This window comes from Micromonospora sp. WMMA1998 (assembly GCF_027497375.1).
Taxonomy (GTDB): domain Bacteria; phylum Actinomycetota; class Actinomycetes; order Mycobacteriales; family Micromonosporaceae; genus Micromonospora; species Micromonospora sediminicola.
The window spans coordinates 4,239,304-4,295,778 of the sequence record NZ_CP114911.1 but is presented as its reverse complement, the minus strand read 5'-3'; the positions used below and the strand labels follow the sequence as shown (position 1 = coordinate 4,295,778).

The window sequence follows — 56,475 nt, the reverse complement described above, 5'->3', positions numbered from 1 at the left end:
TGGAAGGCGTCGGGGGACACCCCCGCGGCCAGCAGCGCGGCGCGCAACTCGTACCGGTCCACGCCCGACCTCCGATCGGTTCAGCAGATCTGCGACGACTGCGCCCACCCGGTCGGGTCGGTGCAGAGGCCGTCCAGATACTCCTCCACGAGGAACCCGTGGTCGATCAGCCACTGCACGGTCACCGGGTCCGACGCCTGCGGGAAGTAGGCCTGGTTCAGCTCGAACTGGGTGCCCATGCCGGGCTGGGCGAACCACGGCGCGATCGGCCCGGAGTCCACCGGGAACGGCTTGACCACGCAGTACGTGTGGTAGTTGGCCAGCGGGGCGGCCGGCGTGGTGGCCGGCGGCGTCGGTGGGGTGTTCAGGCTCTGCGGCGCCAGCGAGCGCGAGCTGAACGGGGTGCCGAGCGGTGCCAGGAAGGCGCCGGTCGGGTTGCCGAAGCGGTCCACCCGGTAGCCGGGGAGCAGGACCTGCCGGGTCTTGACCGGCGCACCGTGCGGGTCCAGGACGAAGCCGTCCTCCGGCGGGAAGAGCAGGGTGGTGGGTCCGCTGGTCCAGTTCTTCAGCCATTCCGTCTCGGTCTGGGCGCCGAGCCGCTGGTAGCCGGCGAGCAGTGGACCGACCGGCGAGGCGGTGGGCAGGCTGGCCGGCCCGAGGAGCCGGTTGTTGTCGTAGAACTGGGTGGTCTGTGGCGCCGTCGGCGGCAGCCCGGGCGAGCAGAGGCTCGGGCCGACCGGGCCGGGCTGCGGACCGGCGGTCCGCTCGTCGACCACGGTGGCCTGGGCCAGCGCTGCCGAGGGCCCGAGGGCGGACAGCGCCGGCCCGGGTGCCAGCGTCAGGGCCGCGCCGGACAGCGCGGCCAGCAACCAGCGGCGAGTTTTCACGATGAACCTCCCGATGAGGATTGGTTGCTCCCATCGTGAGGTTCATTCGCGCCTTATGTGAGCTTTAGTCCGCTTTACCACCCGCCGGGCTGACGGTCGCCCGGTCAGCGCTCCAGGATGGCGGTCACGCCCTGCCCGCCGGCCGCACAGATGGAGATCAGGCCGCGCCCGCCCCCCTTGGCGTCGAGCAGCTTGGCCAGCGTGGCGACGATCCGGCCGCCGGTGGCGGCGAACGGGTGCCCGGCGGCCAGCGACGAGCCGTTGACGTTGAGCCTGTCCCGGTCGATCGAGCCGAGCGGCGCGTCCAGGCCGAGGCGCTCCTTGCAGAACTCCGGCGACTCCCAGGCCGCCAGCGTGGCCAGCACCTGCGACGCGAACGCCTCGTGGATCTCGTAGAAGTCGAAGTCCTGAAGCGTCAGCCCGGCCCGGGACAGCATCCGGGGCACCGCGTACGCGGGGGCCATCAGCAGCCCCTCGTCGCCGTGCACGAAGTCGACGGCGGCCGTCTCGGACCAGGAGAACCAGGCCAGCACCGGCAGGTTGTGCTCCCGCGCCCACTCCTCCGAGGCGAGCAGCACGGTCGACGCGCCGTCGGTGAGCGGGGACGAGTTGCCGGCGGTCATGGTGGCCCGCTCGGCGTCCGGGCCCGTGGCGCCGAAGACCGGCTTGAGCGAGCCGAGCTTCTCCGCGCTGGTGTCCGCGCGGAGGTTCTGGTCGCGGGTCAACCCCAGGTAGGGGGTCATCAGGTCGTCGAAGAACCCCTTGTCGTACGCGGCCGCGAGCCGCTGGTGCGAGCGGAGCGCCAACTCGTCCTGTGCGGCCCGGTCGATGTTCCAGCGCAGCGCGGTGCGCGCGGCGTGCTCGCCCATGGACAGCCCGGTACGCGGCTCGGCGTTACGCGGAATCTCCGGCTTGAACGGCTGGAGCGGGCGCAGCTTCGCCGCGATCCTGAGCCGTTCGCCGAGGGTCCTGGCCGAGTTGAGCTGGATCAGCGTGCGGCGCATGTCCTCGTTGACCGCGAGCGGCGCGTCGGAGGTCGTGTCGACGCCACCGGCGATGCCGGCGTCGATCTGCCCGAGGGCGATCTTGTTGGCGACCAGGATGGCCGCCTCCAGACCGGTGCCGCAGGCCTGCTGGACGTCGTACGCCGGGGTGTGCGGGTCGAGGCGGGAGCCGAGCACCACCTCCCGGGTGAGGTTGAAGTCCCGGGAGTGCTTGAGCACCGCGCCGGCCACCACCTCGCCGAGCCGTTCGCCGGCCAGCCCGAACCGGGCGACCAGCCCGTCGAGCGCCGCGCCCAGCATGTCCGCGTTCGACGCGTGCGCGTAGCGCGAGTTGGACCGGGCGAAGGGGATGCGGTTGCCGCCGATCACCGCGACCCGCCGGACACTCTGCACGATCGGCCTCCTCGAAGCTGTTGCCCGAACCCTACTCGCCAGTAGGCTACGCCTATGACCGACAGGTACGCGAGCTTCGTCCAGACGGGGGCCGGTCGCGCGCTGGTCAAGCGCCTCGGGCTGCCCGACCCGCCCCGACTGCGCCGGCACACGCCGGGCGACCCGCTCGTTCCCGGGCCGGTCCTGCTCGGCTCCTCGACCGGCGGCCGGCTCGCCGAGCCGGCCGGCAAGATCCTGGCCACCGCCGGGGTCGAGCTGTCCGACCCGGCCGCCACCACCGCCGACAGCCGTTGCGCCGCCCTGGTGTACGACGCCAGCGGCATCACCGACTCCGCCGAGCTGCGCCAGCTCTACGACTTCTTCCACCCGCAGGCCCGGTCGGTGCTGCCCAGCGGCCGGGTGATCGTGCTGGGCACGCCGCCGGCCGAGTGCGGCTCACCCCGGGAGGCGACCGCCCAGCGCGCCCTGGAGGGGCTGACCCGCAGCATCGGCAAGGAGTTCGGCCGGGGCGTCACCGCCCAGCTCGTGTACGTCACCCGCGACGGCGACGCCGGCACCCCGGTGAGCCTGGAGTCCACGCTGCGCTTCCTGCTCTCCGGCCGCTCCGCGTACGTCTCGGGCCAGGTGATCCGGGTCGGCGCCGGCGCCGCCGCCGCGCCGGCCGACTGGGACCGCCCGCTGGACGGGCAGGTGGTGCTGGTGACCGGCGCGGCCCGGGGCATCGGCGCGGCGCTGGCGACGGTGCTCGCCCGGGACGGCGCGCAGGTGGTGGCGCTGGACATCCCGGCGGCCGGCGACGAGCTGGCGGCGGTGGCCAACGGGATCGGCGGCAGCGCGGTGCAGCTCGACCTGACCGCGGCGGACGCGCCGGCCCGGCTGGCCGAGCACCTGGCGTCCCGGCACGGCCGGGTCGACGTGGTGGTGCACAACGCCGGCATCACCCGGGACAAGACGCTCGGCCGGATGGACGCCGACCGGTGGGACTCGGTGATCGACGTGAACCTGTCCAGCCAGGAGCGGATCAACGACGTGCTGCTGGAGCGCGACCTGATCCCGGCCGGCGGGCGGATCGTCTCGGTCTCCTCGATCGCCGGGATCGCCGGCAACCGGGGGCAGACCAACTACGCGACCAGCAAGGCCGGCGTGATCGGCCTGGTCGACTCGCTCTCCCCGGTGCTGCGCGAGCGCGGGATCAGCCTGAACGCGGTCGCGCCCGGGTTCATCGAGACCCGGCTGACCGCGCGCATCCCGCTGATGCTGCGCGAGGCGGGGCGGCGGATGAACAGCCTGGCCCAGGGCGGCCTGCCGGCGGACGTGGCCGAGACGATCGGCTGGCTCTCCTGGCCGGCGACCGGCGCGGTCAGCGGCAACGTGGTCCGGGTCTGCGGCCAGAGCCTGCTGGGGGCGTGATGGCGACCAGCGACCGGGAGCCGGACGACCTCACCCTGCACGACCTGATCGAGGGCCCCACCCAGGACCTCACCTCCGCCCGGGCGGCCCTGGCCGCCCGCGCCACCCCACCGGTCGAGGCGACCCAGGACCTCTCCGCGCTCGTCCCACCCCGCCCCGTCGATCATGAGGTTGACGGCACTTCCGGAGATCCACGACGCCGCCAACTTCATGATCGACCGGGTGGGGGGCCGGGTGGGCGGCGGCGGGTGGACCTGCCCCGGCTGCCGGCGGCGGGGGCGCTCTATCGGCGGGCCCTGCTGGGGGCGCTGCCCGGCATGGGCGGGCGGCGGGGGCGGGAGTTGCCCGCTCTGGAGCTGAGTGTGGCCGGGGTGACGGTGGACCGGGCGCACCTGGCCGACTACGACCGGGTCTGCGGGTTCCGGCTGGCCGACCGGCTGCCGGCGACGTACCTGCACGTGCTCGGGTTCCCGCTGTCGCTGCGTCTGATGACCGCCGCCGACTTCCCGATCCCGCTCACCGGCGTGGTGCACGTGGCCAACCGGATCACCGTCGCCCGGCCGGTCCAGGTGGGCGAGAGCGTCGACTTCCGCACGTACGCGGAGAACCTGCGCCCGCACGAACGCGGCCGGCAGCTCGACGTGGTGCTGGTCGGCTCGGTCGGCGGTGAGGAGGTCTGGCGGGGCGTGTCGACGTACCTCGGGAAGGAGCGCGCGGCCGGCGGCGGCCCGCGGCGCGACCGGGGCGACCGACCCGCGCCGCCGGCCTTCTCCGCGCAGTGGCGGGTGACGCCCCGGGTCGGCACGGACTACGCGCGCGTCTCCGGCGACCACAACCCGATCCACACCTCGAAGCTGGGCGCGCGACTGTTCGGCTTCCCGGGTCCGATCGCGCACGGCATGTGGAGCAAGGCCCGCTGCCTGTCCGCGCTGGAGAGTCGACTACCCGAGGCGTACACCGTGGACGTGGCGTTCAAGCTGCCGGTGCCGCTGCCGTCCACCGTGGCGTTCGGTGCCACCAGCGACGGCGCGGGCTGGGACTTCGGGCTGCACGGCGCGCGGGACGGACGGCCGCACCTGGTCGGCACCGTCCGCTGAGGAAGGAGGGGGCTTGTCGGCCCCCTCTTTCGTGCGCTAAGTTGTTCTCAGATTGAGTTGTTCTCAACCTGAGAGAGTGAGTGCCGTGAACGAGCAGGACTTCCTCGCCGGCTACGACCCCCGGGACTACCCGGCGGTCGCGGTCACCGTCGACGTGGTCGCGCTGACCATCCGCGAGGGCGCGCTGCACCTGCTGCTGATCCGGCGCGGCGCGCCGCCGTACGCGGGACACTGGGCGCTGCCCGGCGGCTTCGTCCACCCGGACGAGGACCTCACCGCCGGCGCCCGGCGCGAGCTGGCCGAGGAGACCGGGCTCGGCGGCGACCGGCTGCGCCGGGTGCACCTGGAACAGCTCGGCAGCTACGGCGCCCCCGACCGCGACCCCCGCATGCGGGTGGTGTCGATCGCCCACCTGGCGTTCGCCCCCGACCTGCCCGACCCGGTGGCCGACACCGACGCCGACGAGGCGATCTGGCTGCCGGTCACCGCGCTGACCAGCCGACAGCTCGCCTTCGACCACGGCCGGATCATCGACGACGGGCTGGAGCGGGCCCGGTCCAAGCTGGAGTACACGCCGCTGGCCACCCGGTTCCTCGCCCCCGAGTTCACGATCACCGAGCTGCGCGCGGTCTACGAGACGGTCTGGGGGCACCCGCTGCACGCCGGCAACTTCCACCGCAAGGTGCTCTCCGTGCCCGGCTTCGTGGAGAGCACCGGCGCCAGCACCGAACGCGGCGGCGCGCGCGGCGGCCCCCGCGCCAAGCTCTACCGCGCCGGCGACGCCCGGCTGCTGCACCCGGCGCTCCTGCGCCCCGCCCGGGAGGAGACGGTGCGATGAGGACCGAGGAGGCGATCCGGCTGGTCACGGCCGCGCGCACCGACGCCGACCTGTTCGGCACGCGGGAGCCGGCCCGTCGCTACCGCGAGCTGGTCGGCGCGCTGCACCCCGACCGGCTGGGCGCCGCCAACCCGCTGGTACGCGCTGCCGCGGCCGACGCGTTCCTCACCGTCACCACCCGGTGGCGCACCCCCGCCCCCGCGTACACCGGCGACGTCGCCACCCTGCACGAACGTAAGGAAGGGCCCCCTGTTAACGCCTCCGGTAGAGGAGGGGCCCCTTCTTATCACCTGGCCAAGGTCTGCCGGCACCCGAGCGACAACGACCTGATGGCGCGCGAGGCGCGCGCGTTGCGCCGGATCGCCGAGCGGGGCGATGCCCGTCACCTCGCGTACGTGCCCCGGCTGGTCGACTCCCACCCGGCGCGGGACCCGTCGACGGGCGTGGAACGGCTGGTCAACGTGCTGGCCACCCCGCCCGGGCTGCGCAGCCTGGAGGACGTGCGCCGGGCGTACCCGGACGGGGTCGACCCGCGCGACGCGGCCTGGATGTGGCGGCGGCTGCTCGTGGCGCTCGGCCTGGCCCACCGGGCCGGCGTGGTGCACGGCGCGGTGCTGCCCCGGCACGTGCTGATCGAGCCGGACGCGCACGGCCTGGTGCTCGTGGACTGGTGCTTCTCGGCCGAGCCGGGCGGGCTCGTGCCGGCGCTGGTGCCCGGCCACGAGGACTGGTATCCGCCGGAGGTCGCCGCCAAGCGGCAGTGCGGCCCGGGCACCGACATCGCGCTGGCCGCCCGCTGCATGACCTGGCTGATGGGCGACCGCGCGCCGCGCGAGCTGCGCGCCTTCGCCGACGGCTGCCAGGGCACCGCGCTCGCCACCCGGCCCGACGACGCCTGGCGGCTGCTGCGCGAACTGGACGAGGTGCTGCACCGGCTGTACGGCCCGCGCACCTTCCGACCCTTCACCCTCAACCCGTAGGGAGGCTGCCATGGGCAGTGGAATCTGGTCCACCGACGTGTACGACGCCGCCGACCGCTACCGGCGCCGCACCGGCAAGAGCGCGTTCTCCTACAGCGACAGCGGCGCCCGCACGGTGCACCCGGCGCTCGACCCGCGCGACGCGCTGCGGCAGAGCCGTGACTCGGCCGAGCACCCGCAGTCGACGCCGATCGCCGTGCTGTTCGACGTCACCGGCTCGATGGGGCACGTGCCCCGGGTGCTGCAGAGCAAGCTGCCGCAGCTGCTGGGCCTGCTGCTGCGCCAGGGGTACGCGAAGGATCCGCAGGTCATGTTCGGCGCGATCGGCGACGCCACCTGCGACCGGGTGCCGTTGCAGGTCGGGCAGTTCGAGTCCGACAACCGGATGGACGACGACCTCGGCCGGATCGTGCTGGAGGGCGGCGGGGGCGGCCAGATGATGGAGTCGTACGAGCTGGCGCTCTATTTCATGGCCCGGCACACGGCCACCGACAGCTGGGAGAAGCGCGGCCGGCGCGGCTACCTGTTCATCATCGGCGACGAGTTGGCGTACCCCCGGGTGAAGGCCGGCGAGGTGGCCCGGCTGATCGGCGACGACCTGCGCGAGGACGTGCCGGTCCGGCAGATCGTGGACGAGGTGACCGCCCGCTGGGACACCTACTACCTGCTGCCCGCCGGCAGCCACTACGCCGGCAACCGCAAGGTGCTCGACTTCTGGCGCGGCCTGCTCGGGCAGAACGCGGTCGAGCTGGACGACCTGGACGCGGTCTGCGAGACGATCGCGCTCACCGTCGGCCTCGGCGAACAGGCCATCGACCTGGACGACGGGCTGCGCGACCTGGACCGGGCCGGCTCGACCGCCACCCGGACGGTCTCCCGGGCGCTGGCCCGGCTCGGCTCCGGCCGGCGGGCGGTGGCCACGCTGCCGCCGTTCACCCCGACCAACGGCGGAAGCGGGGTCACCCGGCTGTGAACCACGTGATGGTGGTCGACCTCGGCTACGGCGACGCCGGCAAGGGCACGGTCGTCGACCTGCTCTGCGCCACCCGGCCGGTGCACACGGTGGTCCGGTTCAACGGGGGCGCGCAGGCGGCGCACAACGTCGTCCTGCGCGACGGGCGGACGCACACGTTCGCGCAGTTCGGGGCCGGGACGTTCCGCCCCGGCGTACGGACCCACCTGGCCCGGCACGTCGTGGTGGACCCGCTGGCGCTGGCCGCCGAGGCCGACCACCTCGCGGCGGTCGGAGTGCCCGACGCGCTCGACCGACTGACCGTGGACGGGGAGGCGCTGCTGGCCACCCCGTACCACCGGGCCGCCAACCGCGCCCGGGAGATCGCCCGGGGAGCCGACCGGCACGGCTCCTGCGGACTCGGGGTGGGCGAGGCGGTCGCGTACGGCCTCGCCCACCCCGACGAGGCGCCCCGGGTGGCGGACTGCCGCCACCCGGCGGTGCTGCGCCGTCGGCTGGCCGCGCTGCGCGACCGGCTCACCGCCGAGCTGGGGCCGCTGGACGCGCCGCCGGTGGACGACTGCCTGCCCGCGTACGCCGCGTTCGCCGACCGGGTGGCGATCGTCGACCGGAACTGGCTCGCCGGGGCGCTGCGCGCGGGCACCTGCGTGTTCGAGGGCGCGCAGGGGGTGCTGCTGGACGAGTGGCACGGGTTCCACCCGTACACCACGTGGAGCACCACGACGTTCGCCAACGCCGAGACGCTGCTCGCCGAGGCGGGGATGGCCGGCACCGCGCAGCGGCTCGGGGTGCTGCGGGTGACCACCACCCGACACGGCCCGGGGCCGCTGGTCACCGAGGACCCGGCGCTGCCGTTCGCCGACCCGCGCAATCCGACCAACCCGTGGCAGGGGCGGTTCCGGTTCGGGCACTTCGACGCGGTCGCCCACCGGTACGCCCTCGACGTGACCGGCGGCGTGGACGGGCTGGCGCTGACCCACCTCGACCTGGCTGGCCCCGAGCTGCGGATCTGCCGCCGCTACGACGGGGTCGACCGGCTCGTCCCCGGGCCGGCCGGTGACCTGGGGCGCCAGGCGGCGTTGACGGCCCGGCTGATACGGGCCCGGCCGGTGTTGGACGAGGCGCCGGACGACTGGCCGGCGGCCGTCTCGGCGGCGCTCGGCGCGCCCGTGCTGCTCACGTCGCACGGCCCCACCGCCGAGGAGAAGGAAGGGCCCCTTGTTAACGCCTTTTGTATAGGAAGGGCCCCCGCTTAACACCCCAGCGCCGAGCATGGGAGGCATGGGGGACGTGCTCGACCTGCTGCACCACACGGTGACCTCGCCGTGGGTGTACCTGGTGATCATCGCGGTCACCGCCGTCGACGCGTTCTTCCCGGCGGTGCCGGGCGAGACCGTGGTGATCACCGCTGGGGTGTTCGCCGCCGGCGGCGAGCCGAACCTGACCCTGGTGATCGTGACCGCCGCGCTCGGCGCGCTGATCGGCGACCACGTCTCGTACGCCATCGGGCGCGGTGGGGGCGCGCACCGGCTGGCCCGGCTGCCGGCGGACAGCCGGCGGCGGGCGAGTTCCGAGTGGGCCCGCCGGGCGGTGGACCGGCGCGGCGGGATGATCCTGACCACCGCCCGGTACGTCCCCGGCGGCCGGACCGCGGTCACGCTCACCATGGGCGCGGTCCGCTACCCGACGCGCTCGTTCCTGCTCTACGACGCGCTGGCCTGCGGCACCTGGGGGATCTACTGCGGGCTGCTCGGCTATTTCGGTGGGCTGGCGTTCGAGCACAACCCGGTCACCGCCCTGCTCGCCGGCGTCGGCCTCTCGTTGGCGGTCACCGGGCTGTTCGAGGCGGCCCGGTGGGCCCGCCGTCGGGCCCGCGCCGGGGCCGCCCGCCGCTGACCGGTGCCGTCACTCCAGCAGGTCGGCGTCGTGCACGAGGATGGCGAGCTGCACCCGATTGGCCACGCCGAGCTTGGCCAACGCGCGGCTGACGTGCGTTTTCACGGTCGCCTCGCTGGCGCCGACCCGGCGGGCCACCTCGGCGTTGCCGTCACCCCGGGCCACCTCGCGGACGATCGCCGCCTCCCGGTCGGTCAGCCGGGCCAGTCGCTGCCGGGCGGCCTCCCGCCGCGCCGGACCGCGCTCGGCGAAGGAACTGATCAGCCGCCGGGTCACGGACGGGGCGAGCATGGCGTTCCCGGCGGCGACGGTCCGTACCGCGGCGGCGAGTTCCCGGGGCGGCGTGTCCTTGAGCAGGAAGCCGACCGCGCCGGCGCGGAGCGCCTCGTGCACGTACTCGTCCAGGTCGAAGGTGGTCAGCATGACCACCTTCGGGCCCGCGGCCACGATCGCGGGGGCCGCGGCCAGCCCGTCGAGGCCGGGCATGCGGACGTCCAGCAGCACCACGTCGGGCCGCAGCCGCTCGGCGGCGGCCCGCGCCTCGGTCCCGTCGGCGGCCTCGCCGACCACGGCGATGTCCGGCGCGGCCTCCAGAATCAGCCGCAGCCCGGCACGGATGAGCTGCTCGTCGTCGGCGATCACGACCCGGATCACGTCGCCTCCCCGGCCGGCATCAGCGCGTGCAGCAGGAATCCCCCGTCGGGGGTGGGTCCGGCCGTCAGACGTCCACCGGTCAGCTCGACCCGTTCCCGCAGGCCGACCAGTCCGAGCCCGGCACCGGGCAGCACCGGGCCGGTACGGGCGGACTGGTCGTTGCGGACGGTGACCTCGATCCCCTCGGGCAGGTGCCGCAGGCGGACGGCGACCGCCGCGTCCGGGGCGTGTTTCCGCACGTTGGTCAGCCCTTCCTGGACCACCCGGTGCACGGTCCGGGCCACCGCGCCCGGCACCGGGCCGGGTGCCACCTCGTCGGTGAGGCTCACCCGGAGGCCGGCCGCGCGCGACTCACGTACCAGTTCGCCGACCGCGTCCCGACCGGGTAGCGGCAGCGGCGGTTCCTGACGCAGCACGCCGAGCACCTCCCGCAGGTCGGTCAGCGCGGCCCGGCCGGTGGACCGGATCAACGCGGCCGTCTCGACGGTGGCCGGGTCGGCGGTGGTCACCTCCAGCGCGCCCGCGTGCACCACCATGAGTGAGACCCGGTGCGCCACCACGTCGTGCATCTCCCGGGCGATCCTGGCCCGCTCCTCGGCGCGGGCCCGGTCGGCTCGCGCCTCCTGCTCCCGCTCCAGCCGCTCGGCCCGGTCCCGCAGGGCGGCCAGCGCGTCTCGCCGCGCCCGGATCCAGAGCCCGACGATCGCCGGGGCGATCACCAGCCAGGCGTAGAACACCACCGCGTTCCCGGGGGTGGCCATCACCAGGCGGCGTTCGCCACCCACCGCGCTGCCGACCGCCACGCCGACGAGCATGACCGGGAACGTGCCGAGCAGGTACGCGGCGAGCTGCCGGCCGCGCAGGCCGGTGCCGGCCCGCCAGGACGCGACCACGACGGCCGCCCAGGCGGCCAGGACCAGCCAGCACACGGCGGCCGCGGCGGGGAGCACCCAGCGGCGTGACGAGAGCACCGAGGCGCCCGTGGCCAGCGCGAGCAGGACGATCACCGCCGTCGGCAGCGACGAGCGGACGCCGAGCCCACCGGTCGCCGAGGCCCAGGTGGCGGCGGCCACCGCCCCGGCCAGCAGCACCGGCAGGTGCGGTTCGACGCGCCGGACGGCGCCCGGCCAGGTGGTCACCCCGCGAGCCTAGGCCCGGTCGGCCCGCGACGGGACCGGGCTCGGGGAGGGTTGGGTGCCGACCCCGAGACCACCTCGGGGTACGGCACGACGAAAGTGGACCCCCGGGGCAGACCGTCGACAGATTCCACCCGCCACCGCCCCGACCAGCATCGACGTCATGGATGCCGCTCTCGAACTGCTCCACGACACGATCTCGTCGCCCTGGGTCTACCTGGCCCTGTTCGCCATCGCGGTGGTGGACGGGTTCTTCCCCGTCGTACCGAGCGAGACCGCCGTCATCACCGCCGGTGTGTTCGCCGCGACCGGCCAGCCCGACCTGCCGCTGGTGATCGGCGTGGCCGCGCTCGGCGCGCTGGTCGGCGACCACGTCTCCTACGCGATCGGCCGGCACGGCGGCGCCCGGCTGCTGGACCGTGTGCCCCCGGACGGTCGCCGGCGGGCCGCGGTGGACCGGGCCCGGCGGGGCATCGCGGTACGGGGTGGCCTCATCCTCACCGTGGCCCGGTACGTGCCGGGTGGCCGGACCGCGGTCACCCTCACCATGGGGGCGACCCGGTTCCCCCGGCGGCGGTTCCTCGCCTTCGACGCGCTGGCCGCCGCCACCTGGGGCACCTACTCGGCGTCGGTGGGCTACCTGGGCGGGCTCGCCTTCGAGCAGGACCCGATCCGCGGCCTGCTGTTCGGGCTGGGGCTGGCCCTCACCGTGACGCTGGTGGTGGAGGTGGTGCGCTGGGTCCGGGGCCGCCGGGCGGCGCGGATCCGCGCGGCGCGGGTGTTAAGAGGGGACCCCTCCTCTACCGCAGGCGTTAACAGGGGGCCCTTCCTTACACCTCCCCCGGGTGCCAGGTGACGCCGCGCAGCAACTGGTCGGCGCCGAGCCAGGCCACGTTCATCATCCGGGTGGCGGTCTTCTCGGCGTCGGCCTCGGGGTGGTCGGCCAACCAGTCGGCGAGCGACTCGGTGGCGCCGACCAGGGCGTACGCGACCACCTCCAGGTCGGTGGCGCCGACCTCACGGCCGGAGGCGCGCAGCGCGTGGTCGAGCATCCCGGCGACCACCTCGACCAGCCGGCCGCGCATGGCGGCCAGCTCGGCGGCGAACGGCTGGGAGCCGCGGGCCTGGCGGTAGAGCACGGCCCAGCCGTCGCGGTGCGCGCCGACGAACCCGAAGAAGGCGCGCAGCCCGCGCCACAGCCGCTCGTCGGCGGGCAGTTCCGGGGCGGCGGCCCCGGCGATCGCCTCCATCATCCGGGTGCCCTCGCGGTGCAGGCAGGCGACGAAGAGCTCCTCCTTGGTGCCGAGGTAGGCGTAGACCATCGGCTTGGAGATGCCGGCGTCGTCGGCGATCTCGTCCATGCTGGCGGCGTGGAAGCCCCGGCGGGAGAACACCTTGACCGCCGCGTCGAGCATCTGCTGCTCACGGACGGCCCGGGGGAGGCGCTTGAAGGTCGGTGTGCTGGACACCCTTGCGAGCATACCTACTCGTGCGTAAGGTTACGCGGGAGTAACCAAAGTCGGCCCCGCCCGAGAGGTGCATTCCCCCATGACTGACTTCGACCCGGCCAACTTCGCGAACGTCGGCCCGAAGGAGTTCGCGCAGCTGGTCAAGTCCACCCCGGACGACAAGATCGCCGAGATCATGTCCGGCGAGGCGCGCGGCAAGATCCTCAGCGAGGTCTTCAACCGGATGCCCACGCTGTTCCGCGCCGACCGCGCCGGCTCCACCAACGCGGTCATCCACTGGAACATCACCGGTCGTCCGGACGGCGGCACCGACACCTACGAGATCGTCATCGAGAACGGCACCTGCACCGTCTCGGAGACCCCGACCCGGGACCCGAAGCTCAGCCTCACCATGGGCCCGGTCGAGTTCCTGAAGATCGTCTCGGGCGGCGCCAACCCGGTGATGATGTTCATGACCGGCAAGCTGAAGGCCAAGGGCGACCTGGGCCTGGCCGCCAACATCGCCAACCTGTTCGACATCCCCAAGGCCTGACCATGGCCGAGTTCTCGCTCGACCTGAACGAGGAACAGCGGGACCTTCGCGACTGGGTGCACGGCTTCGCCGCCGAGGTCGTGCGCCCGGCCGCGGCCGAGTGGGACGCCCGGGAGGAGACTCCCTGGCCGGTCATCCAGGAGGCGGCGAAGGTCGGCCTGTACGGGTTCGAGTTCCTCGCCACCTGCTGGGCCGACCCCACCGGCCTCTCCCTGCCGATCGCCAGCGAGGAACTCTTCTGGGGTGACGCCGGCATCGGCCTGAGCATCTTCGGCACCGCCCTCGCGGTCGCCGGGATATACGGCGCCGGCACCCCCGACCAGCTCGTCGAGTGGGTCCCGCAGTGCTTCGGGGACGTCGACTCCCCGGCCGTCGCCGCGTTCTGCACCACCGAGCCGGAGGCCGGCTCCGACGTCGGGTCGATGCGGACCCGCGCCGTCTACGACGAGGCCACCGACGAGTGGGTGCTCAACGGGCAGAAGGCGTACGCCACCAACGGCGGCATCGCCGGCGTGCACGTGGTCACCGCCTCGGTCGAGCCGGAGCTGGGCTCGCGCGGGCAGGCCGCGTTCGTCGTACCCCCGGGCACGCCCGGCCTCAACGCCACCCGCAAGCTGCGCAAGCTCGGGCTGCGCGCCTCGCACACCGCCGACGTCTTCCTCGACGACGTCCGGGTGCCGGGCCGCTGCCTGCTCGGCGGCAAGGACGCCCTGGACGAGCGACTGGCCCGGGCCCGGTCCGGACAGCGCGCCTCCGGCCAGGCCGCGATGCGGACGTTCGAACTGTCCCGCCCGACCGTCGGCGCGCAGGCGCTCGGCGTGGCCCGCGCCGCGTACGAGTACGCCCTCGACTACGCCAAGGACCGGGTCCAGTTCGGTCGGCCGATCATCGAGAACCAGGCGGTCGCGTTCGCGCTCGCCGACATGAAGATGGAGATCGACGCCGCCCGGCTGCTGGTCTGGCGGGCGTCCTGGATGGGCCGCAACAACCGGCCGTTCACCGCGGGTGAGGGCTCGATGTCCAAGCTCAAGGCCGGCGAGGTGGCGGTCTCGGTGACCGACCGGGCGGTCCAGCTCCTCGGCGGGGCCGGCTTCCTGCGCGACCACCCGGTCGAGCGCTGGTACCGGGACGCCAAGATCTACACCATCTTCGAGGGAACCTCCGAGATCCAGCGACTGGTCATCTCCCGGGCCATCTCCGGGATGCAGATCCGCTGATCGCCGGCGGACCCCGCCCGACCCGCGACGGCACGCCGTGCCGGGCGTACCCCGTCGCGGGTCGGGCCGCCGGTCCGTGACCGGCGTGGCCACGACCGCGGGTGTCCGCAGGTTGGGCTGATGATCACGCCGGCTGGGCGGACGAACCGCCCGGATGCATGATCGGGAGACCACGAACGCGAAGGAGGCTGCGCCTTGGACCTGCCGTTCATCGTCGCCACGCTCACCCGACGCGGACTGCTGACCCCGGGCCGCCCGATCCGGGTGGCCTCGCAACTGAACGCGCTGCGCCGCTGGGGCTGGAGTCTCGCCGGCGAGCTGCGCCAGGCTGCCGCCCGCGACCCCGGGCGCGTCGCCGTCGTCGACGAGCACGGCGCCGCCTTGACGTACCAGGACCTGCTGGACCGGTCGGAGCGGCTGGCCCGGTCCCTGCGGGCCGGCCTCGGCGTGCGGACCGGCGACCGGGTCGGCCTGCTCTGCCGCAACCACCACGGGCTGATCGAGGCGATCGTCGCGACGATGCTGCTCGGCGCGGACGCCGTCCTGGTCAACACCGGCCTCTCCGCCGCGCAGTTGGCCACCGTCACGGAGGAGCAGGGCCTGCGGGTCCTGGTGCACGACACCGAGTTCGCCGAACGTGTCCTCGGTCTCCCGGCCGAGCTGCACCGCGTCGACGAACGGCGGCAGGAGGAGCTGATCGCCGGCGCGGTGCCCGGAGACCGGCTCCAGCCCCCGGAGCGCGACGGCCGGACCATCGTGCTGACCTCCGGCACCACCGGCACGCCCAAGGGCGCCCGCCGGCCCACCCCGCACGGCTTCGGCCCGCTGGTGTCCATCATCGACCGGATCCCGCTGCACGCCCGGGACACCGTGATGATCGCCGCGCCCCTCTTCCACACCTGGGGATACGCCGCCCTCCAGGTCTCCTTCGCGCTGCGCGCCACGGTCGTGCTGCACCGCCGCTTCGACCCGGCCGCCACGGTGGCCGCGCTGGCCGCGCAGCCCTGCGACGCGCTCTTCGCCGTACCGGTGATGCTGCAACGGCTCATGGAGGTGGCGCCGCCGCAGCCCCGGCCGCCGCTCAAGGTGGTCGCGGTCAGCGGCTCCGCCCTGCCGGGCAACCTGGCCACGGCCTTCATGGACCGCTACGGCGACGTGCTCTACAACCTCTACGGCTCGACCGAGGTCTCCTGGGCGTCCATCGCCGGCCCGGCCGAGCTGCGGGCCGCGCCCACCACGGCCGGCCGACCGCCGCACGGCACCCGGCTGGAGATCCTGGACGAGGCGGGCCAGCCGGTCCACGACGGCCAGGTCGGGCGGATCTTCGTGGGCAACGAGATGCTCTTCGAGGGCTACACCTCCGGCGCCGGCCGGGAGAGCCGCGACGGCCTGCTGGACACCGGTGACCTCGGGCGACTGAACCCGGACGGCCTGCTCTTCGTGGACGGGCGCGCCGACGACATGATCGTCTCGGGCGGGGAGAACGTCTTCCCCTCCGAGGTGGAGGATCTGATCGCCCGGTTGCCGCAGGTCCGCGAGGTCGCGGTGATCGGCGTGCCCGACCCGGAGTACGGCCAGCGACTGGCCGCGTTCCTGGCGCTGCGGCCCGGCGAGACGCTCGATCCGGAGGCGGTCCGCGAGTACGTCCGGCACTACCTGGCCCGCTTCTCCGTGCCCCGCGACGTGGTCTTCGTCAAGTACCTGCCGCGCAACGCGACGGGCAAGGTGCTCGGACGGGAGCTGCGCCGGTACTTCGGCTGATCGGCTGACCACACGGGACGGACACCGGATGACCCCCGGTGTTACGTTCTCCCCGGTTTCAGCGGGTGAGCGGGATCCGGCGCTGTGGGCACGCGCGGTCTCCTTCGACCGCCCATCCTCCGGGGCGGCCTGCCCATCCACGCCGACCGCGACCAGGACGCGATCCGCTGGCGGGAGCGCAACCGCTACGACGTCAGCTACGTGACCAGTCTCGACCTGCACTCCGGTCGGCTCGACCCGTCCCGGCACCGGGCGTGGCCCACGGTGACCCGGCGCGACCTCGACCGACCCGAGCAGGCGTGGCTCGGGGTGCGGTACAACGGCATCGGGCTGAGCCCGCGGCCGCTCGTGGTCCGCTCGGCCGAGCCGCACCACCTAGGGGTCCGGTCGCGGGGTTCCACCGAGGACCGACCGGGGTGCGGTGCGGGTGTCACCCGGATGCCCCCGCCCACCGGGGACGACAGGATCGACGACATGAAGATCATGGATGTCACCCGTCGCCGCGCGGTCGCCGCCGCGCTGGCAGGAGCCCTGGTCGCCACCGTCGTACCGGGCGTCGCCCTCGCCGCGCCGTCCGGTGCCCACCGGCCCGACTGCGCCGTCGGCACCCTCGACCCGACCCCGATGCGGCAGGCGATCGCCGGATTACCCACCGGCGACGCCACGAGCGCCCAGGTCCGGATCATCACTCCCGACGGATGCTGGACCGGCACCAGTGGTGTACGCGCCCTGCGCGGGGCCGCCCCGGTGCCGCCGCACGCCCGGTTCCGCGTCGGCAGCGTCACCAAGGTGTTCACCGCCGCGGTGACGCTGCAACTGGTCGCCGAGGGACGGCTCGACCTGGACGGCACGGTGCAGCGGTACCTGCCCGGTCTGCTGCCCGCCGACTACCCGCCGGTGACCGTCCGCCAACTCCTGAACCACACCAACGGGATACCGAGCCCGACGCTGCCGGGCGGGATCGAGTGGCAGCTCGCCCACCGCTACGACCGGTGGACCCCGGAGCAGATCGTCCGCCTCGGCCTGCGCAACCCGCGCGAGTTCGAGCCCGGCACGGACCAGCACTACACCAACATGGGCTACATCGTGGCCGGCATGCTGATCGAGAAGGTCACCGGACACCCGTACGCCGAGGAGGTGCGGCGGCGCATCGCCCGGCCGCTCGGCCTGCGGGACACGTACGCGCCGGGCGACGACCCGCGTATCCGTGGGCCGCACGCCCACGGATACCAGGCCGTGGTCCGCGACGGCCGGACCGAGCTGGTCGACGCGACGGTGTGGAGCCAGACCTTCACCCCGGCCGCCGGCAACCTGATCTCCAGCCTGTCCGACCTGGACACCTTCATGACCGCGCTGTTCGCCGGCCGGGTGGTGCCCGAGCCGTGGCTGACCGAGATGTTCACCTTGCCGGTGCTGGCCGACGATCGCACGGGCGAGTACAGCGCCGGACTGACCGCCATGCCGGTGGGTGGGCAGACCCTGTGGCTCAAGACCGGCAGCCGCTACGGCTACCTCGCCGGCGTCGCCGCCACCCGGGACGGCCGGTTCCGGGTGGAATACTCGATCACCGCGACGGACGCGAAGAGCGGGGAGCTGAGCCGGACCGCCCAGGCCGTCATCGGCGCGGCGCTCGGCATGCTGCCGCCCGCAGCGCCACGGCCCACGGTCAGCCCGGGATCGTGATCCGGCCGTCCACCGCCGCCGACGCGATGTCGCCCCGGTGGTGGGCGCCGGCCAGCTCGACGCCGCGTACCAGCGCGTACGCGGCGTCGCGCGCGGCGGCCAGGTCCGCGCCGATGGCCGTACCGCAGAGGACCCGGCCGCCCGCGGACCGCAGCGTGCCGTCGGCGTCCCGGCGGGTGCCGGCGTGGATGATCCCGGCACGGTCCGCGCCGGTGATCACGTCACCGGTACGCGGACCCGCCGGGTAGCCCTCGGCCGCGACCACGACGGTGACCGCCGCGCCGTCGCGCCACCGCAGCGGCGGATGCCCGGCCAGCGTGCCGGTGGCGGCGGCGTGCAGCAGCCCGGCCAGCGGCGTCTCCAGCATGGCGAGCACGACCTGGGTCTCCGGGTCGCCGAAGCGCGCGTTGAACTCGATCACGCGGGGGCCCTTGGCGGTCATCGCCAGGCCCACGTAGAGCAGGCCGGCGAACGGGGCGCCCCGGCGCCGCAACTCGGCCAGCGTCGGGTGCACCACGTCGCGCATCACGTCGTCGACCAGGCCCGGCGGGGCCCACGGCAACGGCGTGTAAGCCCCCATGCCGCCCGTGTTCGGCCCGGTGTCGCCGTCGCCGACGCGCTTGAAGTCCTGCGCCGGCAGCAGCGGCAGGGCGGCCTCGCCGTCGGTGACCACGAAGAGCGAGACCTCGGGACCGTCGAGGTACTCCTCGATCACCACCCGGCCGCACTCGGCGGCGTGCCGCTCGGCGGCCGCCCGGTCGTCGGTGACGACCACGCCCTTGCCGGCGGCGAGCCCGTCGTCCTTCACCACGTGGGGCGCGCCGAACTCGTCCAGCGCCCGGGCGACGGCCGCCGCGTCGGCGCAGGTGTACGCACGTGCGGTCGGCACGCCGGCGGCGGTCATCACGTCCTTCGCGAACGTCTTCGAGCCCTCCAATCGGGCCGCTTCCGCACTCGGGCCGAACACCGCGATGCCCTTGGCGCGTACCGCGTCGGCCACCCCGGCCACCAGCGGCGCCTCCGGCCCGACGACCACCAGGTCGGCCGCCACGTCGACGGCGAGCGCCGCCACGGCCGCCGGATCGGTGGCTGTCACCTCCCGCAGCGACGCGACCTCGGCGATCCCCGGATTACCCGGAGCCGCGACGAGCGCCTCGACGGCCGGATCCGCCGCCAACCCGAGCGCGAGCGCATGCTCCCGCCCACCACCACCCACAAGAAGAACCCGCACGACCGGCATCCTACTGACCCCCACCTCCCACCCCGTCGATCAAGGAGTTTGCGTCCCAGAATCCCGCTCCTGCCGATGCGAACTCCTTGGTCAACAGGCTCGGCGCAGGGCCTGTCGGACCGTGGCCGGGATGTAGTCGGGGCGGAGGGTGTCGGCCCAGGTGAAGCGCAGGATGCGCCAGCCGGCGTTGACGAGACGGTTCTGTCGGAACCGATCGGCGAATACCGCGTCCGGACTCAGATGCGACACCCGGCCATCGGCCTCCGCGATCAGCCGCGCACAGTGGATGGTCGCGGCCGATTGGAGGCCGCCGATGCCGTGCAGCTCGGCGGCGGTGTCCAGCACGGCCACCGCGCCCGGACCCAGGCTCGCGACCGTGGCGCGGATCCGGGTGCGCCGCAGGGCGGCCGCCGGCGGATCTGCCATCGGCAGGTAGCAGCCACGCGACAGCCGGATCCAGCGCCCGGACCGGACCAGGTGACGGACCCGGTCCCGGCTGAAGCCGAGCCGCACAGCCTGCGCCGCCGTCACGAACCCGCCCTGCCGGACAACCGCGCGCCTCAGTTCGTCGAACTCACCCACCCGCGCACATTCCCGCAGGCCGCCCACCCATCAAAACCCCTGTGGGCAACCCTGTGGAAAGCCCTGCCCACCCGGTCCCGGCCCGATCCGTTGATCAAGGAGTTTGGGTCTGACTCCGCGCGGAATCCGACGCGAACTCCTTGATCAACAAGGCGGGGTGAGGGGCCCCCGGGGGGGGTGGGGGTGGGGGTGGGGGTGGGGGGTTAGGGGAGGAGGGGGTGGCGGAGGACGTTTTCTTCTCGGCCTGGGCCTACGCCTACCACGCTCACGCGGGTGCCGGTGAGTTCCTCGATGCGGGCGATGTAGCGCCTCGCGTTCTCGGGGAGCTCCTGCTCGGTCCTCGCCTTGGTGATGTCCTCCCACCAGCCGTCGAGCTCTTCGTAGACCGGCGTCGCGTGGTGGAAGTCGGTCTGCGTCATCGGCATGTCGTCGAAGCGCTCGCCGTTGATCTCGTACCCGACGCAGATCGGCACCTTGGCCAGACCGGTCAGCACGTCCAGCTTGGTGACCACCAGGTCGGTGACGCCGTTCAGGCGGCACGCGTAGCGGGCCACCACGGCGTCGAACCAGCCACAGCGGCGCTCCCGGCCGGTGGTGGTGCCGTACTCGTGGCCGATCTTGCGCAGGTGCTGCCCGTTCTCGTCGAACAGCTCGGTCGGGAACGGACCGGAGCCCACCCGGGTGGTGTACGCCTTGCTCACCGCGATGACCTTGGTGATCGCGGTCGGCGGGATGCCCGCGCCCACGCACGCCCCGCCGGCGGTGGGGTTCGACGAGGTGACGAACGGATAGGTGCCGTGGTCCATGTCGAGCATGGTGGCCTGGGCGCCCTCCAGCAGCACGGTCTCGCCGCGGTCCAGCGCGTCCCAGAGCATCACCCGGGTCTCCGCGATGTACGGCCGCAGCCGCTCGGCGTAGCGCAGGTATTCCTCGACGGTCTCCTCGACGTCGATCGCCTTGCGGTTGTAGACCTTGAACAGCAGCTGGTTCTTCTCCCGGAGCGCCAGCTCCAGCTTCTTGCGCAGGATGCCCGGGTCGAGCAGGTCCTGGAGCCGGATGCCCATCCGGGCGACCTTGTCGCCGTACGCCGGGCCGATGCCCCGACCGGTGGTGCCGATGCGGGAGCTGCCCAGATAGCGCTCGACCACCCGGTCCAGTGCCCGGTGGTGCGGCATGATCAGGTGCGCGTCACCGGAGATGCGCAGCCGGGAGACGTCCACGCCGCGCTCGGCGAGCCCGTCGATCTCCTCCAGCAACACCTTCGGGTCGACGACCACACCGTTGCCGATGACGATCATCGCGCTCGGCGAGAGCGCGCCGGACGGCATCAGGTGCAGCGCGTACTTCTGGCCGTCCGGCGTGATCACCGTGTGGCCGGCGTTGTTGCCGCCGGAGTAGCGCACGACGTAGTCGACCCGCTCACCCAGCAGGTCGGTAACCTTGCCCTTGCCCTCGTCGCCCCACTGGGCGCCGAGGAGCACGATCGCTGGCATCTTCTCGCCTCCAGAAGGCTCGGGTGCCAGGCGGCGACCGGTCAGCGAGCCCGGGGTGTCAGGCTAACAAGTAGTGACGACGGGACCGGCAGGGGTTCGTCGAGAAGCAGGAGGCTCCTTCGTGTACGACGTGGTGCTGCTCACCCTCGGCTCGGAGCGGGACGCTCCCGGCGAAGGCTGTGGCAGTGGCGGGGCCTGCTGCGGTGGCACGGACGACGGTGTCGCCACGACCGACCCGGAACGCTGCGAGACGCCCCGCGTGCCGGTGCTGGCCTGCGCGGACGCGCTGACCGCCCGCGGTGCCCGGGTGACCACGGTGACCGCCCGCTCGGACGCCGAGATCGACGAGGTGCTGGCCCGCCTGGACGGCCCGGCCCGCGCCGACGGCCTCACCTGGCCCGACCAGGACGGCAAGACCCGGCTGGTGGTGGCCACGGCCAGTGACGCTCAGTTGCGCGCCGTGCTGCGCCGCCTGGTGCGCCGGTACGCCCCGCCGCCCAGCCGCCGCCCGGCGGACCTGGCCGGGAACCGGACGCTGCCCGACCTGCCCCCGGTGGGCGTACTCCCGCTGGACCCGGCCCGATCCGGCACGGCGCGGGACCTGGCCGCGCAGCTCGGGCTGCCGCGCGACCCGGCGGCCGTGGCCACGGCGGTGCTCGACGGTACGGCCCGCCGGCTGGACCTGCTGCGCAACGACGGCGGCTCGGTGACGCTGGACGGCGCGCTGCTCGGCGCCGCCGACGACGCCGGCCGACCGCTGCACTGGCGGGGCCGCGTCGAGGTCGACGGCACGGTGCTCAGCGACGGCAGCGAGCCGATCACGGCCTGCGCGATCGGGAACGCCGGCGGCTACGCGCGCCTCGGCGAGGTGGACCTGCTGGCCGACCCGGACCCGACCGACGGCCGGGTGTCGGTGGCCGTGGCCGTGCCCGTGGTGACCCGGTCCGCGTTGGGCCGGAAGAAGGTCCGGCTGGAGGTACGCCGGGCCCGGGGACGGGCGGTGGCGGTCGTGCCCCGCGACGAGAAGGTGCCCTTCCTCGACGACGGTGTCGAGGGCGAGTTGAGCCGGAAGCGGTCCTGGTGGACCGAGCCCGGCGCCTGGGCGGTCTGGGCGGGCTGACCCCGGTCGATCCTCGCCCGGGTGGCCCGGCTGACCGGACCGCCTATCCTCGGCAGGGGGAATGGGGAGGAACCGTGGTGCACGAGAACGACGACCGGGCACACGTGCCGGGCCGACCGCAGGTGCCGGAGCGGGACGTCGAACCGCTCTGGCCGCCCGAGGAGACCGACGGCGTGGTCACCGCGCCGCCCTGGGCGGCGCCGGTCCAGCCGAACATGCCCTGGCCGCTCCCGTTCGGCGAGGCTCCCCCGCCGCCACCGGTCGTCCCGGCGCCCGAGGTGACCCGCCCGGCGGAGCCGGTTCCGCCGCCGGTCGTCCCGGCGCCCGACGCGACCCGCCCGCCGCCGGTCGACCTGGACCTCCCGTTCACGCTCGACCCGCCGGCCCCGGGCACCCCGCCGGCGCCGCGGGTCGACGCCCCGGCCGCGGCGGCCGCCCACGAGCCGCCGACCCCGCCCGGTTCCGCCGCGCCCGCGCCGGGGACCGACGCGCCGCCCGCCGCGCCCGCATCCGGGACCGATGCACCGCCCGCCGCGCCCGCGTCCGGGACCGACAGCGACGCGGCCGTGAACGGACGGGCCGAGTCCCCGTGGGCGCAGCCGCCCCAGCGCGCCGCGTCCGAGGCCGCCGGCCCGACGAACTCCTCCGACCCCGCAACCGCCGCCGGCGGACCGGCAGCCCCGAACCCCAGGCCGGCGACGGCGGGTCCCGGACCGACAGCCCTGGTCCCCGCGCATCCCGGCCCCGCGAGCCCTGACCCCGCGAACCCCGGCCCTCCGGGCCCCGGCCCCGGACCCGGACCCGGACCCGGACCCGGACCCGGACCCGGACCCGGACCCGGACCCGCGGGCACGGAACCGTTGACCGCCGGGCCGGTGCCCCCCGGACCCGTCAGCGCACGGCCGGCCAACGGTTCGGCTCCGGTCCCCTCGCCGTCGACGGACGGGCCCGGCGGGTCCGCGGAGGAGGCCGCGCCCCGGCTCGGTCCGTTCCCGCCGTCGCCGGGCGTACCGATGCAGCAGCCGCCCTACGGCAACGGCGCGGCCTATCCGCCGCCGGGGTACCCGCCGCAACCCGGCCAGCCCGGCTGGTACCCGCCCGGCTGGCCGCACCAGAACCCCACGCCGCACCAGAGCCCGCTGCCACACCAGAGCCCCGGGCCACACCAGGCCGCAGCGCCGCAGCCGGCCGTGGCGCCGCACCAGGCCGGACCCGTCCAGCCGCCGCACGCGCCGCCGGCTCCCGGACCGGCAGGCGCGCACCCGCAGCCGCCGTACCCGGAGCAGGGCTGGACGCCGCAGCAGGCCGCGCCGCCGACCGCCGAGGACTTCGCCCGCCGCCGCCAGGCCCGACCGGTCGACCCGGTGGCCACCATGGGGGTACGCGCGGTGGTGAACCGGATGGGACTGGTCCGGCTCGCGCCGGGCCGCCACGAGCAGGAGGTGAAGCGGGACATCGAGATGGTCCGCCGCAACTTCGGCGGACTGCGCCAGGTGACCGTGGTCAACCCCAAGGGCGGCGCCGGCAAGACGGTGGCCATCCTGCTGCTCGCCATGACGTTCGGCCAGAAGCGCGGCGGGTACGTGCTGGCCTGGGACAACAACGAGACCCAGGGCACCCTCGGCATGCGGGCGCAGCAGGACTTCCACGCCCGGACGGTGCGGGACATGCTGCGTGACCTGGCCCAGTTCCAGGGTCCGCACGGTCGCGTCGGCGACCTGTCGCAGTACGTCCGCTCGCAGGGCGAGGGCATGTTCGACGTGCTCGCCTCGGACGAGTCCGCGACCGGCGGCGAGATGCTGACCGCCGCCGCGTTCGCCGAGATCCGCGAGGTGGTCAGCCGCTTCTACAAGCTGATCTTCGTGGACACCGGGAACAACGTCCGGGCGCAGAACTGGCAGGCCGCCATGGACGCCACCGACCAGCTCGTGGTCACCATGTCGGCGCGGAACGACTCGGCCGAGACCGCCGCCCGGATGCTCGACCACCTGGAGCAGAGCGGTCGGCAGCGGTTGGTCCGGCAGGCGGTCACCGTGGTCTCGATGCCGCCGTCCCGCAAGGAGATCGACCTGCCGGCCATCCAGGCGCACTTCGCCGCGCGTACCCGGGCGGTGCTGCTGGCGCCCTACGAGCGGCTCATCGACACCGGCGAGCCGCTGCGGTACGGCCAGCTCTCCTCCGCCACCCGGGACGCCTGGCTGAAGATCGCCGCGTCGGTGGCGGAAGGGCTGTAGGACGGGCGCGACGGCCGGTGCCCGGGTCGGGACCGGCCGTCGCGGTGGTGGTCAGGCGCTGGCCAGCGCGTCCCCGGCGGCCGGGTCGCAGTCGCGGAGGAACTGGGCGCACCGGGCGGCCTCGTCCGCCTCGCCGATCTCGCCGGCGGCCCGGGAGAGCACGTAGAGGCAGCGCAGGAAGCCCTGGTTCGGGGCGTGCGACCAGGGCACCGGGCCGTGCCCCTTCCAGCCGCTGCGACGCAGCTGGTCGAGGCCCCGGTGGTAGCCGGTGCGGGCGTACGCGTACGCCGGGACGACCTGGCCCGCGGCGAGCGCGCGACCGGCGAGCGCCCCCCACGCCGCGCTGTAGGTCGGGAAGCGGGCCGCGACCTCGGCGTACGCCTCGTCGGTGCCCTGCTCGACCGCCGTCGCCAGCGTGGCGTCGGCCTCCTCGTCGGCCGGGAGCAGGGTGGCCGGGGGCTCAGGCAACAGGTTCTGCATCGCCCCATTCAACCCGCTTCGCCCTGGGGCGCGCGAGGGGGTCGGGCGGGTCGGGTGGCTGAACGGCTGAGGGTTTCGTCACGCGTGGGCGGGAGCTCACGTACCCGCGGCCCATGCCGCCGGCGTGGTTCTTGCACTACAACTACAGATCCGGAGCCTCCCCAGGACCCGGTTACGCAGGAGCCCGGCGGCGTGCCCGCCGGGCTCCTGTCCGTACCGCCCGGGTTTGCGACCTTGCCCGGCCGGGGCAGGATGATCGGGTGCCGACCCCACCACCCGCGGACGTCATCGAGCCGCACGCGCCTCACGTCGACGAGGTCCAGACCCGCACCGAGTTCGACCGACGGCTGGCCGGGGGGACCCTCGCCGGCCTGACCGTGCAGGGCCTCCGCCTCGACCTGGACCCGGTCCCCGACCTGCGCGCCGTGGACGTCGCCGGCACGCTCTTCGTGGGCTGCCGGTTCGCCGACCGGGAGGTGGGCGCCGACCTGGTCCGGCGCGGCGCCAACGTGGTCCCGCCGTTCTCCGGGTTGCCCTACCCGACCCAGCCGTCCCACCTCTACACGGCCGACGAACTGGCCGCCGGCTTCGCCGAGGGCGGGTTCACCCAGATGTACGACACCCGGGTGTACGCGCACTTCCGGGCGCACGGCGGGGCCCTGCCCGACGTCCGGGAGGCGCTCGGCCAACGGCTGCACGACCACGGCGTGGACAACGCGCTCGCCGACGCCACCCGCGCCTGGCTCGCCGTGCACGGCCCGCAGTCGGTGGTGGGGGTGATGGGCGGACACGCGGTCCCGCGCGGCAGCGTCGCGTACCGGATGGCCGCGGTGCTGGGCTGGGAGCTGGCGCGGGCCGACCGGCTGGTGGTGACCGGCGGCGGCCCGGGCGTGATGGAAGCGGCGAACCTGGGCGCGTTCCTCGCCGCCTGGCCGGCGGACGAGCTGTCCGCCGCGATCGACCTGCTCGCCGTCGCGCCGGACTTCACCGACCACGACCGCTACACGGCGGCGGCGCTGGCGGTGCGCAAGCGGTACGCGGACGGCCCGTCGCTGCCCTCACCCCGACCGGCGGCGCCCGACACGCAGTGGGCCCGGTCCGGCGGGCTGGCCATCCCCACCTGGCTGTACGGCCACGAGCCGGCGAACCTGTTCGCGGGCCGGATCGCCAAGTACTTCTCCAACGCCATCCGGGAGGACACCATCCTGCGCCTGGCCCGTGGCGGGATCGTGTTCGCGCCCGGCCGGGCCGGCACGGTGCAGGAGGTGTTCCAGGCGGCCACCAAGACGTTCTACGGCACCGACGGGGCGAGCGGGGCGTACGTCTTCCTCGACCGCGCGTTCTGGACCGCCGAGCTGCCGGTGGAGTCGCTGCTGCGGCCGCTCTTCGCCGCCTCCCCGTTCGGCGACCTGTCGCACACGATCCACCTCACCGACGACGTCCGCGAGGCCGTTGCGCTGCTCGTGCGCTGACCGCGCAAGGAAGGGCCCCTTATTAACGCCTCCGGTAAAGGAAGGGCCCCTTGTTAACAGCGAGCTGTTAACAAGGGGCCCTTCCTTACATGCGGGGTGTCACTTCATGGTGGTGCCGGTGGAGCGCAGGTGCTCGCAGGCCTCCACCACGCGGGCGGCCATGCCGGCCTCGGCGGCCTTGCCCCAGACGCGCGGGTCGTACATCTTCTTGTTGCCGACCTCGCCGTCGACCTTCAGCACGCCGTCGTAGTTGCGGAACATGTGGTCCGCGACCGGGCGGGAGAACGTGTACTGGGTGTCGGTGTCGATGTTCATCTTCACCACGCCGTAGTCCAGCGCCTCCCGGATCTCCGACAGCAGCGAGCCGGAACCGCCGTGGAAGACCAGGCTGAGCGGCTTGTCCTTGCCGTACTTGGCGCCCACCGCGTCCTGGATCTGCTTGAGCACCTCGGGGCGGAGCTTCACGTTGCCCGGCTTGTAGACGCCGTGCACGTTGCCGAAGGTCAGCGCCGCCATGTAGCGGCCCTTCTCGCCCAGGCCCAGCGCCTCGACCATGGCCAGGCCGTCCTCGACGGTGGTGTAGAGCTTGTCGTTGATGGCGTTCTCGACGCCGTCCTCCTCGCCACCGACGACGCCGACCTCGATCTCCAGGACGATCTTGCCCTTGGCGGCCTCGGCGAGGAGCTGCTCGGCGATCTCCAGGTTCTCCGCCACCGGTACGGCCGAGCCGTCCCACATGTGCGACTGGAACAGCGGCTCCTGGCCGTTCTTGACGCGCTCCTGGGAGATCGCCATCAGCGGCCGGACGAACTTGTCCAGCTTGTCCTTCGGGCAGTGGTCGGTGTGCAGCGCGATGTTCACCGGGTACTTCTTGGCCACCTCGTGCGCGTACGCGGCGAACGCGCTCGCGCCGGTCACCATGTCCTTGATCGACGGGCCGGACAGGTATTCCGCGCCGCCGGTGGAGACCTGGATGATGCCGTCGCTCTCCGCGTCGGCGAAGCCCTTGAGCGCCGCGTTCAGCGTCTGCGAGGAGGTCACGTTGATCGCGGGGTACGCGTACCGGCCGGCCTTGGCCCGGTCCAGCATCTCCGCGTAAGCCTCGGGGGAAGCGATGGGCATGTCGAACGCTCCTTACTTACCGCTCTCGGCCGTGCAGGCCGCTGTCTTCCATGGAGGCGGCCGTTCCGGCCGCTGACTTCCACGGGTACGCCGGACCGCGCTGTCCACCGCGGGCAGTATCCCGTAGGAGCGCCGGCAGGGCACAACCGACCCGGCGCCGGCTCACCGCTCCTCCAGGCGGTCCGGCACGACGACGCTGATCAGCCAGCTCACCACGGCGACCACGATGGCCCCCCAGAAGGCGGCCCAGAAGCCGTCCACGTGGAAGGGCAGCTTCAACAGGCCGGCGATCCAGTCGGTGAGCAGGAACAGCAGGGCGTTCACCACGAGCGCGAACAGACCGAGCGTGAGCAGGTAGAACACGCAGCCGAACACCTTGATGAGCGGCTTGAGCACGGCGTTGACCACGCCGAAGACGAGCGCCACCACGATCAGGGTGAACACGGTGGTGCCACCGTTGCGACCGGTCACCTCCACCCCGGGCACGATCAGCGTGGTGACCCACAACGCGATCGCGGTGATCGCCAGTCGGATCAGGAAGCCCACGTGACCATCCTGGCAGGGGCCACGCGCCGGGGAGGGGACAATCGCCGACTCCACCGTTCCGCCCGGCGCCGAGCGGAGGCCCGGACCAGCCCGTACGGTGGTGGTGGCAGACGCCCGCACGAGACGCAGGGAGGGACGATGGGTCAGCCCGACGAGGACTTCGCCCCGAGCCACCACCTCGCTCCGGAGGAGCGGGATCTCGAGGCGGAGCCGGCCGACGCGGTCGAGCAGGCCGCCTCGGCCACCCCGGACGACACCGACGGCGAACCGCACCGGGGCCTGGAGGTCGCCGACTGGGACGCGATGGAGCAGGCCCGGGTGGTCACCGCCGACGAGGACGACTACCGCTGACGCAGCGGCGTGACGTGGTCCGGGTGGGCGGCGGTCCAGCCGGCCACCCGGTCCGCGCGTAGCGCGTCCAGGAAACCCGGGGCGAGCGTCGGGTCCGGCTGCTCGAAGCCGCGGTCCGTCCAGTCGTCGTAGCGGACCGGCAGGCCGAGCGCGACCGGCTCAGCGGCGGTGGCCCGCGCGACCACCGACAGCAGCAGCGGCAGGGACGTCCCACCGGTGTCGACGGTCAGCCCCGGACCGATCTCACCGACCAACCGGCCGAGCCGCGCCGGGTCGGTCAGCGTCCCCCGCTCCCGCACCTGCCGCAGCAGGCCGGCCGCGTACCGGGTGGCGTTGCGGTCCCGGTCCAGCCCGCCGTCGCGCAGGCCGTACCGCTGGCGGAGCAGGTCCACCGCCCGGGCGCCGTCGAGCCGCTGGCAGCCGGCCGGGAACCGGCGGCCGGTGTGCACCGAGCGCACCTCCGCCGGCAGGCAGACCGGTACGCCGCCGACCTCGTCGGTCAGCTCGCGGGTCGCGGCGTAGGTCAGCACCGCGCCGGCGTCGACGCGTACCCCGGTCAGCCGGGTGACCGCCTGGCGGGTGGCCCGGTAGCCGGCGGCGAGGTCCCCCGACGCCGCGGCCCGGGAGAAGGTCGCGTTGATCTTGGTGGCGGCGCCGTCCGGCATGGGCACCAGCAGGTCGCGCGGGATGGAGACGAGGTAGATCCGGCTCCGGTCGGCCGGCACGTGCACCAGCAGGATCGAGTCGGCCCGCCGGTCCGGGCCCGCCTGGTCGACGCCGAGCAGCAGCACGTTCATCGCCCCCGTGGGGCTGGACGTCGGCGCCGCGGCCGGCGGGGCGGGCGCCGGCGGCCGGGGCGCGACCACGGTGAACCCGACCAGCGCCGTCGCGGTGACCGCCAGCGCGGTGCCGGCGAGGCGCACCCGGCGACGGCGGCGGCGACGCACCGCCGCCTGGTCGATGGCGGCGCGGACCGGGCCGGTCGGCGGGGCCAGCGCCTCGTGGCGGGCGAACGCGGCCCGCATCTCGTCCTCGATCATGAGCAGACCTCCACGTGTTCGGCTCGGAGGGTGGCCAGGGCGCGCGAGATGCTGGACCGGACGGTGCCGACCGCGCAGCCGAGCAGCTCGGCGATCTCCGCGTCGGGCAGGTCCTCGTAGTAGCGCAGCACCAGCGCCGCGCGCTGCCGGCGCGGCAACCCGGCCAGCCAGGTCCAGACCTGGTCCCGGTCCACCGCGGACTGCGCGTGGTCCGCCGGGGCCGGCACCGTCACGTCCGGCTCGCCGCGCAGCAGCACCCGACGAGCCCACGAGCCGCGCCGCCAGTCGACGAACTGGTTGGTCAGCATCCGGCGCACGTACCGTTCCGGCACGTCGCTGCGCGCCACCCGACGCCAGTTCAGCTGGACCCGGACCATGGTCTCCTGCACCAGGTCCTGGGCCTGGTGCGGGTCACCGGTCAGCATGACCGCGTACCGCAGCAGGGCGCCCAGCCGCGCGTCGGCGAACTCCTCGTACGTCACTGCACCTCCCGGTGTCCCGATTGGTGGACGGGTACGGGCGGCCGGAACGTTGCGGCAACCGTGATCAACCGTTCGGTCAATGTTCGCCGACCGGGGCAGCGGGTCGACTTAAGGAATCTTTAAGCTCCACGGGCTCCACCTGATCACCCCCACGGGAGGACCCCCCTCATGCTCAGCAACTCCACCCGGCGCTGGCTCGCCGGGTTGGGCGTCGCAGGCGCGTTCGTCGCCGCCTCCGCCACCTCCGCCGCGGCCGCGGATCCGGCCGTTCAGCTTGCGCTCTACTTCCCGAACACCACCGTCGCCCTTGACAGTGAGGGCAAGGTCGAGACGCCCTACATCTACGCCAGCGAGCCGGTCGTGGTGAACAACCTGACCGTCCGCTACGACTACTCCGGGCTTGCCGGCAAGGCGAAGATCACTCCGGAGATCGCGGGCGACTGCACCACTCCGGAGAAGAACGTCCTGCTCTGCCAGGAGCACTTCGAGGTCGGTATCGACGAGTGGGGCATGGCCGGCCTGCTCAGTGTCAACATCGCGCCGGCCGACGGCGCGAAGGACGGCGACTCCGGCGACCTCAAGGTCACGGTCAGCGCCGACGGCGTGACCTCGGCCAGCCACACCGCCAAGGTGAAGGTCGGCGAGAGCGTCGACCTCGCCGGCGGCCCCGAGGTGACCCGCACCGCCGCCCCGGGTGGCTCCTTCACCGCGCCGCTCGCCCTGCGCAACGCCGGTGAGACGACGGCCAAGGGCGCCATGGTGGTCTTCGACCAGGACTACGGCATCCGGACCAGCAAGCACTACAGCAACTGCACCTACGCCGAGGACTGGCTGCGCACGTGCAGCTTCCCCGACCTCTCCGTGGCGGCCGGCGAGACCTTCGCGGCGACCGTGCCCTACACGGTGGCCAAGGACGCGTACGCCCCCGGCGCCGACTACGCGTACCACAACTGGATGACGGTCGCGGAGTTCGACGACTTCGTCGACTACCTGGACAGCCAGGACGTCTCCGTCGGCGAGCCGGGCACCGACGGGCCGCTGGTGCTCACCAAGCAGTCCTCCGTGCAGGCGCGGTCCTTCCAGGCCGACCCGAACCCGGAGAACAACTGGTCCGGCATGGAGGTCAAGATCACCGGCAAGAACGGCGTCGACCTCGCCGCCATCGGTGACTCGGTGACCGGCAAGGCCGGCGACGTGGTCAAGGCGACCGTGGGCGTCCGCAACAACGGTCCCGCCACGCTCGACTTCGGCCGGAGCGGTTCGTCCGTCACCAAGATCGACTTCACCGTCCCGGCCGGGACCACCGCGGTCGAGGTGGCCGACAACTGTGTGCCGCTCAAGGACAACGAGGGTGACTGGGAGGAGCCGGGCACCCCGGGCGCCAAGGCCTACCGCTGCTACCCGGGCATCTTCCTGAAGGCCGGCGAGGAGCAGACCGTCGAGGTGGGCCTCCGCATCGACAAGGTGATCCCGAACGCGACCGGCGCCGTGGTCATCAACGCCAAGTGCGAGTGCGACGGCTTCCAGGACGACACCAACAAGGCCAACGACGCCGCGAAGCTCGTGGTGAACGCCGCTCCGGGTGGCGACGGCGGCCAGGGTGGCGGTGACGGCGGCACGCTGCCGATCACCGGTTCCTCCACCGGCCTGATCGCCGGCATCGGCGCGCTGCTGCTCGCCGCCGGCTTCGGCGGCTACGTGGTGGCCCGCCGCCGCAAGACCCGCTTCGTCGCCTGACCAAGCACACCGAGGTGCCCCGCCGACCACCCCGTCGGCGGGGCACCGCCGTATCCGAACCACACAAGAAGACCAAGAAGCAGCACGGGTGCGCGAAGAACGACCACGTCAGGTTTCCGGGGAGCCCGACCCGCGCAGGGATCAAGCCTGACCGCCCGGAGCGGGTCGGGCTCCCCGGAAACCCCCACGACAGAGCAAAGAGATCAAGGGACCATCAACCACGTGCTGCTGACCCTCACCACGACCCACCGTCCCGCGACCGACCTCGGCCACCTCCTCGTGAAGCACCCGGACCGCGTGCAGAGCTTCGACCTGCCCGCCGGCGCCGCGCACGTGTTCTACCCCGAGGCGGACGAGGCGCGGTGCACGGCGGCGCTGCTGGTCGAGGTCGACCCGCTGAAGCTGGGCGCCGGTCGGGGCCGCCGGCAGGCGACCGCGCCGGAGGGCTTCACCCTCGGGCAGTACGTCAACGACCGCCCGTACGCGGCGTCCAGCCTGCTCTCCTCCGCACTGGCGAAGGTCTTCCGCTCGGCGCTGCGCGGCGAGTCGCGGGACCGCGCCGAGCTGGCGGCCACCGCGATCCCGCTGACCGTACGGGTGCCGGTCCTGCGCTGCCGGGGCGGCGTGGACCTGGCGGTACGGGTGTTCGCCCCGCTCGGCTGGACCGTGACGGCCACGCCGATCCCGCTCGACGAGGCGTACCCGGAGTGGGGTGACAGCCGGTACGTCGACCTGACGCTGACCGGCACGCTGCGGCTCGCGGACGCCCTGAACCACCTGTACGTGCTGCTGCCCGTGCTGGACGACGCCAAGCACTACTGGGTCGCGCCGGACGAGGTGGACAAGCTGCTGCGGGCCGGATCCGGTTGGCTGGCCGGCCACCCTGAGCGCGGCCTGATCACCCGGCGCTACCTGGCGCACCGGCGGGCCCTGGCGGGTGCGGCGCTGGCCCGCCTCGCCGAGCTGCGCCTGGCCGACGAGCCCGACGCCGACGACAGCATCGACCCGACCGCCGACGACGCCGGCCCGGCCGGGGAGGCGGACCCGCGACGGGCCTCGCTGGCGGTACGGCGGCGGGAGGCGGTGCTCGCCGCGCTGCGGGACAGCGGCGCGAGCCGGGTCGTGGACCTGGGTTGCGGCGGCGGCGCGCTGCTCACCGCGCTGGTCGCCGACCGGCGGTTCACCGAGGTGGTCGGCGTCGACGTCTCCGACCGGGCGCTCGGTCTGGCCGCCCGCCGGTTGCGGCTGGACCGGTTGCCCGAGCGGCAGCGGGACCGCATCCACCTGCGACAGTCCGCGCTGACCTACCGGGACGACCGGCTGCGCGGCTACGACGCGGCGGTGCTGATGGAGGTGGTGGAGCACCTCGACCCGCCGCGACTGCCGGCGCTGGAGGACGCGGTGTTCGGTCACGCCCGACCGGGCACCGTGGTGGTTACCACCCCGAACGTCGAGTACAACGTCCGCTACGAGGGGTTGGCGCCGGGCCGGTTCCGGCACGCCGACCACCGGTTCGAGTGGACCCGGGCGGAGTTCGCCGCCTGGGTGGAGCGGGTGGCGGCGGCGCACGGCTACACGGCCACCATCACCGGGGTGGGCGACGCCGACCCCGGGCTGGGCGCGCCCACCCAGATGGCGGTGCTGACCCGTGACGACCGGAAGGAGGAGACGAACCGATGACCGTCCTGGACATTCCCGAACTCGCCCTGGTGGCGCTGGTCGGCGTCTCCGGCTCCGGCAAGTCCACGTTCGCCCGCCGGCACTTCGCGCCCAGCCAGGTGCTCTCCTCGGACACGTTCCGGGGCCTGGTGGCGGACGACGAGAACGACCAGTCCGCGTCCGCCGACGCGTTCGACGCGCTGCACCACGTCGCCGGGATCCGGCTGCGGCGGGGCCGGCTGACCGTGGTCGACGCGACCAACCTCCAGCCGCACGCCCGGGCCGGGCTGATCCGGGTGGCCCGGGAGCACGACGTGCTGCCGGTGGCGATCGTGCTGGACGTGCCGGAGACGGTGGCCTGGGAGCGCACCGAGGCCCGCGCCGACCGGACGCACGGCCGGCAGGTGCTGACCCGGATGCGGCGCGACCTGCGGCAGTCGTACGGGCGGCTGGCCCGCGAGGGCTTCCGCAAGGTGCACGTGCTGCGCGGGGTGGAGGAGATCGACGCCGCGGAGATCCGCTTCGAGCGGCTGTTCAACGACCGGCGGGAGCTGACCGGCCCGTTCGACGTGATCGGGGACGTGCACGGCTGCCGCACCGAACTGGAGACGCTGCTGTCCCGGCTCGGCTACGTGCTGCGCCACGACGACGCCGGCCGCCCGGTGGACGCGGCGCACCCGTCGGGGCGTACCGCGGTGTTCGTCGGTGACCTGGTCGACCGCGGCCCGGACTCGCCCGGCGTGCTCCGCCTGGTGATGGGCATGGTGTCGGCCGGCCACGCGATCTGCGTGCCGGGCAACCACGAGCAGAAGCTGCTGCGCAAGCTGCGCGGCCGGGACGTCCGGCTGACCCACGGCCTGGCCGAGACGATGGAGCAGCTCGCCGCCGAGCCGCCGGAGTTCGTCGCCGAGGTGGAGACGTTCATCGACGGTCTGGTCAGCCACTTCGTGCTGGACGGCGGGCGGCTCGTGGTGGCGCACGCCGGGCTGAAGGAGGCCTACCACGGCCGGACGTCCGGCCGGGTGCGGTCGTTCGCGCTGTACGGCGAGACGACCGGCGAGACCGACGAGTACGGCCTGCCGGTGCGCTACCCGTGGGCGCGCGACTACCGGGGTTCGGCGATGGTCGTCTACGGACACACGCCGACGCCCGAGCCGGAGTGGGTGAACAACACCATCTGCCTGGACACCGGTTGCGTGTTCGGCGGCAAGCTGACCGCGCTGCGCTACCCGGAGAAGGAGCTGGTCGCGGTCCCGGCGGTGAAGGAGTGGTACGCCCCGGCCCGCCCGCTGGTGCCGCCCACGCCGGTCCGCCCGGACACCGTGCTCGACCTGGCCGACGTGACCGGGCGGCGGCACCTCACCCACGCGTACGGGTCGCTGACCGTGCCGGCGGAGAACGCGGCCGCCGCGCTGGAGGTGATGAGCCGGTACGCGGTGGACCCGGGTCGGCTGGTCTGGCTGCCGCCGACCATGGCGCCCTGCTCGACGTCCACCGTCGAGGGGTTCCTGGAACACCCGGCGGAGGCGTTCGCCGACTACCGCGCGGCCGGCGTCGACCGGGTGGTTTGCGAGGAGAAGCACATGGGCTCCCGGGCCGTGGTGCTGGTGGAACGGGAGCCGGGCCGGTTCGGCGGCGGCGCCGTGCACACCCGTACCGGTCGGCCGTTCTTCGGTCCGCCGCTCGACGACGAGCTGCTGGCCCGGGTGCGCGCGGCGGTCACCACCGCCGGCCTCTGGGCCGAGCTGGACACCGACTGGCTGCTGCTCGACGCGGAGCTGCTGCCCTGGTCGGCGAAGGCGGGCGGGCTGATCCGCGAGCAGTACGCGGGGGTCGGCGCGGCCGGCCGGGCGGCGCTGCCGGCGGTGCTCGCCACGCTGGACGCCGCCGCGGGGCGCGGCCTGCCGGTGGCGGAGCTGCACGCCCGGACCGCCGAGCGGGCGGCCGAGGTGACCGCCTACTCGGGGGCGTACCGGGCGTACGTGGGTCGCACCGACGGGCTGCGCGGGGTGACGCTCGCGCCGTTCGCCGTGCTGGCCGGCGCGGGCACGAGCTACGCGGACCGGGACCACGGGTGGCACCTGGCGTTGGCCGACCGGCTCTGCGCGGCCGACCCGGAGTTCTTCACCCCGACGCGTCGGCTGGTGGTGGAGCTGGCCGACGAGGCGGCGGTGGCGGCCGCGACGGACTGGTGGCTGGAGCTGACCGGGTCCGGCGGCGAGGGCATGGTGGTCAAGCCGTACGCCGGCCCGGCCGCCCGCTCGCCGAAGGGCTCGCTGCTCCAGCCGGGGATCAAGTGCCGCGGCCGGGAGTACCTGCGGATCATCTACGGCCCCGGTTACACCGGGGCGGGTCAGCTCGCCGCGTTGCGGCGGCGCTCCCTGGGCCGCAAGCGCGGGCTGGCGCTGCGCGAGCACGGCCTGGGCCTGGCCGCCCTGGACGCGCTGGCCGAGGACGCCCCGCTCTGGCGCCGCCACGAGCTGGTCTTCGCGATCCTCGCCTGCGAGTCCGAACCGGTGGACCCGCGCCTGTAGACGACGGTGGCCCGGTCCGGCGCGACGCCGGACCGGGCCCGGGTAACCTGTGTGGCCGTGGACACAGCTGAGAAGACCCGGATGATCTCCGAGAACGTGGCGCTGAACCCGCTCGACCCGAAGGACCTCATCCACACCTTCGGGATGATCGGCGTCTGGGCGATCCTGTTCGCCGAGACCGGTCTGCTGGTCGGGTTCTTCTTCCCGGGTGACTCGCTGCTCTTCCTGGCCGGGGTGGCCGCCTCCCCGGTGGCCGACGCGATCTTCGGCGACGGCACCCGGCTATCGCTGGCCGGGCTGATGATCGGCGGCCCGATCTGCGCGATCGCCGGCGCCCAGCTCGGGCACTGGCTCGGCGCGCGCTACGGCCGGCGCATGTTCGACAAGCCGAACTCCCGCCTCTTCAAGCGGGAGTACGTGGAGAAGGCGGAGTACTACTTCCAGAAGTTCGGCCCGGCCAAGGCCGTGGTGCTGGCCCGCTTCATCCCGATCGTGCGGACGTTCCTCAACCCGGTGGCCGGGGTGCTCGGCATGCCGGCCCGGCAGTTCTTCGTCTGGAACGTGGTCGGCGCGATCCTCTGGGTGGACGGCATCCTGCTGATCGGCTACCTGCTGGCCCGCCAGATCTACGACGCCATCGGCGACAAGATCGACCGGTACATCCTGCCGGTCGTCGCGCTGATCATCGTGATCTCGGTGCTGCCGATCTTCTTCGAGTTCCTCCGCGACCGGAAGGCGCGCAAGCGCGGCGAGGCGGTGGCGGTGATCGCGGCGGCGACCGCGGCCGGCGCGGTGGAGGCCGCCCGGGACGCCGTCGACGGCGACGACCACCCGCACGGGCACGGCGGGCAGCACCGCCGCTGACCGCGACTACACCGAAGGCCGGCCCCCGTGCGGGAGCCGGCCTTCGCGCGCACGACCTGTCGAACCACGGACGGCCTCAGCCGTCGCCGTGCGACTGGTGACGCCACCCCTGGCACGCCACCGGTCACCCGCACCGGGGCAGGACGGCCTGCCGGGTTCGGCGCGCGTGCCATCGCGCCGGGGCCTCGGCCGGCCGGCCCGTCCTCGGACGGGCCGTGGTTCAGCGAGCCTTCTTGGTGGCCCGCTTCCGCGGCGGGGTGAGCAGATCCGCGATCGTGGCGATCGCGGTCGGCACCAGCCGGTAGTACGCCCAGACCCCACGCTTCTCCCGCTCCAGCAAGCCGGCCTCGGTGAGGATGCGCAGGTGGTGGCTGACCGTCGGCTGCGAGAGGCCGAGCGGCGCGGTGAGGTCACACACGCACGCCTCCCCCTCGGGAGCCGACTGGATCAGGCTGAGCAGCCGGAGCCGGGCGGGGTCGGCGAGGGCCTTGAGGACCCCCGCCAGCCGCTCGGCGTCGGCGCGTTCGATCGGCTCGCCGGCAAGCGGCGAGATCTGAGGCATGGTCATTTCAGCCAACGCAGTTCCCACGTATTCCATCCTTCCACCAGCAGCATCGATCCGCCTGCATATCAGCAGATCCGAATCGGCAAACTTTTACGCCACAAGGCCGAGGTCAGCCAACGTATAGGCCGCCCGATACGGCAATCCGGCGGCTCGCACCGCGTCGCCGGCGCCTCGATCAACAATAACCGCCACGCCCACCACGTCGGCCCCGGCCTCACGCAACGCCTCGACCGCAGTCAACACGCTGCCACCCGTGGTCGAGGTGTCCTCCACCGCCAGGACCCGGCGACCCACGACGTCCGGCCCCTCGATCCGGCGCTGGAGACCGTGCGCCTTGCCCGCCTTGCGGACCACGAACGCGTCCAGCGGACGGTCGGTGCCGGCCGAGGCGTGCAGCATCGCGCCCGCCACCGGATCGGCGCCCAGGGTCAGTCCACCGACCGCGTCGTACGACCAGTCGGCGGTGAGGTCACACATCACCCGGCCGATCAACGGGGCGGCCCGGTGATGGAGCGTGACGCGACGCAGATCGACGTACCAGTCCGCCTCACGGCCCGATGAGAGCACCACCCGACCGTGGACCACGGCCAGGTCACTGATGAATTTGCGCAGGTCGTCGTGGTCCCCCATGGCGATAGAGCGTACTTCGCAAGTCTGGACGCCGTCTGTGGGGTCCGCCCCGATCACCCGGCGGGCAACCGATGATTGGCAATGTCCGGCTACGCTGCGCGACCGTCCATCCAGGGCGGGCGGCGCGGCCGGGCCGGCGGCGGGACCGCCGACCGTCAGCCGCGCGCCCGGTCGACCTTTCCCCGGGTGTCCCGGACGGCGCCGCGCAGCAACCGTTTCGGCGCGTGCCGCAGCCCGGCCACGGCCAGCTTGTACTTCCAGCTCGGCACGCTGACCAACTTGCCTTTGCCCAGGTCACGCAGCCCTTCGTCGACCACGTCGTCGGCCCGCAGCCACATCCACGCGGGCGTGCGCGACATGTCGATGCCGGCGCGTTCGTGATAGCCGGTGCGGGTGTAGCCGGGGCAGAGCGCCATCACGCGCACACCGAGCGGGGCCACCGACTGGCCGATCGACTCGCTGAAGTTCGTCACCCACGCCTTGCTGGCCGAGTACGTCGACCCCGGCATGGGAACGCCGAAACCCGCAACCGAAGAGACATTTATCACTGCCCCCTTCCCCCGCTCGATCATCGGACCGAGGGCGGCGTGGGTCAGCCGGAGCACCGCCAGCACGTTGAGCCGGACCAGCCGGGCCTCGTCCACGACGGCCGACCGGACGAACGGCGTGTTCAAGCTGATCCCCGCGTTGTTCACCAGCAGCTCCACCGGCGGGCCGGCGGTCAACCGGCGCTCGACCACGGCACAACCGTCGTCGGTGGACAGATCGGCCGGGATCGTCTTCACCTCGCCGCCGTGCCGGCCGGCCAGCTCGGTCGCCAGGGCGTCGAGCCGGGCGAAGTCGCGGGCCACGAGCACGAGGTTCCAACCGTCCGCGGCCAGCCGGCGGGCGAACGACTCGCCGATGCCCAGACTGGCGCCGGTGACGAGGGCCCAGGGCCGGGAGGGGTGGGGGTCAGCGGTCACGGGCGATCCTCCGGGGGTGGCGTCGGCCCGGACGGCGGCGTCACCGGCGGGGCGGTCGGGGGTGGCGTCGGCCCGGTGGGGGCGGACGAGGGCGGCATCGGCCCGGGCGGGGCGTACGGCGGCATCGGCCCAGGCGGGGCCGACGACGGCGGCAGGCCAACCGGCGGGCCCCACGGCGTCGGCCCGGAGACCGTAGCGCCGGACACGGTCGCGCCGTAGCCGGTCGCCGGGCCGGAACGCGGCGCGGCCGGGCGGTGCAGGAAGGCGCTCGCCGAGGGGAGCGTGAGCAGCGCGGCGACCACCAGGTAGCCGAGGATCTGCGCCACCGACAGCGCCGCGTTCAGCGGGATCCACCACGACGGGTAGGCGTCACCGACCAGCCCCAGCAGGTCGGCGGTGACCCGGTCGTCGGCGCCGAGCTTCAACGGGGCGGCGCGCTGCCCGACCAGCACCGCCAGCCCGCAGCAGCCGCAGAGCAGGCCCAGCCCGGCGACCACCCAGGTGGCCACCCGCGCCCCTGGGCGGCCGGCGAGCAGGCCCAGCGCGAGCCCGAGCAGCAGCAGCGCGGCCAGCACGCCGAGCACGGCGGCCAGCACGGTCGAGCCGCGCACCAGACCGGCCACCCGGTCGATGTCGCCGCCGCCCGCGCCGGTGTCCTCCGCCGCGCCCCGGAACCGGTCCACCGTGCCGCCCGCGACGGCCAGGTTCGTCACCGCGTACGCCACGGCGCCGACCGCCATCAGCAGCAGCACCGCCGCCGCGGCGACGACCGTGCCCGGTCGGCGCGGGGCTACCCGATCGGGGTTGGACACGACAGATCCCTCCGGTAGGCGTCGGCTTGCAACCTACTCGGAGGGATCGTCGGCGTCGCTGAAATCCTGCCGTCAACTTCCGGGTGGCGGCTCCGGGTCGCGGCGCTCGCCGGGCTGACCGGTCGGCCCGGCCGGCGGCTGGTCACCGGGGGCCGTGGGCGGCGTGCCGCCGGTCGGCTGCTGGCCGGGGGTCGACGGGTAGGCCGGGTCGGTCGACTGGCCCGGGGTCGACGGGTACGCCGGGTAGGCGCCGCCCGGCACCGGGGGCTCCCACGCCGCCTTCGGCTTGCGGAAGAACTCGTTCGCCTTGGGCAGCGCCAGCAGGATCAGCGCGGCCAGCAGGGCGAGCAGCGCGACGATGCCGAGCAGCAGGCTGACCGGGCCGTACCAGGACGGCAGCGCGTCCTCCAGCCGGCGCTGGATCTCCTGACCGCTGGGCAGGTCGCCGCTGGAGTTGCCACCGCCGCCCATCGTGCCGCCGGAGACGCCGTTGAGCAGGCCGCCGCCGGTGCAGCAGAGCAGGATGCCACCGAGCACCCAGGTGGTGATCCGGGAGGCGTTCTTCCCCCGGTTGTTCAGCAGCGCGAGCACGACCAGACCGGCCGCGAGCAGCAGCGTCAGGATCGACGAGCCGATGGTGAAGGCGTACGCGATGTCGCCCGCCGACTCGGCCGAGGTGCCCGCGTACGCGTCCTTGAGGACGTCGCGGATCGTGCCGATGACGGACAGCGTCACGATCAGGTTCAGCACCTGGATGACGGCGACGAGAATGAGCAGCCAGCTGGAAAGCGTCACCACACTGGGACGCGCGCGGGGCGTGGTGCCCGGAGCATCGACCATGATTCTCCCTCCCTCGATGAGATGACCACCGTAGCGATCTCACACCAGGTGGGCACGTCGGAAAGGCTCACCGGTCCGCGGCGCGCCGCAGCCGGCGGTGCTCGGCGGTGACCACGCCGAGCAGGGCCAGGTCGAGCGCGACCGTGAAGACGGCGCCGAACTGGTTGACGGTGAAGTTGAAGACCTGCCCGAACAGCAGGTCCACCAGGAGCGCCAGCTTGAACAACCGGAACGCCTCGGTGCGATTCCGCCGCAGCAGCCAGGCCGCCCACAGGCTCAGCACGGCGGTGACCAGAGCGGTGGCGCTCACGCCGAGCACCGCGCCCCACTCGCGTTCCTGGTCCAGTTCCCCGGTGACGCCGTCGACCAGCACCGCCACGACCGTCACCAGCGGCTCCACCACCAGGTAGACCACCACCGGCCAGACCAGCCAGCGCCTGCCGGCCGCCCAGGCGCCGAGCCGGCGGGCCCGCTCCGCCCCCCGCTGCCAGAACCGCACCGGCGGCGGTTCCCGCCGGGGGACCGCGTCCAGCAGCTGCGCCAGCGCCGCCTCGGTGGCCGGCCCGGTGCCCTGCACGAGGCGCAGCACGGCCGCCCGTCGCCGGTCGGTGAGCCCGCCGGGCAGCGCGCTGAGCACCACGTCCAGCGCGTTGGCGGTGCGTTCGGCCGGGGTCAGCCGGGACCGGCCGGTGCGCCCGCGTACCGCCTGCACGAGCAGGACGAGCAGGGCGAAGGCCACGTAGATGATGGCGGCGGCCGGGGCGTAGAAGTAGTCCGTGCGGGCGGTGACGAACTTGCCCACCTCGTCGATGAAGAGCCCGAAGCCGATCCCGCCGACCACCGCCCCGGCGGTGCGGGATCCGTCGCCCAGGAAGACCAGCGGGATCCCCAGGCCCACGGCGAGCAGCAGGCCGCCCCAGAGCACGTGCGCGATGTGCAGCCCGCCGCCGCCGAGCTGCGGGTAGTCGGCGGCCTGGAGGTAGGCGCGGACGGCCAGCACGGTGACCACGCCGGAGAGCACGAACGCCTGGAGGTGGGAGGCGGCGCCGATCGCCCGGGGCGGCAGCCGGCGGACCAGCCAGCCGAGCCCCGGCGGGCGGTGGGACGGTCCGGGTGGCATGCCCCGAAACCTAGTAGCCGCGCCACTCCTCGCGGGCGTACTCCAGCACCCTGGGCTGCAACAACGTCGAGGCCGGCACGTCCACCCGGGCCCGGTCGGCGGGGAAGGCGGACGCCGCGGCGAGCACCGGCGGGGTGAGGAAGCGCAGCGGCGGCACGTCGGCCGGCAGCGCCAGCTCCGGCGCGGCGTCGCCCGGCGCGGCGAGCACGAAGCCCCAGTCGCCGAAGCTCGGCACGTCGACGTGGTACGGCGTGGTGGCGAAGCCCGCCTCCCGCACCGACCGCTCGATCGACCAGTACGACCGGGGCGCGAAGTAGGGCGAGCCGGACTGGACGACGAGCCGGCCGCCCGGGGCCAGCACCGGCCGGACGAGCGCGTAGAACTCGACCGTGTAGAGCTTCGCGGTGGCCGTCTCGTCCGGGTCGGGCAGGTCCGCGATCACCACGTCGAAGCGTTCCGTGGCGGTCCGCAGCCAGCCGAACGCGTCCAGGTTCAACACCCGGACCCGGGGATCGGTGAGCGACCGACGGTTCAGCTCGCGCAGCTGCGGCTCGCTGCGGGCCAGCGCGACGACGGCCGGGTCGAGGTCGACCAGGGTCACCGAGCGCACGTCCGGGTACTTGAGGATCTCCCGCGCGGCCAGCCCGTCGCCGGCGCCGAGCACCAGCACGTCGCCGTGCGGCCCGCGCATCGCCGGGTGCACCAGCGCCTCGTGGTAGCGGTACTCGTCCACGGAGCTGAACTGGAGGTCGCCGTTGAGGAACAGCCGCAGGTCGGTGTCGGTGTGGCCGACCTCCCGCACCGAGCGGGTCAGCACGATCTCCTGGTAGCGGCTGCGCTCGGCGTGCACCACCGGATCCCGGTAGAGCTGCTGGCGGGCGGTCACCTCGAAGTCGTGGGCGGTCACCCAGGCGTACCCGAGCAGGAGGCCGACCACGACGGCGCCGGCGCCGAGCACGACCCGCGCCCGACGGCCGAGTTCGGCGCGGAACACGGTGAAGACCAGCGCGAGGCCGGCCACGGCGTTCACCGCGCCGACCACCAACGCGCCCTTGAGCTGGCCGAAGATCGGCATCAGCAGGAACGGGAAGGCCAGCCCGCCGAGCAGCGCGCCGACGTAGTCGGCGGCGAACAGGTCGGCCACCGCGCTGCCCGCGGACTGCTCCCGGATGCGTTGCAGCATCACCATCAGCAGCGGGATCTCCGCGCCGATCAGCAGGCCGAGCACGAACGCGGTGCCGACCAGCGCCGGGCCGTAGAGGTCGAGCCAGGCGAACGCGGCGTAGAGGCCGAGCACGGAGAGGCCGCCGAGCAGCGCCAGGGTCAGCTCGATCGCCGCGAACGCGGCCGCCGCCCGGGACTGCAACGGCTTCGCCACCAGCGCGCCGACGCCCATCGCGAAGACCATCACGCCGAGCACGATCGACGCCTGGCCGACCGCGTCGCCGATCAGGTAGCTGCCGAGCGCGACCAGGGCCAGCTCGTAGACCAGGCCGCAGGCCGCGCAGACGAAGACCGCCAGCAGGACCGCCGCGCGGGCCGGGCGCCACCGTGGCCGTGCGGGCGCGTCGACGGTCACGCTTTCTCCCGGGTACGCCCGGCGGCGTCCGCCCCGGCGCGCTGCGCGGGCACCGGTCCCCCGCGCTGCCGGCGGCGTTGCCGCACGCCCACGCCGATGAAGAGCGCGGCGAGCAGGAACAGCCCGGCCGTGGTGAGCAGCAGGATCCACCGGTCCCGCCAGAAGTCGCTGCCGGCGTCCGGCAGCGGGGCGGCCGGGGTGGCCGGTCCGGCGGTGGGGGTGGCGGCCGGGTCGGCCAGCCCCCGCTCGGTGGCGAGCAGCGGCAGCATGGTGGCGGCCCGGGTGACGGCCCAGCCCGGGTCGTCGACGAACGCGTCCTCGTCCAGCCCGAAACGGCCCAGCCCGGACTCGATCGCGGCCAGGTCGCTGAACTCGATGTCGTCCGACCCCTTCACCCGGATGCTGGCGGAGTCGTTCGACTCGCTGCTGGACGACGTGTAGTTGACGTTGGCGTAGACCTCGATCCATCGGGCGCAGCCGGGCGCGTCCGCGACCGCCGTGCCGTCGCCGAGGTTCGAGCCGACGCTCACCGGGTCGTACGTGTCGACCAGCTGCCAGCCGTAGCAGATGCCCTGGCTGTCGGCGGCGGCCTGGAGGATGGGCACGGTGCCGGAGCGCTCGTCGGCGGCCGGGGCGGGCACGTCGGTGTCCGAGTCGCCGGTGATCGCGCCGAGGACGCAGGCGCCGACCGTGATGCCGATGATCACCGTCCAGATCAGCGCCTGTTGGCGCTTGTTCTTGGGGGTGGCGGCCGTTCCGGCCATCAGCTGATCGCGGCGGCGATGATCGCGCCGGTGGCCACGTGCACGGTGGCGGAGATCCAGACCGCCGGGTGCGGCTCCGGGTCGACCAGCAGCTCACCGAGCTTGCCGGGGGTGGCCACGTCCAGCAGCACGAAGGCCGCCGCCATGATCACCAGCCCGAGGATCCCGTACGCGGCGGCGCCGACCAGCCCGAGCGCGAAGTCGTCGTCGCTGGCCACGATCGCGGCGACCACCACGGTGCCGACACCGAGCAGGTTGGAGGCGAGCAGCACGGTGGCGTTGCGGTTGCGCTCGGTCCAGATCAGCTCGTGGAGCTTGCCGGGGGTGGCCAGGTCGACGAGCGCGTAGCCGATCGCCATCAGGACGACGCCGAGCACGCCGTAGGCGAGCGTGACCAGCAGATCGGTGACGAGATGCTCCACAGGGACTACTCCAGGGTGAGGGGGGTCGGACGGGCTACTTGCCGGCGCCGGGGCCGCCGCCCCGAACGGTGCTGCCTCGGCCCCAGCCCCAGCTGTTGCCGACGACGCGGTGGTACCGGGGGTACGCGGTGGACATCTTCTCCAGCAGGATCACCGAGCCGACCGCGAGCGGGAGGATCACCACCGAGTCGTCGTCGTAGCGCAGGTAGACGCCGCTGCCGTCGACGTACTGGTCGGCCGGCTGCCACGCGTCGGTGATCTCCTTCGACACCTGGCTGGGTGACTGCTTCGACGTGTAGGCGACCGCCTGGGCGCCGATGTCCCGGCCCGACGCGCGGGAGAAGTGGTCCTCCACGTAGCCGCGCGGGGAGAAGTTGCCGTAGAAGATCGTGAAGGCGGCGATGAGGGCGCCGACGACGGCGACCGCCACCCCGACCACGAACCACCGTCGGTACGTCACAGCTCTTCCACCACCGTCTCGGTCAGGACCAGCTCGTTGGTCTGGGGGTAGGCGTGCCAGGTGCGCCAGGCGAGCGTGCCGCCGGGCGGGTCGGGGCGGACGGCGAGCGCGGTGACCGCGTCCTCGTCGCCGGGGAAGACGCCGACCAGCGCGTACGGGTCGTCGGCCAGCTCGGCGCGGAGCGCCGCGACCCGGGTACGCAGGCCGTCGCCGGCCGGGCGGAGCACCGTGGCGGTGAACCGGTAGCCGGCGGTCTCGTCGTGCAGCGTGTCCGGCAGGTGCGGCGGGCGGCCGGGCAGGCAGGCGACCGTCTCGGTCAGCCCGTCCAGCACCACCTGGTGGGAGGCGCCGAGCAGGCGCAGCCGCACCCGCGTGCCGTCCGGCAGGTCGACGTCGCGTACGGCCAGCGCCGGCAGCTCCGGGCCGCCGAGCGTCAGGCTGAGGTCGGCGGCGCGGCTGTCGACGTACGGGGTGTGCAGGGCGACGAGCACGCCTACTTCACCTGGTCCGGGCCGCCCTGCGGGTAGATCATCACCTCGGCCCGGCGCAGTTCCTCGCCGAGGTTCACCTCCCAGCCGGCCTCGCCGTACGCCTCGAACGACAGCCGGGCCCCGCCGGGCGCCTGGTAGTCGTGGTAGCGCATGGTGCCGCGCGGGTCGAGGCCGGTGCCCTCGGTCGCGGTGTAGCGCGCCTGGCCCGACTCGTCCCAGTTGTAGCGACGGCCGGCGATCTCCAGCGTCGGGGCGCCCGGCGTCACCGTGGCGCCCGGCTCGCTGGTCCAGAGCACCATCTCCAGGTCCGGCTCCGCCTCGACGGAGAGCCAGCGCTTCACCCCGCCCGCGTCGTCGAGCAGGTGCTCCGCCCAGCTCCAGCCGCCCTCGACCAGGTGCACCGAGCCGCGCACCGTGTAGGGGACCTGCCGGATCTCGACGATGTCGCCGGGCTTGAGCGCACGGGGGTCACCCCGCAGCGCGTCGGTGTCCCGGTCCCGGAACGGGTCACCGGGCGTCGCCGTCTGCGGGCGGGCCGCCGAGCGGGACCGGCGCAGCGCGATCACGGCGATCACCACGCCGGCCACCCCGACCAGGCACCCCAGCGTGGTCACCAGGTACGCCACCGAACCGTTCACGAGCGCCTCCCCCAACATGCATCGGCGGAGACGGTAACAACCCCGCGCACCCCCGCCGAAGTGCCGTTCGTTGAGTGTGCGGTCAGCTACTCCCGGCCGCCGGCCAGCCGCTCGGCGGCGTACTCACGCAGCGTCGCGCGACCCATCACGCACCCGCTGAACGTGGTGAACTCCCCGTCGTCGTCGCGCAGCCGTTCCCAGGCCGCCCGACCGGCCGTCGGGTCGACCGCCTCCAGCAACGTCGCCGCGTAGGCCCTCCCGGCGGGCGAACCCTTCCGGAGCAGCCGGTCGACCTTCTTCCGGGCCGCCTCCGGGTGCTCGCGCAGCGCCTGCTCCGCCTGCCGGTACGCCTCGGTCGCGGGCAGTATCTGCCCCGCGAACCCGACCCCGCCGAAGGCCAGGGTGTCCGCGTCCTCGAGTTCCCGCTCCCACTTCCCGCTCATGCCCCACTATGTGCCCACCCCGCCCACCCCTCACCCCTGAAAGGAAGGGACCCCTGTTAACGCCTCCGGTAGAGGAAGGGGCCCTTGTTAACACCCACGACGCCCAGCGTCGCGCAACGGACGCCAGGCGAGTACGGCGATCACCGCCATCGTCCCCGCGGCGACCCAGAACGGTGTGGTGATCTGCCAGGTCCCGGCCAGCAGACCGCCGAGGAGCGCACCGAGCGCGGCCCCGCCCAGATCGAGCAGCGCGTACACGCTGCCGACCCGCCCGCGAAGGTGGGCCGGCACGATCCGCTGCCGGACCGACGCGGCGGTGATGCCCCAGACCATGGCGTGGACGCTGAAGATGATCAGGACGGCGGCGGCGATCCAGGACGTCGTCGTGACGGCCAGGGTCACGTGGGTGACGACCTCGACGACCAGGCCGCCCCGCAGCACCGCTCCGGCACCGAGGGTCCGGGTGAGTCGGGTCGCCACCGTCGTGCCGAACAGGCCACCGACGGCGAACGAGGTCAGCAGGAAGCCGTATCCGACGTCGGACAGGCCCAGTCGCTGCCGGCAGTAGAGCACGAACACGGCGAATGCGGCGCCGAACGCGACGTTGCCCAGGCCCATGCTCACCGCGAGCGTCCGCACCAGGCGGTGCCGCCACAGCCAGCGTACGCCCTGGCCGATCTCGCCGCGCAGCGAGCCGCGCGGACGAGGCTCCTCCGGCACGGGTACGGGGGTCGGTCGGATGCCGGCGACCAGAGCCGCTGCCACCACGAAGGTCAACACGTCGACCCCGAACGGCACGGCGGCGGAGACGACGAACAGCCACGCGCCCAGCGGCTTGGCGACGAACTGGTTGCCGACGGTGAACGTCGCGTAGAGCCGGGCGTTGGCGGCGGGCAGTCTCTCCGGTGCGACCACCGCCGGAAGCAGGACACCCATCGCGGTGTCCGTGACGGTCTCACCCGCGCCGAGCAGGAACAGCACCGCGTAGATGACGGCCACGGTCACCGTGTCGGTGGCGACGCTGAGCGTCAGACCGGCCAGTGCCGCGGCGCGCAGCAGGTTGACGACCACGACCAGCCGCCGACGGTCGAGCCGGTCGACGTAGGCGCCGCTGACCAGGGCGAACAGCAGCCAGGGCAGTTGTTGGGCGAAGACGGCACCGGCGATCAGGGCCGGATCGTCGCTGACCGAGGCCACCAGCAGTGGGCCGGCGGCCATGGTGACACCGTCACCGATGTTGGAGACCGCGGAGGCGGTCCACAGTCTGGTGAAGTCCGCGCCGAGACGCGCGGATACAAGGGCACGCAAGAACAGCTCCTCGAGCCAGGAAGGGAAACGGTCATGAGGGACCGCTTCGCGGCGAGGAGCACCACGCCGCCGGGACCCGGCGGCGAAGCGTCAGCGAGCGGTGTGCTCTCGCGGCGAAGCGGGGACCGTCAGCAGGCCGAGGCGCATCTGCGGCTCCTAACTGTCGATTGACGTTCCGGGCAGGATATTCGGCCGACGCCTGCGGCGCTGTCCGTCCCACCGGATGGCGAAGGCCCGGCCTGGACGGCCGGGCCTTCGCGGGGTGCTACGGCTCAGGCGGGGGTGACGGTCAGGGACTCCTTGGTGTCGGCGAGGTCGACGTGGACCGTGTCGCCGTCGCGGATCTCCCCGGCCAGCAGGGCCTTGGCGAGCTGGTCACCGATGGCCGACTGGACCAGCCGACGCAGCGGGCGCGCGCCGTAGATCGGGTCGTACCCGTGCTCGGCCAGCCAGGTGCGGGCGGCGTCGGTGATGTCCAGGCCCAGCCGGCGGTCGGCCAGCCGGCGCCGCAGCCGGTCGAGCTGGATGTCGACGATCGCGCGCAGGTCGGTGCCCTGGAGCGCGGCGAACACCACGATGTCGTCGAGGCGGTTGAGGAACTCCGGCTTGAAGTGCGACCGGACCACCGCGAGCACGCCCTCCCGACGCTCCTCCTCGCTCAGCGTCAGGTCACTGATGACCGAGGAGCCCAGGTTCGAGGTGAGGATGAGGATGGCGTTGCGGAAGTCCACGGTGCGGCCCTGACCGTCGGTGAGCCGACCGTCGTCGAGCACCTGGAGCAGCACGTCGAAGACATCCGGGTGGGCCTTCTCCACCTCGTCCAGCAGGATCACCGAGTACGGCCGGCGGCGCACCGCCTCGGTGAGCTGGCCGCCCTCCTCGTAGCCGACGTAGCCGGGCGGGGCGCCGACCAGGCGGGCCACGGAGTGCTTCTCGCCGTACTCGCTCATGTCGATGCGGACCATGGCCCGCTCGTCGTCGAAGAGGAACTCGGCGAGCGCCTTGGCCAGCTCGGTCTTGCCGACGCCGGTCGGACCGAGAAACAGGAAGCTGCCGGTGGGGCGGTCCGGGTCGGCGACGCCGGCCCGGGCGCGGCGGACCGCGTCGGAGACCGCGCCGACCGCCTCGGCCTGACCGACGACGCGGCCGCGCAGCGACTCCTCCATCCGGAGCAGCTTGGCGGTCTCGCCCTCGAGCAGCCGGCCGGCGGGGATGCCGGTCCAGGAGGCGACCACGGCGGCGATGTCGTCCGCGCCGACCTCCTCCTTGAGCATCGCGCCGTCGGCCTGCAGCCGGGCCAGTTCCTCCTCGGCCTGCGTCAGCTCGGCGCGCAGCGCGGGGATCCGGCCGTACCGCAGCTCGGCGGCACGTTCCAGCTCGCCGTCGCGCTCGGCCCGCTCGGCCTCGCCGCCGAGGCGCTCCAGCTCCTCCTTGGCGGTGGAGAGCTTGGTGATGTGGCTCTTCTCGGTCTGCCAGCGCTCGGACAGCGCGGTGAGCTGCTCGCGCTTGTCGGCCAGCTCCTTGCGCAGCCGCTCCAGACGCTCGGCGGACGCGGCGTCCGGCTCCTTGGCCAGCGCCATCTCCTCGATCTCCAGCCGGCGTACCGCGCGCTCGATCTCGTCCACCTCGACCGGGCGCGAGTCGATCTCCATGCGCAGCCGGGACGCGGACTCGTCGACCAGGTCGATCGCCTTGTCCGGCAGGAACCGGTCGGTGATGTAGCGGTCGGACAGGGACGCGGCGGCGACCAGCGCGGCGTCGGTGATCCGTACGCCGTGGTGCACCTCGTAGCGCTCCTTGAGCCCGCGCAGGATGCCGATGGTGTCCTCGATCGTCGGCTCGCCGACCAGCACCGGCTGGAAGCGACGCTCCAGCGCCGGGTCCTTCTCGATGTGCTCGCGGTATTCGTCCAGCGTGGTCGCGCCGACCATCCGCAGCTCGCCCCGGGCCAGCATCGGCTTGAGCATGTTGCCGGCGTCCATCGAGCCCTCGCCCTTGCCGGCGCCGACCACGGTGTGCAGCTCGTCGAGGAACGTGATGACCTGGCCGTCGGAGTTCTTGATCTCCTCCAGCACGGACTTCAGCCGCTCCTCGAACTGCCCGCGGTAGGACGCGCCGGCCACCATCGCGCCGAGGTCGAGCGAGACCAGCTTCTTGTCCCGCAGCGACTCCGGCACGTCGCCGGCCACGATCCGCTGGGCCAGGCCCTCGACGATCGCGGTCTTGCCGACACCCGGCTCGCCGATCAGCACCGGGTTGTTCTTGGTACGCCGGGACAGCACCTGGATCACCCGGCGGATCTCCGAGTCGCGGCCGATCACCGGGTCGATCTTGCCGTCGCGGGCGCTGGCGGTGAGGTCGACGCCGTACTTCGTCAGGGCCTGGTAAGTCTGCTCCGGGTCGGCCGTGGTGACCCGGCGGTCCCCGCCCCGGACGGTGGGGAACGCGGCGACCAGGTTCTCCTCGGTGGCGCCGGAGTTCTTCAGCGCGACCGAGACCGCTCCGCCGACCCGGGCCAGCCCGGCCAGCAGGTGCTCGGTGGAGGTGTATTCGTCGCCCAGCGGCCGCGCGATCTGCTCGGCGGCGCCGATGGCGTTGACGAACTCGCGGGCCAGCGTCGGCTCGGCGATGCTGGACCCGCGTGCGGCGGGCAGCGCGTCGACCGAACGTTGGGCGACCTGGCGCAGCTCGGCGGGGTCGGCCCCGACGGCGCGCAGCAGTCCGGCGGCGGTCGAACCGTCGGTGTCCAGCAGTGACAGCAGCAGGTGCCAGGGCTCCACGGTGGCGTGGCCGCGCTGGTTCGCCAGCGCGACGGCACCGGTGATGGTCTCGCGGCTCTTGGTGGTGAGGCGTTCCGTGTTCATGGGCTCCCCCGGGATCGGCGTGTCCACTGGGAACGACACAACCAGACTTGAGTCTATTCCGCTCAACTCCAGCAGTGTGACCCGAGTCACTACTTCGATCGCCACCGCCAGTCGAACTCCCCGGCCGCCGGCGGCGGCCCGGGCAGCGGCGGCCCGGACACGGCCAGACCGGCCAGCAGCACCGCGAGGTGCCGGCGGCGCAGCTGCCGGGTCCGGTCCGGATCGGGTACGCGAATCGCGGCGCACCCCTCCAGCAGCAACCCGAAGTCCTGCGTCACCACGTCCGGTCGGAGCCGCCCGGCGTCCCGGCACGGGTAGCCTCGCCTGCGTGCGAGTACGTGTCGAACAGACCGCCTTACCGGGGATCGGCGTCCGTCATGACCTGATGACGGAGTCGGGTCGCCGGCTCGGTGTGGTCTCCCACCGCAATGGCCGCCGCGACCTGGTCCTCTACGACCCGGACGACCCCGACTCCTGCCAGCACGACATACCGCTGACCGACGACGAGGCCGAGGCGTTGGCCGACATCCTCGGTGCGTCGCTGATGCTGGGCCAGCTCTCTGGGCTGCGCGAGCAGGCCGCCGGGCTGCTGACCGAGCAGATCGTGATCCCGGCCGGCTCGAAGTACGTCAACCGGCGGCTGGGCGACACCAAGGCACGCACCCGGACCAGCGCCTCCATCGTGGCGGTGCTGCGTCAGGGCGAGGTGAACGTCTCGCCCGACCCCACCTTCCGGTTCGAAGCCGGCGACGTGATCGTCGTGGTCGGAACCCGTCAGGGTCTCGACGGCGTCACCGCGATCCTCGCCGAGACCGATCCGGACGGCTGACGCGTATGCACGAAACCCAAATCCTGCTCGTCGAGGTCGGCGCGCTGCTGCTCCTGCTCGGCCTGCTCGGCCGGCTCAGCCGTCGCGTCGGCGTCTCGCCCATCCCGCTCTACCTGCTCGCCGGCCTCGCCTTCGGGCACGGCGGGCTGTTGCCGCTCAACGCCAGCGAGGAGTTCTTCGCCGTCGGCGCCGAGATCGGCGTGATCCTGCTGCTGGTCATGCTCGGCCTGGAGTACAGCGCGAACGAGCTGGTGGGCAACCTCCGCTCGGCCGCGCCGGCCGGGCTCATCGACGCGGTGTTCAACGCGCTGCCCGGTTTCGCCTTCGCGCTGCTGCTGGGCTGGGGCTGGGTCGCCGCCGTGGTGCTCGCCGGCGTCACCTGGGTGTCGTCCTCCGGGGTCATCGCCAAGGTGCTCGGCGACCTGGGCCGGGTCGGTAACCGGGAGACCCCGGTGGTCCTCTCCGTCCTGGTGATCGAGGACCTGGCCATGGCCCTCTACCTGCCGCTGGTCACCGCGCTGCTCGCCGGGGTCGGCCTGGTGAAGGGCGGCATCGCGCTCGCCGTCGCGGTGTTCACCGTGGTCGTCGTGCTGGCCGTGGCGATCCGGTACGGGCACCTGATCTCCGCCGCGCTCTCCGCCAAGGATCCGGAGGCGCTGCTGCTCGGGGTGCTCGGCCTGACCCTGCTGGTCGCCGGCATCGCGGCCAAGCTCCAGGTCTCCGCCGCGGTGGGCGCGTTCCTGGTCGGCATCGCGTTGTCCGGCCCGGTGGCACACCACGCCACCGAGCTGCTCTCGCCGCTGCGGGACCTCTTCGCCGCGGTCTTCTTCGTGTTCTTCGGGCTGGTCACCAATCCGCTGGACATGCCGCCGGTGCTGCTGCCCGCGCTGCTGCTGGCCGTGGTCACCATGGCGACGAAGGTGGCCACCGGCTACCTGGCCGCCCGGCGGGCCGGGATCGCCGAGCCCGGTCGCTGGCGGGCCGGGCTGGCGCTCACCCCGCGCGGCGAGTTCTCCATCGTCATCGCCGGGCTGGCCGTCGCCGCCGTCTACCCGGTGGAGCCCAGGCTGGCCGCGCTCGCCACGGCGTACGTGCTGATCACGGTGGTGACCGGGCCGCTGCTCGCCCGACTGCCGGACATGCCCTGGTTCAAGCAGTGGCTGCGCCGCCGCGCCGCCGCCAGCCGGCCGCCCGCGCCGGTGAGGGTGGGCGACTGACCTCGGCCGGGTCGGATCGGCCGCACAGCGGATCCGGCCCGGCCAACGGTTGTCAAATTGATTCCGGGAAGGTCTACCACTGCTCCGCCCAACCGCGTTAACGTGTCGCCCCAGCAGCCAGGGTCCGCGGGTGGCCGGTGCCCCCGCCAGCGCAAGCGGAAGGTCGGCCGGTGAGCGTGCAGGAAGAGACGTTTCACGGCTTCGCCAACCCGGTCGACCCCTCGCCCGCCGAGCTGCGGGCCTGGGCCTACCAGCCCGACTCGGTGCCGTTGAGTTCGATGCCGCCGGACTGGGACCTCCTGGTCGCCGGTGACCACCTGGTGCAGACCCTGTTCGACCTGGCCATGGACGGCTCCTGCCCGGCCCGCCGGTTCGCGCTGCACTGCCTCTACATCTACGCCGCCGACGGCATCCGGACGAACTTCCGGGCCCACCCGAAGCGCCGCTTCCGGAAGCTGGTGGAGCAGGCCGAGCGGGCCGGCGACGACCTGATGCGCAACTGGGCGCACAACAGCCGGGTCCTGCTCGCCCGCCCCGATCTCTTCGTCTACCGCGACTGGTGCGAGGGCGGCCTGGTCCGGGAGAACCGCCGCCTCTGACGGCGAACGGGCCGGGACCCCCCGTGGGTCCCGGCCCGCACGTCGACGGATCGTCAGGTCGCCCCGCCCTGCTTCCTGCGCCGCTCGTCGTCCCTCGCCCGGTCCACGCCGTGGTCGGTCTGGTCGGCGAAGCGCCCTTCCTTGACCTTGTCGCTGAAACGACCCTCGGTGACCCGGTCGAATCGCTCCCGGACGTTCTCGGCCACCTTCTCCAGCCGTTCCTCCGCCCGCTCCGCCACCTTCTTCGCCGGTTCCGCCATGGCTCCCCCCGCCAGCCCGGAGTGCGATTTAGGGGCTTTTGCCCTGCTGAAAAGCGTAGTCGACCCCGCCCCTGTCGCACCGTGCTTTCGTCAACCCCGCCGGAGGCCCGCGCGGGAACGGCGAAGGCCGGCGCGCCCCTGGGCAGGGGCGGCGCCGGCCTTCGTGCGGTCAGCGGTCGGGGGTGCGGCGGGGTCGCCAGACGACGAGCGCGGTGGAGGTGCGGTTGGTGGGCACCAGGTCCCCACGGGGGAAACCACCGAGCGACTCCAGCTCGGCGATCCGCCGGTACGCGGCGTCCAGCTCCGCCTCCAGCCGGGCCACCCGCCGTTGCGCCTCCTCCAGCAGGCGCTCCAGCCCGATGATCCGCTTGACCCCGGCCAGGTTGATCCCGTCGTCCTGGCTGAGCCGCTGCACCTCGCGCAGCAGCACCACGTCCCGGACGCTGTAGCGGCGACCGCCACCGGCCGCCCGGCCCGGCTGGACCAGGCCCAACCGGTCGTACTGGCGCAGCGTCTGGGGGTGCATGCCCGCCATCCGCGCGGCCACCGAAATCATCAGGACCTTGGCCTCGTAGGCCGGGTCACCCGCGCCGACGTACTCCTCCGACATGCCCGCTCACCTCCGCTGCCGCCGTCAACCGAACCGACGTACCCGCGCGTCCAGATGTTCCCGCGCGGCGGGCGGGGTCTGCTCCGCGAAGGTCTCCAAGGCCGCCCGCGCCTCGTCCGACACCTTCGCCGGGACCACCACGTCGAGCGTGACCAGCAGGTCACCGGCGCGGCCGTCCTTGCGTACGACGCCCTTGCCACGGGCGCGCAGCACCCGTCCGCTGGGCGTACCCGGCGGCACCCGCAGGGTCACCGTGCCGTCCAGGGTCGGCACCCGCAGATCGGTGCCGAACACCGCCTCGGCGTACGTGATCGGGACGTTCAGGGTGAGATCGTCCCCGGTACGCCCGAACAGCTCGTCCGGGCGGACCTTGACGTGCACGAACAGGTCGCCCGCCGGACCGCCCCGCTCACCCGGCTCGCCCCGGCCGGCCAGCCGGATCCGCTGCCCGTCGGCCACCCCGGCCGGGAAGCGCACGTTCAGCGTGCGGGTCTTGGTGACGCCGCCGGTGCCGTGGCACTCCGGGCACTTCTCCTCCACGACCGTGCCCACGCCCTGGCAGTTGCGGCACGGCTCGGAGAAGCTGAACGACCCCTGGTTGCGGGTGGTCACGCCGGCGCCGTGGCAGACCGGGCAGGCCACCGGCTGGGTGCCGGGCTTCGCGCCGTTGCCGTGACACGTGTCGCAGACGCCCGGCGCACGCAACGTCAGCGGCAGGGTGACGCCGCGGACCGCGTCGGAGAAGTCCAGCGCCACCTCGGCCTCGACGTCCCGGCCACGGGCCGGGCCGCGCGGACGCGCCGCACCGCCACCGCCGCCACCGGAGAAGATCGTGCTGAACAGGTCGGTGAAGCCACCGCCGCCGAAGCGGGTGTCGCCGCCGCCGGCGCCACCGCCGAACAGGTCGGAGACGTCGAACGGCGCACCGCCCGGCTGGCCCGCGCCCCGGGCGCTGCGTCGGAAGGCGCCCGAGCCGAACAGCGACCGCATCTCGTCGTACTCGCGCCGCTTCTTCTCGTCGCCGAGCACCGCGTACGCCTCGGAGACGGTCTTGAACCGCTCCTCGGCCCTGGGGTCACCGGGGTTGTGGTCCGGGTGCGACTCCCGGGCCAACTTCCGGTACGACTTCTTGATCTCGTCCGAGGAGGCGGACTTGTCCACGCCCAACGCGGCGTAGTAGTCCTTCTCGATCCAGTCCTTGGAACTCACCGGTCCACCCCCTTCCACGGGTCCGATCCCGGTCGTCCCGCCCGCCCGACAGGGGCGGACGGGACGTCACGGGTGGGCACTACTCCGGGTCCGCGACCGCGACCAGAGCCGGCCGCAGCAGGCGCTCGCCGAGCTGGTAGCCCCGGCGCATGACCTGCACGCAGGTCGGCTCGGTGACGTCGGCGGAGGTCTGGTGCGCCACCGCCTCGTGCCGGGTCGGGTCGAACGGCTCGCCCTGCTCGCCGAACGCGGTCAGGCCGAACTTGCCGAGCGCGGCGGTGAGCTGGTCGGCCACACTGCCGAACGGTCCCACCAGGTCGCCGTGCTCGCGGGCCCGGTCCAGGTCGTCCAGGATCGGCAGCAGCGCGGTGAGCACCGTGCCGGTGGCCTGCTCCTGGACCAGGCTGCGGTCCCGGTCGACCCGCTTGCGGTAGTTGGCGTACTCCGCCGAGACCCGCTGGAGGTCGCGGGTGCGCTCCTCCAGGTCCCCGCGGAGGGCCTCCAGCTCGGCGCCGAGCGGCGCCGCCTTGCCGGTCTCCCCGCTCGGCTCGGCCGGTGAGTCGACCACCGGCGGGCCGGAGACCTCGGCCTCGCCGCCGATCTCGTCGACCACGACCTCGGCCTCCTCGACCAGCCCTTCGGCGGGCGCGTCGGCGGCCGCGTCGGCCGCCGAGGCGTCGTTCGCCGGCTGCTCGGTCACCTTGCCGAGCTTGCGCTTGTCGCGGATGACGACCCGCGGCTCGTCACCGGCGTCCGTGCCGGTGCCCGCGGAGCCGCCCGGCGCCGACCCGGTGGAACCCGGGTCGGACGCTCGTGGCTTGTCCGTCATGCGGTTACCTCATCCCTCTGCCAAGCGGACCGTGCCCGGGACCGACTGTCACTTCTTGTCCTCGTCCACGATCTCCGCGTCGACCACGTCGTCGGCGCCGCCGGCCTGCGGGCCACCGGCCGCACCCGCGCCGGCGCCCGGCCC

General features: G+C 73.6%; 58 protein-coding genes (2 of these 58 cut by a window edge). 23 read left to right on the top strand and 35 right to left on the bottom strand.

Going from position 1 to position 56,475, the window contains the following annotated elements:
* The 3 genes from O7600_RS19520 to O7600_RS19510 all read right to left on the bottom strand — a co-directional run.
* A protein-coding gene (locus O7600_RS19520) for a hypothetical protein (protein ID WP_281589365.1) crosses the window boundary here: on the bottom strand, positions 1 to 62 show its 5' portion. 184 nt of this gene lie to the left of the window's left edge; only the first 62 of its 246 coding nucleotides appear in the window; the start codon lies at positions 60 to 62; the stop codon falls past the left edge of the window.
* 18 nt (positions 63 to 80) lie between these two features.
* Positions 81 to 887 carry a TNT domain-containing protein gene (locus O7600_RS19515; protein ID WP_281589363.1) on the bottom strand — a complete coding sequence of 269 codons (807 nt, stop codon included), beginning with the start codon at positions 885 to 887 and terminating at the stop codon, positions 81 to 83.
* A 104-nt stretch (positions 888 to 991) separates the two neighbouring features.
* Entirely contained in the window at positions 992 to 2,284 is a 1,293-nt protein-coding gene (locus O7600_RS19510) for an acetyl-CoA C-acetyltransferase (protein ID WP_281589361.1), read from the bottom strand.
* Positions 2,285 to 2,338: 54 nt separating this feature from the next.
* Here O7600_RS19510 and O7600_RS19505 point away from each other — a divergent pair, with 54 nt between their 5' ends.
* The 7 genes from O7600_RS19505 to O7600_RS19475 all read left to right on the top strand — a co-directional run bounded on the left by O7600_RS19505 (position 2,339) and on the right by O7600_RS19475 (position 9,478).
* The gene (locus O7600_RS19505) at positions 2,339 to 3,694 is read left to right on the top strand and encodes a 3-oxoacyl-ACP reductase (RefSeq protein ID WP_281589359.1); all 1,356 of its coding nucleotides are present in this window, start codon (positions 2,339 to 2,341) and stop codon (positions 3,692 to 3,694) included.
* Positions 3,694 to 4,791: a MaoC/PaaZ C-terminal domain-containing protein gene (locus O7600_RS19500; protein ID WP_281594206.1), complete on the top strand. Its 1,098-nt coding sequence runs from the start codon at positions 3,694 to 3,696 to the stop codon at positions 4,789 to 4,791. Before O7600_RS19505 ends, O7600_RS19500 begins: the two co-directional genes overlap by 1 nt.
* 85 nt (positions 4,792 to 4,876) lie before the next feature.
* On the top strand, positions 4,877 to 5,629 hold the full coding sequence (locus O7600_RS19495) for an NUDIX domain-containing protein (RefSeq protein ID WP_281594205.1): 753 nt from the start codon (positions 4,877 to 4,879) through the stop codon (positions 5,627 to 5,629).
* Positions 5,626 to 6,609 carry a serine/threonine protein kinase gene (locus O7600_RS19490; protein WP_281589357.1) on the top strand — a complete coding sequence of 328 codons (984 nt, stop codon included), beginning with the start codon at positions 5,626 to 5,628 and terminating at the stop codon, positions 6,607 to 6,609. Before O7600_RS19495 ends, O7600_RS19490 begins: the two co-directional genes overlap by 4 nt.
* Before the next feature lie 10 nt (positions 6,610 to 6,619).
* The gene (locus O7600_RS19485; RefSeq protein WP_281589355.1) at positions 6,620 to 7,582 is read left to right on the top strand and encodes a hypothetical protein; all 963 of its coding nucleotides are present in this window, start codon (positions 6,620 to 6,622) and stop codon (positions 7,580 to 7,582) included.
* Positions 7,579 to 8,838 (top strand): adenylosuccinate synthetase, encoded by a 1,260-nt coding sequence (locus O7600_RS19480; RefSeq protein ID WP_281589353.1) that lies wholly within the window; start codon positions 7,579 to 7,581, stop codon positions 8,836 to 8,838. The genes O7600_RS19485 and O7600_RS19480 overlap by 4 nt, the downstream gene beginning before the upstream one ends.
* A 25-nt stretch (positions 8,839 to 8,863) precedes the next feature.
* Entirely contained in the window at positions 8,864 to 9,478 is a 615-nt protein-coding gene (locus O7600_RS19475) for a DedA family protein (protein WP_281589351.1), read from the top strand.
* Between the two features lie 9 nt (positions 9,479 to 9,487).
* On the opposite strand, the gene O7600_RS19470 is transcribed toward O7600_RS19475, so the two are convergent.
* Entirely contained in the window at positions 9,488 to 10,132 is a 645-nt protein-coding gene (locus O7600_RS19470) for a response regulator transcription factor (protein ID WP_281589349.1), read from the bottom strand.
* Positions 10,129 to 11,271: a histidine kinase gene (locus tag O7600_RS19465; RefSeq protein ID WP_281589347.1), complete on the bottom strand. Its 1,143-nt coding sequence runs from the start codon at positions 11,269 to 11,271 to the stop codon at positions 10,129 to 10,131. Before O7600_RS19465 ends, O7600_RS19470 begins: the two co-directional genes overlap by 4 nt.
* 160 nt (positions 11,272 to 11,431) lie before the next feature.
* On the opposite strand from O7600_RS19465, the gene O7600_RS19460 reads away from it, so the two are divergent.
* Positions 11,432 to 12,124, top strand: a complete 693-nt coding sequence (locus O7600_RS19460) for a VTT domain-containing protein (RefSeq protein ID WP_281589345.1) — start codon at positions 11,432 to 11,434, stop codon at positions 12,122 to 12,124.
* Here O7600_RS19460 and O7600_RS19455 read toward each other — a convergent pair.
* Complete coding sequence (locus O7600_RS19455; RefSeq protein WP_172967875.1) at positions 12,099 to 12,737, bottom strand: TetR/AcrR family transcriptional regulator; 639 nt, start codon at positions 12,735 to 12,737, stop codon at positions 12,099 to 12,101. The genes O7600_RS19460 and O7600_RS19455 overlap by 26 nt on opposite strands.
* Before the next feature lie 79 nt (positions 12,738 to 12,816).
* On the opposite strand from O7600_RS19455, the gene O7600_RS19450 reads away from it, so the two are divergent.
* The 4 genes from O7600_RS19450 (at position 12,817) to O7600_RS19435 (ending at position 17,930) form a co-directional block, all read left to right on the top strand.
* A complete protein-coding gene (locus O7600_RS19450) occupies positions 12,817 to 13,269 on the top strand; it encodes an SCP2 sterol-binding domain-containing protein (RefSeq protein ID WP_091565780.1) in 453 nt (150 codons plus the stop codon).
* 2 nt (positions 13,270 to 13,271) lie between these two features.
* Positions 13,272 to 14,486, top strand: coding sequence for an acyl-CoA dehydrogenase family protein (locus tag O7600_RS19445; protein WP_091565785.1), 1,215 nt, complete (start codon positions 13,272 to 13,274; stop codon positions 14,484 to 14,486).
* A 195-nt stretch (positions 14,487 to 14,681) separates the two neighbouring features.
* A complete protein-coding gene (locus tag O7600_RS19440) occupies positions 14,682 to 16,247 on the top strand; it encodes an AMP-binding protein (protein ID WP_281589340.1) in 1,566 nt (521 codons plus the stop codon).
* An 84-nt stretch (positions 16,248 to 16,331) separates the two neighbouring features.
* Complete coding sequence (locus O7600_RS19435; RefSeq protein ID WP_281589338.1) at positions 16,332 to 17,930, top strand: serine hydrolase domain-containing protein; 1,599 nt, start codon at positions 16,332 to 16,334, stop codon at positions 17,928 to 17,930.
* Here O7600_RS19435 and purD read toward each other — a convergent pair.
* The 3 genes from purD to O7600_RS19420 all read right to left on the bottom strand — a co-directional run bounded on the left by purD (position 17,914) and on the right by O7600_RS19420 (position 21,236).
* The gene (gene purD, locus O7600_RS19430; RefSeq protein WP_281589336.1) at positions 17,914 to 19,161 is read right to left on the bottom strand and encodes a phosphoribosylamine--glycine ligase; all 1,248 of its coding nucleotides are present in this window, start codon (positions 19,159 to 19,161) and stop codon (positions 17,914 to 17,916) included. The two genes, O7600_RS19435 and purD, sit on opposite strands and share 17 nt — an antisense overlap.
* A gap of 90 nt (positions 19,162 to 19,251) precedes the next feature.
* Positions 19,252 to 19,770, bottom strand: a complete 519-nt coding sequence (locus tag O7600_RS19425) for a type IV toxin-antitoxin system AbiEi family antitoxin domain-containing protein (RefSeq protein WP_281589334.1) — start codon at positions 19,768 to 19,770, stop codon at positions 19,252 to 19,254.
* A 176-nt stretch (positions 19,771 to 19,946) separates the two neighbouring features.
* Complete coding sequence (locus O7600_RS19420; protein WP_281589332.1) at positions 19,947 to 21,236, bottom strand: adenylosuccinate synthase; 1,290 nt, start codon at positions 21,234 to 21,236, stop codon at positions 19,947 to 19,949.
* A gap of 121 nt (positions 21,237 to 21,357) precedes the next feature.
* Between O7600_RS19420 and O7600_RS19415 the strand changes: the two genes are divergently transcribed.
* On the top strand, positions 21,358 to 22,356 hold the full coding sequence (locus tag O7600_RS19415) for a hypothetical protein (protein WP_281589330.1): 999 nt from the start codon (positions 21,358 to 21,360) through the stop codon (positions 22,354 to 22,356).
* Between the two features lie 74 nt (positions 22,357 to 22,430).
* A complete protein-coding gene (locus tag O7600_RS19410) occupies positions 22,431 to 24,590 on the top strand; it encodes a chromosome partitioning protein (RefSeq protein WP_281589329.1) in 2,160 nt (719 codons plus the stop codon).
* Between the two features lie 51 nt (positions 24,591 to 24,641).
* On the opposite strand, the gene O7600_RS19405 is transcribed toward O7600_RS19410, so the two are convergent.
* Positions 24,642 to 25,070 (bottom strand): DUF3151 domain-containing protein, encoded by a 429-nt coding sequence (locus O7600_RS19405; RefSeq protein WP_091565804.1) that lies wholly within the window; start codon positions 25,068 to 25,070, stop codon positions 24,642 to 24,644.
* A 260-nt stretch (positions 25,071 to 25,330) separates the two neighbouring features.
* Between O7600_RS19405 and O7600_RS19400 the strand changes: the two genes are divergently transcribed.
* Positions 25,331 to 26,542: a hypothetical protein gene (locus O7600_RS19400; protein ID WP_281589326.1), complete on the top strand. Its 1,212-nt coding sequence runs from the start codon at positions 25,331 to 25,333 to the stop codon at positions 26,540 to 26,542.
* Positions 26,543 to 26,641: 99 nt separating this feature from the next.
* Here O7600_RS19400 and fbaA read toward each other — a convergent pair whose 3' ends face one another.
* Together fbaA and O7600_RS19390 are read right to left on the bottom strand one after the other, a co-directional pair.
* Entirely contained in the window at positions 26,642 to 27,664 is a 1,023-nt protein-coding gene (gene fbaA / locus O7600_RS19395; protein WP_174530199.1) for a class II fructose-bisphosphate aldolase, read from the bottom strand.
* Positions 27,665 to 27,826: 162 nt separating this feature from the next.
* Positions 27,827 to 28,210, bottom strand: coding sequence for a phage holin family protein (locus O7600_RS19390; protein ID WP_091565815.1), 384 nt, complete (start codon positions 28,208 to 28,210; stop codon positions 27,827 to 27,829).
* 138 nt (positions 28,211 to 28,348) lie between these two features.
* Here O7600_RS19390 and O7600_RS19385 point away from each other — a divergent pair, with 138 nt between their 5' ends.
* Positions 28,349 to 28,561, top strand: coding sequence for a hypothetical protein (locus O7600_RS19385; protein ID WP_174530197.1), 213 nt, complete (start codon positions 28,349 to 28,351; stop codon positions 28,559 to 28,561).
* On the opposite strand, the gene O7600_RS19380 is transcribed toward O7600_RS19385, so the two are convergent.
* Both O7600_RS19380 and O7600_RS19375 read right to left on the bottom strand, forming a co-directional pair.
* Complete coding sequence (locus O7600_RS19380) at positions 28,552 to 29,601, bottom strand: LCP family protein (protein WP_281589320.1); 1,050 nt, start codon at positions 29,599 to 29,601, stop codon at positions 28,552 to 28,554. The genes O7600_RS19385 and O7600_RS19380 overlap by 10 nt on opposite strands.
* On the bottom strand, positions 29,598 to 30,083 hold the full coding sequence (locus tag O7600_RS19375; RefSeq protein ID WP_281589318.1) for a SigE family RNA polymerase sigma factor: 486 nt from the start codon (positions 30,081 to 30,083) through the stop codon (positions 29,598 to 29,600). The genes O7600_RS19380 and O7600_RS19375 overlap by 4 nt, the downstream gene beginning before the upstream one ends.
* Positions 30,084 to 30,251: 168 nt before the next feature.
* Here O7600_RS19375 and O7600_RS19370 point away from each other — a divergent pair, with 168 nt between their 5' ends.
* The 4 genes from O7600_RS19370 to O7600_RS19355 all read left to right on the top strand — a co-directional run bounded on the left by O7600_RS19370 (position 30,252) and on the right by O7600_RS19355 (position 36,877).
* Complete coding sequence (locus tag O7600_RS19370) at positions 30,252 to 31,820, top strand: LPXTG cell wall anchor domain-containing protein (protein ID WP_281589316.1); 1,569 nt, start codon at positions 30,252 to 30,254, stop codon at positions 31,818 to 31,820.
* 222 nt (positions 31,821 to 32,042) lie between these two features.
* Positions 32,043 to 33,500, top strand: coding sequence for a 3' terminal RNA ribose 2'-O-methyltransferase Hen1 (locus tag O7600_RS19365; protein WP_281589314.1), 1,458 nt, complete (start codon positions 32,043 to 32,045; stop codon positions 33,498 to 33,500).
* Complete coding sequence (locus O7600_RS19360; RefSeq protein ID WP_281589312.1) at positions 33,497 to 36,013, top strand: polynucleotide kinase-phosphatase; 2,517 nt, start codon at positions 33,497 to 33,499, stop codon at positions 36,011 to 36,013. The genes O7600_RS19365 and O7600_RS19360 overlap by 4 nt, the downstream gene beginning before the upstream one ends.
* 81 nt (positions 36,014 to 36,094) lie before the next feature.
* Positions 36,095 to 36,877 (top strand): DedA family protein, encoded by a 783-nt coding sequence (locus tag O7600_RS19355; protein WP_281594204.1) that lies wholly within the window; start codon positions 36,095 to 36,097, stop codon positions 36,875 to 36,877.
* A 220-nt stretch (positions 36,878 to 37,097) separates the two neighbouring features.
* Here the strand turns inward: O7600_RS19355 and O7600_RS19350 are convergent, their stop codons facing one another.
* From O7600_RS19350 to O7600_RS19275, 16 genes are all read right to left on the bottom strand, one after another.
* Positions 37,098 to 37,475, bottom strand: coding sequence for a metalloregulator ArsR/SmtB family transcription factor (locus tag O7600_RS19350; protein WP_007073957.1), 378 nt, complete (start codon positions 37,473 to 37,475; stop codon positions 37,098 to 37,100).
* 57 nt (positions 37,476 to 37,532) lie between these two features.
* Positions 37,533 to 38,072, bottom strand: a complete 540-nt coding sequence (gene pyrE, locus O7600_RS19345; RefSeq protein WP_281589310.1) for an orotate phosphoribosyltransferase — start codon at positions 38,070 to 38,072, stop codon at positions 37,533 to 37,535.
* 155 nt (positions 38,073 to 38,227) lie between these two features.
* Positions 38,228 to 39,037 (bottom strand): SDR family oxidoreductase, encoded by an 810-nt coding sequence (locus O7600_RS19340; RefSeq protein WP_281589307.1) that lies wholly within the window; start codon positions 39,035 to 39,037, stop codon positions 38,228 to 38,230.
* Positions 39,034 to 39,849: a hypothetical protein gene (locus O7600_RS19335; RefSeq protein WP_281589305.1), complete on the bottom strand. Its 816-nt coding sequence runs from the start codon at positions 39,847 to 39,849 to the stop codon at positions 39,034 to 39,036. Before O7600_RS19335 ends, O7600_RS19340 begins: the two co-directional genes overlap by 4 nt.
* A 72-nt stretch (positions 39,850 to 39,921) precedes the next feature.
* On the bottom strand, positions 39,922 to 40,689 hold the full coding sequence (locus tag O7600_RS19330; RefSeq protein WP_281589303.1) for a hypothetical protein: 768 nt from the start codon (positions 40,687 to 40,689) through the stop codon (positions 39,922 to 39,924).
* Between the two features lie 67 nt (positions 40,690 to 40,756).
* Positions 40,757 to 41,755, bottom strand: coding sequence for a hypothetical protein (locus tag O7600_RS19325; protein WP_281594203.1), 999 nt, complete (start codon positions 41,753 to 41,755; stop codon positions 40,757 to 40,759).
* Positions 41,756 to 41,819: 64 nt separating this feature from the next.
* On the bottom strand, positions 41,820 to 43,388 hold the full coding sequence (locus tag O7600_RS19320) for a polyamine aminopropyltransferase (protein WP_281589301.1): 1,569 nt from the start codon (positions 43,386 to 43,388) through the stop codon (positions 41,820 to 41,822).
* Positions 43,385 to 44,152, bottom strand: a complete 768-nt coding sequence (locus O7600_RS19315) for a hypothetical protein (RefSeq protein ID WP_281589299.1) — start codon at positions 44,150 to 44,152, stop codon at positions 43,385 to 43,387. The genes O7600_RS19320 and O7600_RS19315 overlap by 4 nt, the downstream gene beginning before the upstream one ends.
* Positions 44,152 to 44,574, bottom strand: a complete 423-nt coding sequence (locus tag O7600_RS19310; protein WP_281589297.1) for a DUF350 domain-containing protein — start codon at positions 44,572 to 44,574, stop codon at positions 44,152 to 44,154. Before O7600_RS19310 ends, O7600_RS19315 begins: the two co-directional genes overlap by 1 nt.
* A 34-nt stretch (positions 44,575 to 44,608) precedes the next feature.
* On the bottom strand, positions 44,609 to 45,034 hold the full coding sequence (locus O7600_RS19305; protein ID WP_091565875.1) for a DUF4247 domain-containing protein: 426 nt from the start codon (positions 45,032 to 45,034) through the stop codon (positions 44,609 to 44,611).
* The gene (locus O7600_RS19300; protein ID WP_281589294.1) at positions 45,031 to 45,525 is read right to left on the bottom strand and encodes a DUF2617 family protein; all 495 of its coding nucleotides are present in this window, start codon (positions 45,523 to 45,525) and stop codon (positions 45,031 to 45,033) included. Before O7600_RS19300 ends, O7600_RS19305 begins: the two co-directional genes overlap by 4 nt.
* A gap of 2 nt (positions 45,526 to 45,527) precedes the next feature.
* Positions 45,528 to 46,163, bottom strand: a complete 636-nt coding sequence (locus O7600_RS19295) for a DUF4178 domain-containing protein (RefSeq protein WP_281589292.1) — start codon at positions 46,161 to 46,163, stop codon at positions 45,528 to 45,530.
* A gap of 86 nt (positions 46,164 to 46,249) precedes the next feature.
* Entirely contained in the window at positions 46,250 to 46,606 is a 357-nt protein-coding gene (locus tag O7600_RS19290; protein WP_281589290.1) for a hypothetical protein, read from the bottom strand.
* An 87-nt stretch (positions 46,607 to 46,693) separates the two neighbouring features.
* Positions 46,694 to 47,914 carry an MFS transporter gene (locus tag O7600_RS19285; protein ID WP_281589288.1) on the bottom strand — a complete coding sequence of 407 codons (1,221 nt, stop codon included), beginning with the start codon at positions 47,912 to 47,914 and terminating at the stop codon, positions 46,694 to 46,696.
* A gap of 272 nt (positions 47,915 to 48,186) precedes the next feature.
* On the bottom strand, positions 48,187 to 50,778 hold the full coding sequence (gene clpB / locus O7600_RS19280) for an ATP-dependent chaperone ClpB (RefSeq protein WP_281589286.1): 2,592 nt from the start codon (positions 50,776 to 50,778) through the stop codon (positions 48,187 to 48,189).
* A gap of 89 nt (positions 50,779 to 50,867) precedes the next feature.
* On the bottom strand, positions 50,868 to 51,059 hold the full coding sequence (locus O7600_RS19275; RefSeq protein ID WP_281589284.1) for a hypothetical protein: 192 nt from the start codon (positions 51,057 to 51,059) through the stop codon (positions 50,868 to 50,870).
* Between the two features lie 47 nt (positions 51,060 to 51,106).
* Here O7600_RS19275 and O7600_RS19270 point away from each other — a divergent pair, with 47 nt between their 5' ends.
* The 3 genes from O7600_RS19270 (at position 51,107) to O7600_RS19260 (ending at position 53,423) form a co-directional block, all read left to right on the top strand.
* A complete protein-coding gene (locus tag O7600_RS19270; RefSeq protein WP_281589282.1) occupies positions 51,107 to 51,607 on the top strand; it encodes a cation:proton antiporter regulatory subunit in 501 nt (166 codons plus the stop codon).
* A 5-nt stretch (positions 51,608 to 51,612) separates the two neighbouring features.
* Positions 51,613 to 52,824, top strand: coding sequence for a cation:proton antiporter (locus O7600_RS19265; protein ID WP_281589280.1), 1,212 nt, complete (start codon positions 51,613 to 51,615; stop codon positions 52,822 to 52,824).
* Positions 52,825 to 52,994: 170 nt separating this feature from the next.
* Entirely contained in the window at positions 52,995 to 53,423 is a 429-nt protein-coding gene (locus O7600_RS19260) for a hypothetical protein (RefSeq protein WP_281589278.1), read from the top strand.
* A gap of 53 nt (positions 53,424 to 53,476) precedes the next feature.
* On the opposite strand, the gene O7600_RS19255 is transcribed toward O7600_RS19260, so the two are convergent.
* From O7600_RS19255 to dnaK, 5 genes are all read right to left on the bottom strand, one after another.
* On the bottom strand, positions 53,477 to 53,683 hold the full coding sequence (locus O7600_RS19255; protein WP_281589276.1) for a hypothetical protein: 207 nt from the start codon (positions 53,681 to 53,683) through the stop codon (positions 53,477 to 53,479).
* 169 nt (positions 53,684 to 53,852) lie between these two features.
* Positions 53,853 to 54,293 carry a helix-turn-helix transcriptional regulator gene (locus tag O7600_RS19250; protein ID WP_091565919.1) on the bottom strand — a complete coding sequence of 147 codons (441 nt, stop codon included), beginning with the start codon at positions 54,291 to 54,293 and terminating at the stop codon, positions 53,853 to 53,855.
* Between the two features lie 24 nt (positions 54,294 to 54,317).
* Positions 54,318 to 55,502, bottom strand: coding sequence for a molecular chaperone DnaJ (dnaJ, locus tag O7600_RS19245; protein ID WP_281589273.1), 1,185 nt, complete (start codon positions 55,500 to 55,502; stop codon positions 54,318 to 54,320).
* A 79-nt stretch (positions 55,503 to 55,581) separates the two neighbouring features.
* Complete coding sequence (gene grpE, locus O7600_RS19240; RefSeq protein ID WP_281589271.1) at positions 55,582 to 56,331, bottom strand: nucleotide exchange factor GrpE; 750 nt, start codon at positions 56,329 to 56,331, stop codon at positions 55,582 to 55,584.
* A gap of 48 nt (positions 56,332 to 56,379) precedes the next feature.
* On the bottom strand, positions 56,380 to 56,475 hold the 3' portion of the coding sequence (dnaK, locus tag O7600_RS19235; RefSeq protein ID WP_174527303.1) for a molecular chaperone DnaK. 1,767 nt of this gene lie beyond the right edge of the window; 96 of the gene's 1,863 nt are visible here — the last part of the coding sequence; the start codon falls outside the window, past its right edge; it ends in the stop codon at positions 56,380 to 56,382.

Excerpts from the sequence above, each read along its gene's own strand:
- O7600_RS19505 (WP_281589359.1), top strand. The coding sequence starts at position 2,339 with ATGACCGACAGGTACGCGAGCTTCGTCCAGACGGGGGCCGGTCGCGCG.
- O7600_RS19500 (WP_281594206.1), top strand. The coding sequence starts at position 3,694 with ATGGCGACCAGCGACCGGGAGCCGGACGACCTCACCCTGCACGACCTG.
- O7600_RS19490 (WP_281589357.1), top strand. The coding sequence starts at position 5,626 with ATGAGGACCGAGGAGGCGATCCGGCTGGTCACGGCCGCGCGCACCGAC.
- O7600_RS19485 (WP_281589355.1), top strand. The coding sequence starts at position 6,620 with ATGGGCAGTGGAATCTGGTCCACCGACGTGTACGACGCCGCCGACCGC.
- O7600_RS19475 (WP_281589351.1), top strand. The coding sequence starts at position 8,864 with ATGGGGGACGTGCTCGACCTGCTGCACCACACGGTGACCTCGCCGTGG.
- O7600_RS19460 (WP_281589345.1), top strand. The coding sequence starts at position 11,432 with ATGGATGCCGCTCTCGAACTGCTCCACGACACGATCTCGTCGCCCTGG.
- O7600_RS19450 (WP_091565780.1), top strand. The coding sequence starts at position 12,817 with ATGACTGACTTCGACCCGGCCAACTTCGCGAACGTCGGCCCGAAGGAG.
- O7600_RS19445 (WP_091565785.1), top strand. The coding sequence starts at position 13,272 with ATGGCCGAGTTCTCGCTCGACCTGAACGAGGAACAGCGGGACCTTCGC.
- O7600_RS19420 (WP_281589332.1), bottom strand. The coding sequence starts at position 21,236 with ATGCCAGCGATCGTGCTCCTCGGCGCCCAGTGGGGCGACGAGGGCAAG.
- O7600_RS19405 (WP_091565804.1), bottom strand. The coding sequence starts at position 25,070 with ATGCAGAACCTGTTGCCTGAGCCCCCGGCCACCCTGCTCCCGGCCGAC.
- fbaA (WP_174530199.1), bottom strand. The coding sequence starts at position 27,664 with ATGCCCATCGCTTCCCCCGAGGCTTACGCGGAGATGCTGGACCGGGCC.
- O7600_RS19385 (WP_174530197.1), top strand. The coding sequence starts at position 28,349 with ATGGGTCAGCCCGACGAGGACTTCGCCCCGAGCCACCACCTCGCTCCG.
- O7600_RS19380 (WP_281589320.1), bottom strand. The coding sequence starts at position 29,601 with ATGATCGAGGACGAGATGCGGGCCGCGTTCGCCCGCCACGAGGCGCTG.
- O7600_RS19370 (WP_281589316.1), top strand. The coding sequence starts at position 30,252 with ATGCTCAGCAACTCCACCCGGCGCTGGCTCGCCGGGTTGGGCGTCGCA.
- O7600_RS19360 (WP_281589312.1), top strand. The coding sequence starts at position 33,497 with ATGACCGTCCTGGACATTCCCGAACTCGCCCTGGTGGCGCTGGTCGGC.
- O7600_RS19355 (WP_281594204.1), top strand. The coding sequence starts at position 36,095 with ATGATCTCCGAGAACGTGGCGCTGAACCCGCTCGACCCGAAGGACCTC.
- O7600_RS19350 (WP_007073957.1), bottom strand. The coding sequence starts at position 37,475 with ATGGAATACGTGGGAACTGCGTTGGCTGAAATGACCATGCCTCAGATC.
- pyrE (WP_281589310.1), bottom strand. The coding sequence starts at position 38,072 with ATGGGGGACCACGACGACCTGCGCAAATTCATCAGTGACCTGGCCGTG.
- O7600_RS19330 (WP_281589303.1), bottom strand. The coding sequence starts at position 40,689 with ATGGTCGATGCTCCGGGCACCACGCCCCGCGCGCGTCCCAGTGTGGTG.
- O7600_RS19315 (WP_281589299.1), bottom strand. The coding sequence starts at position 44,152 with ATGGCCGGAACGGCCGCCACCCCCAAGAACAAGCGCCAACAGGCGCTG.
- O7600_RS19290 (WP_281589290.1), bottom strand. The coding sequence starts at position 46,606 with ATGAGCGGGAAGTGGGAGCGGGAACTCGAGGACGCGGACACCCTGGCC.
- clpB (WP_281589286.1), bottom strand. The coding sequence starts at position 50,778 with ATGAACACGGAACGCCTCACCACCAAGAGCCGCGAGACCATCACCGGT.
- O7600_RS19265 (WP_281589280.1), top strand. The coding sequence starts at position 51,613 with ATGCACGAAACCCAAATCCTGCTCGTCGAGGTCGGCGCGCTGCTGCTC.
- O7600_RS19255 (WP_281589276.1), bottom strand. The coding sequence starts at position 53,683 with ATGGCGGAACCGGCGAAGAAGGTGGCGGAGCGGGCGGAGGAACGGCTG.
- O7600_RS19250 (WP_091565919.1), bottom strand. The coding sequence starts at position 54,293 with ATGTCGGAGGAGTACGTCGGCGCGGGTGACCCGGCCTACGAGGCCAAG.
- grpE (WP_281589271.1), bottom strand. The coding sequence starts at position 56,331 with ATGACGGACAAGCCACGAGCGTCCGACCCGGGTTCCACCGGGTCGGCG.